This is a genomic window from Capnocytophaga catalasegens, from assembly GCF_026005215.1.
Classification (GTDB): Bacteria; Bacteroidota; Bacteroidia; order Flavobacteriales; family Flavobacteriaceae; genus Capnocytophaga; species Capnocytophaga catalasegens.
Genome location: NZ_BPMA01000006.1, coordinates 1 through 49670, shown reverse-complemented (window position 1 = coordinate 49670; position 49670 = coordinate 1). Strand labels below are relative to the sequence as shown.

Below are 49670 nucleotides of genomic sequence, written 5' to 3'. Positions count from 1 at the left end.
TTGAAATGGGTGCATATTGTTATCAGTAATGCCAAGCGGAATTTATTATGTAACTATCACAAAATCAAACGGAAGTATTTACAATTATACTTAGACGAATTTGTTTACAAGCTCAATCGTCGTTACTTTGCAGAGCATTTATTTAACAGATTGGTTTTAGCCAATATTACAGCTTATGAGTGATTACGGATATACAATTCGTTATTTATGTATTCCTAAGGTAACAATATCCTTTCCTAAAAATAAAGTCATGTTTCTTGGAAAAGAATTGTATCACTTGCGGTATTATTAAGAATTTTGTATACTTCATCTGTTTGTTCTGCTATTTCCCTAACAAAAAGCGTGATGATAATAACAATACAAATAAAATAAGAGCTGTTTTGTCAATTTTATCTATAACTTCTATTTTAAAAAGACTTGGTACAAATATACATTTTTTTTATAAAAAATCTATTTTATTGTTTTTATCTATAAAAAAATCATTTTTTGCTGGTTTATGTCGTACTTTTGTTGTACTTTCGCAGAAAATTTCTTTTTTAAATAAAATAATAAATATTGATTCACGATGAAAGATAAAAGTATTATTTGGAAACTCCTGCCTGTAATGTTGAGTTTCTTTGCAATGGGATTTGTTGATTTGGTAGGAATTGCTACCAATTATATGAAAAAAGATTTCAACCTTTCCGAAACTATGTCGGGGTTACTCCCTTCGATGGTGTTTTTCTGGTTTTTAGTATTTTCTATTCCAACGGGAATGCTAATGAACAAAATCGGACGACGCAAAACAGTACTTTTGAGTTTGCTTATTACGGCATTGGCGCTAGCAATTCCATACATAAGTTACACTTACTCGATGATGCTTGTTTTCTGCTGTTTGCTTGGTATTGGTAATACCTTGATGCAAGTGTCGCTCAATCCGCTTATTTCGAGCCTTGTAAGTGGAGAACGCTTGGCAAGTTCGCTTACTTTTGGACAATTTGTCAAAGCAATTGCTTCATTTTCTGCACCACTTCTAGCTGGTTGGGCAGCTCAAACACTTGGCGATTGGAGAATGTTATTCCCTATTTTTATGGGAATAGCTATTCTGGCAATGGTTCTTCTGGGGCTAACACAAATCAAAGAAAGCGAAGAGAAAATAAAAACTTCTTCCTTTTCAGAAAGTTTTTCGCTACTGAGCGATAGCCTTATTTTACTATGTTTTGTAGGTATTTTGTGCCACGTGGGGCTTGATGTCGGGGTCAATGTTTCTGCTCCCAAAATATTTATGGAACGCTTAGGCTGGGATTTAGAAAAAGCAGGACACACAACAAGTGTTTATTTCGCTTTTCGTACCATAGGTAGCTTCCTTGGAGCCTTTATTTTGGCAAAATTTTCTTCGCGAATGTTCTATATTGTTAGTGTTTTGTGCATTACACTAGCTTTGGTCGGATTTTTTATCGGTTTTGAAAAGAATATATTGTACGCAAGTGTGGCTTTGGTTGGGTTTGGTAACTCCAATATATTTTCTATTTTCTTCTCCAAAGCCTTGTTACATAAAGCTGACAAACAAAATGAAGTTTCCGGACTGATGATTATGGGAATTTCAGGAGGAGCCATCTTCCCACTCATTATGGGACTTGCTTCCGATGCAACGGCCTCACAATTAGGAGCCATTTTGGTATTGTGCATTACATGTCTTTTCTTTTTATTAATGATTCCTAAAATGAAAGAAATAAAATAATTTACTACAATGAAAAAAATAATAGTCCTGAGCGGTTTTTTTGCAATTGTTGCCTGTAAACAAACCTCAAAAGAGCAGAAAATGATAGAAATATCCTATCCTGAAACCCAAAAAGTAGAAATGAAAGATACATTTTTCGGACAAGAAGTGCCTAATCCGTATGGTTGGCTCGAAGATGACCGAAGCCAAGAAACAACTCAATGGGTAAAAGCGCAAAACGAAGTAACTTTCGGCTATTTAGACCAAATTCCATATCGAACCCAAATGAAAAAACGCTTAGAAGAAGTATGGAATTACGAAAAAATTGGAGCACCATTCAAAGAAGGAAATTATATTTATTATTATAAAAATGACGGATTGCAAAACCAAAGTGTCCTTTATCGCAAAGATGCTCAGGGGAAAGAAGAAGTGTTTCTCAATCCGAACGAATTTTCCAAAGACGGAACCACATCGCTCAGTAGCATAAGCTTTACCGAAGACGGAAAATTGGCTGCATACCTCATTTCAGAAGGAGGAAGCGACTGGCGCAAACTTATCGTTCTTGATGCAACTACCAAAGAGCAAATAGGCGACACTTTGGTCGATATCAAATTCAGTGGAATTGCTTGGAAAGGCAACGATGGGTTTTTCTATTCGAGCTATGACAAACCAAAAGGAAGTGAATTGTCTGCCAAAACCGATAATCACAAATTGTATTATCACAAGTTAGGTACTTCACAAAAACAAGATGAACTAATATTCGGAGGAACACTCGAACAGAAATATCGATATGTATCAGGATATGTATCTCGTGATGCCAAGTATCTTTTTATTTCTGTTGCCAATGCTACTTCAGGAAATCGTTTGTTTGTTAAGCATTTGGAAAAAAAATTACCTTTGATCACTATTACAAGTGATTTTGATTCGGATACTCACCTAGTTGATACTCAGGGAGAAATTTTATATCTTTCTACCAACAAAAATGCACCAAACGGTCGTTTAGTTCAGGTAAATGTTAATGCGCCTCAGCCTGAAAATTGGAAAGATGTTATTGCTCAAACCGACAATGTGCTTTCGGTAAGTAGCGCCGGTGGATATTTCTTTGCCAATTATATAAAAGATGCTACGTCGCTTATCAAACAATATGATTATCAAGGCAATTTCGTTCGTGAGGTTGTATTACCAAGCATTGGCTCTGCTGGCGGTTTTGGCGGAAAAAAAGAGGATAAAGAATTGTATTATTCTTTTACAAATTATTTTACTCCGACCCAGATATACAAAATGGATATTGTACAAGGTGATTCAGAGCTATATTGGTCGCCAAAAATCAATTTTGAACCTAATAAATATGAGTCAAAACAAGTATTTTACACGTCGAAAGATGGTACAAAAGTCCCAATGATAATCACACACAAAAAAGGTATAAAACTTGATGGGACAAACCCCACATTTTTGTATGGTTACGGCGGGTTTAACATCAGTCTAACGCCTGTGTTCAGCATTGCCAATACGCTTTGGTTAGAACAAGGAGGTGTTTATGCGGTGGCTAACTTGCGAGGCGGAGGCGAATATGGCAAAAAATGGCACGATGCAGGCACTAAAATGCAAAAGCAAAATGTTTTTGATGATTTTATTGCCGCAGGCGAATATCTTATCCAAAATAAATACACTTCATCACAGAAGCTGGCTATACGCGGGGGCTCCAATGGCGGATTATTAGTTGGTGCAGTTTTAACTCAACGTCCTGATTTGGTGCAAGTTGCCATTCCCGAAGTAGGTGTTCTTGATATGTTGCGCTATCACAAATTTACCGCAGGAGCTGGTTGGGCATATGATTATGGAACTGCCGATGATAGCAAAGAAATGTTTGATTATTTGAAAAAATATTCGCCCGTACATAACGTAAAAGAAGGTGTATGCTATCCTGCAACCCTTGTAACAACAGGCGACCACGATGACCGTGTAGTTCCTGCTCATAGTTTCAAGTTTGCAGCTGAATTGCAAGCCAAACAATCTTGCAAAAATCCTACACTTATACGTATTGAAGTCAATGCAGGACATGGGGCAGGAACACCTGTAAGCAAAACTATCGAAAAAACAATTGATATTTTTGCTTTTACACTTTGGAATATGGGATATTCTGAATTGCCAACTCAACTTTCAAAATAAAAACGGATATTTTTCTACGAAAAAGAAGCTATACAAAATTTTGTATGGCTTCTTTTTATATTTACAAATATCCTTCGAAAGAAAATTTATTCGTATTTTTGCCTCCAAAATTAAAAAAGAATGCGAACTCTTGTTATTGGAGATATTCACGGAGCATACAAGGCACTTGTTCAAGTGCTTAATCGAGCTAAAATAACCCCAGAAGATCATTTGATATTCTTAGGTGATTTTGCCGATGGTTGGAGCGAAACTCCTAAGGTACTTGATTTGCTAATATCTTTACAACACACACACAGAATAACTCTATTAAAAGGAAATCACGACCAATTATGTCAAGAATTTTTGGAAGAAAAACCGATGTCTTCCAAATGGCATTTGCATGGAGGAACAGCCACAGAAAAGGCTTACTTTTCAATTGATAAACAAACTAAACTACGCCATTTGGAGTTTCTTAGGTCTATGAAACATTATCTTTTGGACAAGCAAAACCGATTGTTTCTCCACGCAGGATTTACGAATCAACGAGGTGTTGATTACGAATATTTTGAACAATGGTTTTATTGGGATAGAACCTTGTGGGAATTAGCCTTAGCTACACCGCTTTCTATGCCTGCTACCGATATTTTCTTTCCTAAAAGATTAAATTTGTACAAAGAAATCTACATAGGCCACACACCAACTACGCGTTTTGGGCAGACAATTCCGATGCAACGACACCAAGTATGGAATATAGACACAGGAGCTGCTTTCAAAGGAGTTATTACTATTTTGGATATTGATACTAAAGAATTTTGGCAAAGCGACCCTGTGTATACCCTGTATCATAACGAAAAAGGGCGCATAGTTTAATTTTATCAAATAAAAAAACCTCCAAGCAAAAACTTAGAGGTTAAACAAAAAAAGTTCAAAAAGTGGTGCCTCCAGGAATCGAACCAGGGACACAAGGATTTTCAGTCCTTTGCTCTACCAACTGAGCTAAGGCACCATTGGTCATTTTGCGAGTGCAAAGTTACATTTTATTTTTTTCTCTGCAAATTTTTTTTGAATAAATTTTTAAAAAAATACATGTTTCTTGAAAATGAATTAGTTACGAAATTATTTTTGCTTTGAAAATAATTTTTAAAAAGCCTTTTTTTAATAAAAAAAACTTAAAATAAAAATTTAACACTACTTTTTGGTTTTTAGTTTGGTCAGAAACAGAAAAATGTAGAAATTTGCAAATCTGTTTCCTCCTTTCAAGAAATTTTCCTTGAAAGAAAAAATAGCAATTATAAATTATGATAAATAGAAAGATTATTACCCTTCTTTTTGTATTGATGGCAAGTGTCATATATGCACAGAAGAACACAAATTCGCCTTATTCGTACTATGGATTGGGAGAAATTCGCTTTGGCGGAAATACCGAAAATAGCCTGATGGGAGGTATTAATTCTTATGTTGATAGCTTACGTGTTGATGTTCGTAATCCTGCTTCGCTTGGTAAGCTACAACTTACTACGTTTTCGCTGAGTGCTTCTGCCGATTTTCGAAAGTTAGAAAGTAACGCCTCTTTAGAACAAGTAAGAACAACAACTATTGATTATTTGGCACTTTCGTTTCCTGTATATAAAAATGCTGGGGTGTCTTTCGGACTTTCTCCATATTCATCTGTAGGATATAAATTAGCTTCTTTATCAACAGAAAATGGTAATTCGATAACGCAAACTTTTGAAGGAAATGGAGGTCTTAATCGATTATATATGGCTGTAGGATACGAGTTTGTTAAGAATTTACGTATTGGAGTAGGTGCTTATTTTAACTTTGGTAAAACAGAAATACAGAATATGCGTTCTGAAACAAATGTATCATATATAGTGAATGAAAGTAGTAATTCAACATATCGTGGAGCAAGTTTTAATTTTGGAGTACAATACAATTACAAAGTTTGGGATAAATATGTATTAGGAACAACACTCTCTTACACTCCAAAATCGACGATTACCTCTACTAATTCACGAGTTCTTTCTACACTATTTCCCTCATACACAAGAGGTTTAATAATTAGAGATACTCAAACGTTAGATTTAGGAAGCAATGCTAAAACAAACCTTACACTTCCTTCCGAATTGAATGCAGGAATAGGTTTTGGTCAAGAGAAAAAATGGTACATAGGTGCTGATTATACGCTGGTCAATAACAACGAATTTGACAATCCGTTTATAACATCTACCTTTGTTGCCTATGATAAAGGTCACAAATTTGCTTTGGGAGGATTTTTTATTCCACAATATAATTCTTTCACAAAATACTGGAAACGTATCACTTACAGAGCAGGAATGTATTATGAAAATACAGGAATTGTGCTTCATAATGAAAAAATAAACGATTTTGGCATAACTTTTGGATTAAGTTTGCCAGTACAAGGTTTTTCTAATGTTACCCTTGGTACCCAAATAGGAAGTAAAGGAACCAAATCTCAGAATTTGATAAAAGAAAATTATTTTAATATAAAAATAGCTTTAACACTTAATGACAAATGGTTTCAAAAATCTAAGTATAACTAATAAAAAGAATTTGAAGATGAAAGGAAAAGCAGTATTATCAGTTATGTTGTTTGCCATAACAACAAGTACATTCGCTCAAAAAGAAGAATGCCAACAGAATTTGTCTATTTTTAGCGAATTTGCCAAAGTCAAAAATTATAAAGATGCTTATACACCTTGGAAAGCAGTATATGATAAATGTCCAGAGTTACACTATGCAACTTTCTTTTACGGAGAACGTATATTGAAAGACAAAATAGCCAATGTACCTGCTGAAAAAGCAAAATATATAAAAGACTTACAAGAGTTATATGCCAAATATAATCAGTACTTTCCTCAACGATTCAATGCTACTGACAAAGCTATCAAAGAAGCATTGCTTATGATTGATGAAAAAGTAGGCAACAAAGAAGATGTGCTCAATATATTAGATAAAGCATTCAAAGCTAACAAAAATGATTTCTCTGACGAAACAGCTATTTATCAATATTTTGCCATCACAGTTGATTTGTACAACGAAGGAAAAAAACAACTACAAGATGTTTTTGACAACTATGATGATGTTTCTGAGCGTATTCAAGACGAAAAAGAAAAATTATCCAAAGAAATCAATATGTTAATTCCAAAAGAAGAAGCAAAAACACTTTCTCAAAAAGAAACAAGAGAACTTAGCACTGCTCGTACACGTGTAAATAATTTAGAAAACATTACCGAAAGTATTGATGCAAAATTAGGACAATTAGCTAATTGTGATAAACTTGTACCTTTGTACGAGAAAAACTTTGATGCGAACAAAGATAATGCTGTGTGGTTACGTAGAGCTGCTGGGAAAATGTCTGATAAAAATTGTACCTCTGACCCAATGTTTGTCAAATTAGTTGAAAATTTGTACAAATTAGAGCCTTCTGCTTCGGCTGCTTATTACTTAGGAGTACTCAGTGAACAACAAAAGAAAACAGCAGAAGCAGTTAAATACTTTAATCAATCGGTTGATTTAGAAACTGATAATTTGAAAAAATCAAACATTCTGGTAAAAATAGCGACCAAATATTCAGGAAGTGCCGCTGTGAATTATGCTCAAAAAGCTCTAACTTACAACCCGTCTAACTCCAATGCGTATCAGATAATGGCTGCTGCATATGCTAGTGCTGCTAACGAATGTGGTTCAACAACATTTGAAAAAAGAGCTATCTACTGGTTAGCTGCTAATGTAGCTCGCAAAGGAGGTTTGGAGAGTTTGGCAAACCGATATGAGAAATTGGCACCTAGCAAAGCAGATATATTCAGTTCAGGAATGGCTGGGAAAACCATCACATTCAAGTGTTGGGTAGGACAATCTGTAAAAGTTCCTTCATTGTAAAATATGAAAAGCACTCATGTTAATATTACATATTTTTGCATTGCAGCACTTTGGAGTGTTGCAATGCTTTTTTCGTGTAGTAACTCAATGAAAAAAATACAGCAAGAAGCCAAAACGTACAAATTTCCTTTAGGTAATGCGGAAAATTTTGAAACGATTTACACCGATTCAACTCGTGTAAAAGCAATTTTGACAAGTCCCAACTATTTGGATTTTACCAATCAACATTTCCCTTATACGGAATTTCCAAAAGGTTTAAAGGTTGATTTTTTTGACGAAAAAAATCAAAAAAGTACCGTAGAGGCTCTTTACGGAATATATTATTTCAAAACACACATGGTAGAACTTCGCGATAGTGTCAAACTAACCACTTACGAAGGTAAAGTACTCAATACCAGTCAGTTGTTTTGGAATGAAAAAGAAGATTGGATTTTTACAGAAAAACCTTTTATATACTTAGATACTGTACAAAAAAGTATTACCAATGGTATCGGAATGGATTTTGATAAAAGTTTCACCAAACTCAAAGCACATAAAATAACCGGTATTGTCCCTCTGAAAGAATAACATCAAACAAAGTTAAATTATGAATTTTATCAAAAAATATGGCTTATTAGTAGTATATATACTATTTTTAATTTATACAATTGAGCGCATTATACATCTTGAAAATAATAATAAGCGTATTATTTTTTTTGTTGCTTTGTTATATTTGGTTTTCCGTTTGGCACAAATAGGATTCGGATTTTACAAGAATAGAGAAAAATAACACCACTATAATTAAAAAAAAATGATTTCAGTGATTATTATTGTTGTTACATTACTTTTTTCTGCATTTTTTTCTGGAATGGAAATTGCGTATGTATCATCTAATAAAGTACATATCGAAATACAGAAAAAGCAAAGTGGGATAATCGGAAATATTTTAGAGAAACTCACGCGGAAACCTTCTAAATTTATAGCAACAATGCTTGTTGGTAACAATATAGCTTTGGTTGTTTATGGTTTTGAGGCCGGAAGACTTATGACGAGTGTTTTACCCGAGTATTTTCGGAATATATTGTGGCACACGTTATTTTCAACTATCGTTATTGTAATTACGGCAGAATTTCTTCCCAAAGTTTTTTTTCAAATCTATGCTAATACACTTCTTAGTGCATTGTGCATACCTGCTTACTTTTTCTATGTTATTTTTTCTCCTATTTCGAGTTTTATAATGTGGATTTCTGATACGGTTTTACGCATTTTTTTTAAAACAAAAGGAGATGACCAGCATTTGACTTTTTCCAAAATAGAATTGGTTGACTATATTTCGGAACAGATAGAAAACTTACCCGATACGCAAACGGTTGATTCTGAGGTGCAAATTTTCCAAAATGCGCTTGGATTTTCCGAAGTGAAAGCCCGCGAAATAATGATACCACGAACTGAAATTTCAGCGGTAAGCATTGATGAAAATATTGATGTTTTGAAAGAACTTTTCATCTCAACTAAATATTCTAAAATACTGATTTACAAAGATTCTATTGATGAGATTGTTGGGTATGTTCATTCGTTTGAAATGTTCAAAAAACCCAAAACCATTCGTAGTATTCTGCGTCCTGTGGTCAATGTTCCAGGGTCGATTTTTATTTCTAAAGTTTTGGATATTTTGACCAAAAAACATCAAAGTATGGCGGTTGTTATCGACGAATATGGAGGTACTTCAGGAATTTTAACATTAGAAGATATTGTAGAAGAACTTTTCGGAGAGATTGAAGATGAACATGATAAAATCATACTCAAAGAATTACAAATTTCGGACAAAGAATATCTTTTTTCAGCTCGTTTAGAGGTTAGTTACATCAACGAAAAATACAAATTGCAACTTCCCGAAAGTGAAAATTATGAAACACTCGGTGGACTAATTATGGATTTTCACGAATCTATTCCAGAAAAAGAAGAAGAAGTACAGGTACAAAATTATTTATTTCTGATAGAAGAAGTAACTGATAACAAGATACTTACAGTTAGAATATTTGTGAAAGAAGAGGAGTAAAAAATATTTCTATAAAAAGATTTTCGTATTTGCAGAAAAAATATTACCTTCGCTCGCTGTAAAATTATTTAAAAAAAATTAAAAAGAAAAGAAAATGGCAATTCTTGAAAAAATCAGAAAACGTACGTTTTTTCTAATCTTAACTATCGGATTAGCACTTTTTGCTTTTGTAGTATCGGGACTTTTCGATAAAAACATGGGGCAAATGCCCACAAGTATTGGTAAAGTAAATGGAGAAGAAATACCTATGAATACTTTCCGAACACAAGTAGAAAACACACTCAATAATATGGGTAGAAACCAAAATATAGGAACGATGTACGTCGTTAATATGCTTTGGCAACAAGCCGTACAAGGAAAAATACTTGACCAACAATTTGAAAAACTGGGTATTACAATTGGTAAAGACCAAATTTTTGCTGCCTTAGCTCAATCACCTGCTATAGCTCAAGACCCTCAGTTTCAGAATGCTAATGGTATATTTGACCCAAACAAATTTGCTCAATTTGTTGCTAATTTAAAAACTTCTAATCCCGAAGGATTTCGTCAATGGCAAATGCAAGAAGATCAACTTGCCGAAAGCGCCAAAAGACAAATGTATTTGAGTCTTGTTCGTGCTGGATTAGGAGCAACTGCCTCAGAAGGCGAAGCATATTATCATCAAGAAGCTGATAAAGTTGATATTAAATATGTAACGATTCCTTATACATCAATCGCTGATAGTGTTATCAAAATATCAGACAAAGAGATACAAAACTACATTGATGAACACAAAAAAGAATACAAACAAGAAAACGGGCGTAATATTCAGTTTGTTTATATAAAAGAAGAAGCATCTGATACTGACAAACAAGAAATTAAAGATATGATAAATCGTGTCAATACTCCTCAAATTCGCTATAATAGTTCTACACAAGCTAATGATACAATAGTAGGTTTTGCTTTGGTTAGTAAAGAAGATATTGCCGATTTTGTCAATACAAACTCTGATATTGCTTTTGATAGTTTATACATATCGAAAGAAAAACTTTCAGGAGCTTTTGCAGACCCACTTTACAATTTGAATATCAATGAAATATATGGTCCTTATGAAGACAACGGATATTACAAATTATCTCGTATGCTTGGTAAAATATCTAATGCCGAAGTAAGAGCAAGTCATATTCTCATATCATTCAAAGAAGCTCCTAACGCTAGTGCATTGTCTAAGGAAGTTACTCGTACCAAAGAAGAAGCTCGTGCTAAGGCTGAAAATATTCTGGCTGAAGCTCGCAAATCAGGTGCTGATTTTGAACAATTAGCACGAGATAATTCAGATGATACTTCAACTGCCAATGGTGATTTAAATTTCTTCTCACGAGGGCAAATGGTAAAACCTTTTAACGATTATGTATTTTCTAATAAAGTTGGAGATATTGGTTTGGTTGAAACAGATTTTGGTTTTCATATTATCAAAATAACAGATAGCAAAGAAGGCGTACAATTAGCAACTATTGCTCGACAGATAGAACCATCAGAGAAAACACGTAATGATATTTTTGTCAAAGTAAGTAATTTTGAAAGTAAAGCATTCGAAAATCCAACAAAATTTGGAGAAATCGCTCAAAAAGAATCCTTGTTAGTACTTCCTGCTGATAATTTGGGAGAAATGAGTGAAGATATTATTGGTTTAGGAAATAATCGGTCTATTGTACAATGGGCTTTCAAGAAAGATACTAAAGTAGGTGATATAGAACGATTCAATGTGAAAGATGGATACGTAGTGGCTCAATTGACAAAAAAAATAGAAAAAGGAACAGCCTCTGTTGCCGATGCACGTGCTTTGGTAACACCTATCTTAATAAAACAAGAGAAAGCTAAAAGGTTAATGGCACAACTAAAAGGTAATACTATTGATCAAATAGCCTCTTCTGCAAAACAAGAGAATATCCGACTAGCAGAAGGACTTACCCAAAAAAGTCCAATGATACTCGGTGTTGGTTTAGAACCCAAAGTAGTAGGAACGGCTTTTGCCTTGTCTGCTAATAAACTTTCTAAACCCATTGAAGGAGAAAATGGAGTATATGTAATTGTAGTAACCAAAAAAGAAATAGCTCCTGCTCTACCCAATTACGGAAGTTATACAAATACTCTCCGTACAATGAAAATGAATCGTGCAACAACCGATTTATTCTCTGCTCTTGAAGAATCTGCCAAAATAGAAGATTATCGAAATTTAGCTTATTAACGATATAAAATATATAAAAAACTGCCTGTTGGTTCAGGCAGTTTTTTTATTTTTCTATTTTTTCAATATTAACAAGTTTATTCAAAAAAACAAAATATTCTATTTTTCGATAACAAAAATCAGGAAACTTACATTCTGTTATATTTTCTATATAGTAGTTACAATTATTTAATTTCACACCTATAATTTTTACTATCCGCCCTTATCTTACCTTTTCAGATTATAAAAAACTTCTCACAAATGAATTACTGAAAAAAGAATCTCTGTACTGAAGTTTTCAAAGAGATAAAAATTTCAAATACTTTAAATGTTTGTCAGCTACAAAATATCTTAAGAATAAAACTTTGGATAATTTATAATCATTTGTTACCTTTGCTCACTTTTTATTGAAAAAAATGATTCAAGACATACTTAGTGCTATTCCACTGGGAGCGCTTTTGGCTTTTACTATAGGACCTGTTTTTTTTGTATTATTAGAAACCAGTATTTTAAAAGGTTTTCGAGCAGCAATAATATTTGATTTGGGAGTGATTTTGGGAGATATTTCCTTTATCCTTCTTGCTTATTTTGCCACGAATAATCTCTTAGAAAAGATAAAAGATGACCCGCGTTTGTTTATTGCTGGTGGACTGATTTTGCTGGTTTACGGAATTTTTTCGTATATAAAACAAAAAAAAGAGTATAAAAGAAACATCAATACGGATTTAATTCACCTAAGTACAAGCAAATCGAACTATTTGAGTTTATTTGTGAAAGGATTTTTGCTCAATGCTATAAACATTGGTGTTTTAGGATTTTGGCTTGGAATTATCATCGTTTTCACTCCTCGATTAGATTTTGACCAAAATCGAATAGGTGTATTCTTTTTATCAATTATTATCTCGTATTTACTTGTTGATATTATCAAAATACTAATTGCCAAACAGTTACGTCACAAACTTACTCCAAAAAATATTTATCAAGTAAAACAAGTTATCAGTATTATTTTAATTGTTTTTGGAGTATTCTTAACCATACAAGGTTTTTTCCCAAAAGCTAAACAAAAACTATCTAACAAAGTAGAAAACTGGGTTTTGTTACATCATGATACTTCGAAAAAAACGAATTTCTTCTGATAAAACTTTCTTTTCTTTTACGTTTTTTTAGAATTCTTTTTCCTATAAAATCTATGAAGTAAATCAGTCCAAGCTATACTTCTGATAGAATTATACTTACAGCATTTCCGCCAAAACCAACCGCATTTATTAGTACATTACGAATTCTTTGGGGAATATAGGCATATTTCAAATAAGGTATATTTATAAACGATTGATTTTGTATCATTAGCAACGCCATCTCTAAACTCAGAGAGCCACTTGCCCCGAAGGTATGCCCTATTTTCCATTTGTTATTGGTCAAGGCAGGTATATTTTTTCCAAAAACAGCTTCAATTGCTTTCATCTCAGCAAGGTCTCCTTTTAGAGTACCGGTGGCATGCGGAATAATTACATCGATTTCTTCTTTTTTAATATGTTGCAAAGCCATTTGCATAGCTTGTTGAAGACAATCAGCATTTTCAGAAATAGAAATATTGTGAGTAAGTGTTTCAGTAGCATAACCTATTCCACTAATTATCGCAAGAGAACGATTTGTTTTCCCTTTTTCGATACATAATACACAAGCTCCTTCTCCAAGAACCATTGTATTTTGTTTTTTTTCAGAAGATAAGACTTGACACGGATATTCAGTTTGAGCATTCCCATAGATTTTTAAAGCTTTCATCTGTGAAAGGGTAAAATCCGTTAATGGAGCTTCACTACCTCCAACCAAGAATTTGTCTGCCATATCAGCCCTAAGCCAGGCAATCCCATTGACCAAAGCATGCAATGCCGTAGAACAAGTAATGGAATGTGAAATAGCAATACCTTTACTCTTGGCATCTTGTGCTACCCACGAGGCAATATTACCTAACGTAGTTGTAGGCGAACAAAGAGGCGATGATTGTTGCGAAAGAAAAAATTCGCTATAATATTTTTCAAAAAGTTCTGTAGCTCCTCGTGAAGAACCTATATTGATACCAAAATCGGTATCAGAAGTCCAACCAGTTTGTTGTAAAGCTAATCGAGAGGCATATATGGCATACAAAACAGATTTATCCAATGATTTATATTTTGGATTTTCGCCACGAATTTCATCAATTATGTACTGATTTTTATCAGAAATATTTCCTACGGGAAATTTTCCAAAAGAAAACATACGCTCCTTGAGATAATGTTCTGCATTTTGATATGATGCAACTATTTCCTCAGAGGTACTACCCAAAGGAGAAATACTTCCAATACCAGTAATTGAAATAACTTCGGGTAAATTCATTATAAATCAATGTCAAGAGGTCTGTCTGTCGAGAATATCTGAATTCCCATCGCTGCCCATTCTTTGTACAGATGGTTTCCGCGTGCTTCGGCGCGCTTGTCAAGGTTTCCGAGCGTACCCAAAATAGCTGGAATTCTTAGACTTGCCAATCGTTTGTAGAGTGATTCGTCAGAAAGACGGGTTCCTGTGAAAGCAACCATTTTTTCTCTGGGAATATTCGTTTGTAAGATTCTATTTAGCTCATCATCATTACGTGCCGGCACAGAAAGGAGCATTTCGGGGGCTACCTGATGCAATTTTTCAGCCTGTCCAACATTATAACTGATTAAAACCACTTGGTTTTCCATTTTTTCAGCCCGAACCAAAGCAACTACCTTTTCGTAAGAAATTCCCTTTTTGAAGTCAAGCATCAGATGAACATTATTCTTTTTACTCCAAGCCAATACATCTTTTAGAAAAGGTATTCGATAAGGTGTAACCTTGCCAAAATCATCAATAAGATATGACATTAGTAACTTTTCTTTCCGAAGTTTTGATACGGCACCTTCTCCGGTAGCTGTTCTTCCTAAGTTGTCATCATGCATAAGAAAGAGTTCACCATCACTACTTTCGAAGATATCTATTTCAAAACTACGGATTCCTTTTTTGAAGAGAAATTGTATTGTTTCGAGACAATTTTCAGGATATCCTTCTATGCCCTTACCTGCTCTATGAGCAGAAATAATTGTTTTATCCGCAAAATAAACTTCATTAGTTATTTCATTAGAAGTTTTTATTTGAGTATATTTTGGAGTGTTTTTACAGCTAATAACAAAGCTATAAATAATTAAAAATAAAAAAATCTTTTTCATAAAAAAACTTGTTGAGCCACAAAGATACCGATTTTTAGAAAAATAAATTGATTATAGATAAAAAAGTGTAGTACTTATAATAACATTACTATCATTCAAAAGTAAAAGTTTCATCTATTTCAACCCACTTTATATTGAAATATTAACACGTAATTTGTTTGAAATCATTGCACTAATAAGGATTTCCAATTCCGGAATTTTAACGCTTTCAAGTACCGTATTGGCAAAAGCATACGTGAGCAGAGTTTCACCTTCTTTCTTTGGAATACCACGTGTTTGCAAGTAAAAAAGAACCTCTTTGTTAAGTTCGCCAATGGTACATCCGTGAGAACATTTTACATCATCGGCAAAGATTTCGAGCTGGGGTTTGGTGTTGATAGTTGCCTTTTGCGAGAGTAAAATTGTATCGTTTTGTTGATAGGCATTTGTTTTTTGAGCAATTTTATCAACCATAATCTTTCCATTGAACACCCCTGCACTTTCTTCTGAGAGTATTGCTTTATAATCTTGATGACTTTCACAATTTGGCTGAGCGTGATTTACAAGTGTATAATTATCAACGTGTTGTCTTTTTGAAAGAATAGAAAGTCCTTTTAGTGTTGATTCTAAATATTCGCCTTTATGGAAAAAATTCAGATTGTTGCGAGTAAGTTCTCCTCCGAAAGAGAATGTATGTACCGAAACATTACTACGCTTGTCTTGACTGATATATGTATTATCAATTAGTGAGGCATACAAATTATCATTTTGGATTTTGTAATAATCTAAAATAGCATGCTCTCTTACAAATATTTCAGTTACCACATTGGTCAAAACTTTTTCTTTCGAAAGATTATAATGTGTTTCTATTATTCGAATTTGAGCATTTTCACCTACTTCAATGATATTACGAGGTTGGTAACACATCGCTTGCCCCAAATCGGTAGCTACAAAAAGTAATTCAACAGGTTTTTCAATAATTTTACCTTTGGGAACATATAGACAAACTCCGTCATTGGCAAAAGCAGTATTCAAAGCTGTAAAAACATCTTGCTGAGCTACTTCTTTATTAAAATAATTGGTTGTGAATTCTTTCCCATTTTCTGAATCTAAAATTGAACGAAGAGGAGAGATTAACAACGCATCGGTTGTGATGTGCGATAGCTCCGAACAGAAAACTCCATCGACAAAGACTATTTTATAACTTTCGGGCAATATCCAAAACGATTCAATATCTTTTGCTGAAACTTGTGTTTTTCTTGCTGGAAACAGCGAAAAGTCGTTCTTAGTTAAATTTGACAATGACGTAAATCGCCATGCTTCATCTTTTCGAGTGGGAAATCCTTTTTTTGCAAAGAAAGAGAGGGCTTCTTTGCGCGTATATTTTAATATATCGTTTTTATTTGCAAAATTCTCAAACGATGTAATCCATTTTTCTTGTAAATTCATTTTTTCTAATTTTTTTAATTTCCCTAAAACACTATAATACTTCAATTTATATTTATTTTCTTTCAAATATGATTTTCCATAAGCCTCGTAGCTCGCCTATTTGGTAGTCTGTTGCTTTATCGTTCGGATATTTTGATTCAATTACTTGTAGTACATTGGGTTCAATATCCGTTTGTTTCCGTGGCAGGCAAGGCACGTAGGCATAGCAAGCGGGATTGCTTTGTAATAATACACCTTGTTTTCTTCTTGCATAACAAGGTGTTTTTGCGGGGTAGTTTCGCTCATTAGTTTTAAAACTTCTTCCCATGCTTTTTGGTCTATTTCACCAGAAAGTGCATTGTTTTCATTTCGGTTCTTCAACGAAATTCGATGTATCTGAAACGTATTTTCTGATAAAGAATTCGTTAAAGAAAGTGCTTTTTCATTACAGAAATCAACTGCAAGAGTAGCCCCTTCTTCTTTTATTTTTGCTAAAACATTCGTGAGCAATATTTTTTGAGTTTCGGTAGCAATACGATCTCCCAATGCTTTATAATATTCTTTTTCAGTTACTGATAATTTTTTGGGAACATTGTTGCAACTTAGCCAGAACAAACTTCCTAAAAGTATAAATAATCCTCTGTTTCATAATGATAAATTTTCCATATAAATAATTCATACGAATTGATATACCACAAGATGTTCTGCTACAATCTATCTTGGTTGAACTATTTATTTTATCAAATATTATTTGCACCAATCGTATCCCTTTTCTTCCAATTCCAGAGCAAGTTCCTTGCCTCCTGATTTTATGATTTTCCCATCGAAAAGCACATGAACATAGTCAGGAACGATGTATTCTAACAAACGCTGGTAGTGTGTGATGACAACCACCGCATTATTTTTGCTTTTGAGCTTATTAACCCCGTTGGCAACAATGCGAAGTGCGTCAATATCCAAGCCAGAATCAGTCTCGTCAAGGATAGCTACTTTTGGCTCTAACATTGCCATTTGGAAAATTTCGTTACGTTTTTTCTCTCCTCCCGAAAAACCTTCGTTAAGCGAACGGGACAGAAAGTCTTTGTTGATTTCTAAAAGCTCAGCTTTCTCGCGGATTTTCTTTAGAAGTTCAGCCGCAGGCATTTCCTCTTCACCACGAGCTTTTCTCGCTTCGTTTACCGCAGTTTTTATGAAGTTTGTAACGGAAATTCCGGGGATTTCCACAGGATATTGAAAGGACATAAATATTCCCTTGTGGGCTCTTTCTTCGGGAGCGTCTTCCAAGATACTTTCTCCTTCTAAAATAATATCTCCCTGAGTAACCTCAAAGTTTTCGTTACCAGAAATCACTGCCGAAAGCGTGGATTTTCCAGCTCCGTTAGGACCCATAATTGCGTGTATCTCACCAGCTTTCACATTGAGATTGATTCCTTTAAGAATTTGCCTATCCTCTACTGAGGCGTATAAGTTTCTTATTTCTAACATCATTATATATTTTTTTTTAGATTTGTTATGTTTTTTAATTTAGTTGTATTTCGACAGCCGCTGGGTATAATCTTTCGGGATCAAAGAAAACAGAACAGCTATTGATAAGGTTCTGAACATCAAGCACTAAGATTCCGTTGAAAACCTCTTTGTTATTGACCTTAATCTGTACGTTTTGGGTCAAATCTACCAGATTTTGATTGAAATAAACGACAAATTTTCCTTTATGCACAGGGGTATGCGTTTTTTCGTATTTGGTAAAGAACCCCCAGTTGGGACTGGTTTCTACTCCCTGATAAGAAACAGCATCGAGATTGATACTCACTACGTTATCAACAATATCCATCGTATAACGCACGCGTTCGAAAGCGCGTTCCTTGACAACTATGTTATAAAATCCGTTTCGGTACAGGCCGTCCATCGGAAAGTCTTCCCAAACAACTTTTTTCGGATGCGGATTTCGTGTATATTGCCTTAACCAAGGTGTAGTAGGGCTATAATCAAATCCGTGTTCTGCTTGGGGAACTAACTCAATACGATGTACATATCCCTCAGTATCTTGGGCTCGATGTTTTTCAAAGGCTTCTTTTGTATATCGGGTTATTTTATTTCGATGAAATGTATAATCAAATTCTCCAGTGAGAAAAGAAAATGCTATGTTTCGGCAGTTTTCTATCGGAGCATTGATAAGCGGTTCACCACCTGCCATCGGACCTGCTCCCGCCAAATAATCAGCATAGAAAGAAGCTAAGCGTTGGCTCCCGTAACCTCCTTCAGATATTCCAAAGAAATAAATTTTATTCGCATCTATTTTTCCTGAAAGAAAAGCTAAGCGGAGTAGCTTCTCCCAAGCAAATTGTTTTGATTTTTGCCACCAACGATAAAATGCCCCTGTGTTGGGTATTTGAGGAATAAAATAAGCAGATGGCTCATCTTTAAAACTCAGCGCAAGCGCTCTACCAGTAGTCCATTCCTTATTTTTATCGCCTGACCCATGCATATAGACAAATAGCGGATACCCTTTTTCAGGTCGATTACCTTTTGAACCCCAATAGAAAGGCATTACGGCATTTGCCTCTAACGATTGTGGTAATTGCCAATGCTTACTTTGCGCATAATCTAAGGGTAATAATTCTCCCAACTGCTCTTGGGTATGCTTCGCATTGGCATCTATCCAAGATTGCCAAACCATATCACGATACATTGCTACTTGCGAAGATTGCAATACTTGTTTTTTGTCAAATGCAATGGTTTTGCCATCGAGATGTTGCGTAAAGAAACGTGTAATTTCTTCTTTTTTAACACCCTGCAAAGGAGTTTCTTCTTTGGGAACTTCTTGTTTAGGTGCATTCGGACTTGTTGGTTCTGTATGACTCCCTTTGGAACATGCCCCACAGATAATTACTGAAAGACCTAAAAACAAAATACATTTGTACATCTTAAAACAATTTTAGTTACTATTTAAGTAATGTTATAAAAAGTATGATGATCATTTTTGGTGTCAGGCTGAGCGAAGTCGAAGCCTTAATTTATGAGGTTTCAACTTCACTCAAACTGATAAAACTATTTATTTTTTTCTGTATCATACTTTTTGTATCACATCTCTATTTATATACGATATTTTTAACTTTAAATATAGCTAATTTCAAATAATCTATCACAATGACTTCCCTTTTGACCAGCAATAGGAAGATATAGTTTTGAAAAAAATAACATCTGTCCTCTCTCATACCCTGCTTTGGCAGACTTCTTCCTTTTTTCTGTTTGTGTAGGTTTTCGCTCAGACAATTTTACTCAAAAAACATCTCCTTTCTTACTTTTTTATCAAAAAAGAATGAAAGGAGATGTGTGTTAGCCTACTTTTTGTCTTCGATTCCGAACTCTCGCCACTGACTTTGCGGGAAATCCATCTTGGTTCTTTTACGAGCGATGGCTTGTTTCTCTGCAAGCAATTTGAGTTCTTTCTCAATGGCTTCGGTTTTCGATTTTAAGTCGGCTTTGAGCTTCTCTTGCTCGCTGTTGAGGGTTTCTACCTTGTTTTTCAAGGCTTCCAACTCATTGATAAAAGCTTCATCAACACCAGCGGGCAAGTTTTCCTTGTGATTTCTAAGCCCATCAATCATCAGTTTTACTGATTTCATGTTCTCTGCGTACGATTTCTTCGCCATAAGCATTTAATTTATAAAGTTCTTATTTTTTTTATAAAAAGAACAGCAAAAATCGAGCCAAAATACTCTTATTGCTACTTTTTTATAAACAAATTTATTCACAATGCTAATTTTTGCAAAATGAATTATCATTTATCCAAAATAAGATTTTAAAAAATACAGACAAGGCACGCTTTATTCTTTGGCAAACACCATAAACTGCCTTTAGAAAAAGACTCATCTGCCATTGATAACCACAACCCACACATCAAATAACTGAACGTATCTATTTATTTTTTTTAAACAGACAAAACAACCCTTATACCTTCACAAATATTCTCTATTCCATTTGGGAAATTGTTTGTCCCACTTGGGAAATTGTTTGTCCCACTTGGGAAATCGTTCGTCCTACTTAGAAAATTGTTCGTCCCACGTGAAAAACATCATTTCCCAGTTATAAATTATCTAAATCTATGTCATTTATCATTCATTTCTAATAAAATAATGCTTTTTTATGGTGTCATAAAACTATTTTCTGCTGCCAGAAGACAAATTCCACTACATATTACCACCATTCCTCAAAAGATTGATGCTCATCATCGAGGATAATCTTTTCACCTATCTTGGGGAAAATCACATTCAGTTGCTTTTCTTTGGCGACATTGTAAATTTTTTCCAAAGGCTCATTCCACGAATGATACGCCAAGGCAAATTTGCTATTATGCACTGGAAAAACACGCTTAGGATTCAGTTCTTGAATTACTTTCACCAAGTTATCAGGCAAAAAGTGAATGTTTGCCCAATTCGTATTGTATTGTCCGTTTTCCAACAAGGCAAAATCAATCTTCGGAAACTTGCGAGCAATCTCTTTGAAGTGATTTCCATATCCGCTATCTCCTCCGATATAAATTGTACGTGTTGGAGTTTCAAGCATAAATGACCCCCAGAGCGTTTTATTTCGCACCAAACCGCGCCCTGAAAAATGACGCGTTGGAAGACACGTAATGGTAAAACTCCCTGTCGTTGTAGATTCGTTCCAATCTAATTCTGTGATTTTTTCAGTAGCAAATCCCCAATGTTCAAAATGCGCACCCACTCCCAAAGGACAAATAACGTGCCCTACACGTGAGCGTAAGGCTTTTATAGTTTCATAATCCAAATGATCCCAATGGTCATGCGTGATTACCAAATAATCTATCTCGGGAATATCATTCGGCTTATAAATCTTTGACCCCTTGAACATTCCGCCATCTGAAAAAGGCAACGGGGTACCTGTAACAAGCACAGGGTCAAGCAAAAAACGTTTTCCGTGAGTTTGTATAAGATAAGATGAATGTCCGAACCACTCCGCGTATTCTTTCTCCGTAGAGATTTGAGTAAGATAGGTCTTCACGCTGAGTAGTTCTGTTTTCAGAGATTTATTCGCTACTTTTTTGAATGGAAAATCCCAAAATGCCCCAACTATTGTTTTATCTTCGGTTGTAAAGGTTTTGGTTTCTTCAATATTCTGAAATGCTCCGTCTTTATAATTAGGAGAGTTTTCTATTCGCTGCAAACGCTTCCCCGCAAGGTGTTTTCCAAATTTAGGTAGCTGCATATATGCGGCAATTACCAGGCAAACAAGTCCAACAATTGCCAAAAAAAAGTATAGCATTTTGTTCATTTTATATTATTTCTTAACGAAAGAACCATCTACCCAACACTTCCCTCCAAGCTGATTTCCAATAGTTTCTGAGCTTCTACGGCAAATTCCATCGGAAGTTTGTTTAATACCTCTTTACTGAAACCGTTTACAATCAGTGCGATGGCTTTTTCCGTGTCGATACCGCGTTGGTTGCAGTAGAAAATTTGGTCTTCCCCAATTTTGGAGGTTGTGGCTTCGTGTTCTATTTGAGCGGTTTTGTTTTTCGCTTCGATGTACGGAAAGGTATGAGCCCCGCACTCGTTACCCATCAAAAGAGAATCACATTGCGAGAAGTTTCGTGCATTCTCGGCGTTCGGACTAACTTTCACCAAGCCTCGATAAGAATTCTGCGATTGTCCGGCAGAAATCCCTTTTGAAATGATTGTTGAACGAGTGTTTTTCCCTAAGTGAATCATTTTGGTTCCTGTATCCGCCTGTTGGAAGTGATTGGTTACGGCGATGGAGTAAAATTCCCCAATCGAATTATCACCTTTGAGCACACACGATGGATATTTCCACGTTACTGCGGAACCTGTCTCGACCTGCGTCCAAGATATTTTAGCGTTCTTTTCACATAGTCCGCGTTTGGTTACAAAATTGAAAACCCCTCCTTTACCATCTTTATCCCCCGGGAACCAATTCTGAACGGTAGAGTATTTTATCTCGGCATTGTCTAAAGCTATGAGCTCCACTACGGCAGCGTGTAATTGGTTTTCGTCACGTTGCGGAGCGGTACATCCTTCAAGATAAGACACGTAGCTACCTTCATCGGCAATCACTAAAGTACGCTCGAACTGCCCTGTACCTGCCTGATTGATTCGGAAATAGGTAGAAAGTTCCATCGGACAACGAACGCCTTTGGGTACATAACAGAAAGACCCATCGGAAAATACCGCCGAGTTCAGGGCAGCATAGAAATTGTCGGTTTTAGGTACGACAGAGCCGATGTATTTTTTCACCAATTCGGGGTGTTCTTGAATGGCTTCGGAGATAGAACAGAAGATGATTCCTTTTTCTGCCAATGTCTTTTTGAAAGTTGTCGCCACCGAAACGGAATCCATCACGATGTCCATCGCAACAGGGGCAACGCCTGTTAAACGTTTCTGCTCTTCGATGGAAATACCCAATTTGTTAAAAGTTTCAAGAAGTTTTGGGTCTACTTCATCTAAACTTTCGTATTGAGGTTTCTGCTTGGGTGCGGAATAATACGAAATGTCTTGGAAATCAGGTTTTTCGTATTTTACATTTGCCCATTCGGGTTCTTCCATTTCTTTCCAAATGCGGAAAGCCTCGAGACGCCAATTGGTCATCCATTCAGGCTCGTTTTTCTTTTTGGAAATCGCAATCACAATTTCCTCATTGAGTCCCTTTGGGAATGTTTCGGCTTCTATATCCGTATAAAAACCATAGGCGTATTCCTTGGTTTGTAGTTCGTCACGTAAATCGTCTTCTGTGTATTTTGCCATTTTTCTTTGATTAAAAAAATTAAATGATTAAACAATTAAATGATTAAAGCGAGGTGTAAATTTATGAATTATTTAATTCGCTTATTGTCATTCACTTTTAAGTAATCAATAAATTTTGAAAGCTGAACAGATATTTCTTTGCAATGTTCTTTTAAACTTTCTGTGTTGATATTATAAATTTCGCCACAAATATTAAGCATATTTCTTACCTCTGCACAACTTCCCTTTGCATATTTTAAAAATCTTACAAATTGTGCATTGTTATTGTATTCTGAACCTTCTGCAATATTATTTGAAATAGATAAAACAGCACGTTTCATCTGATTAGAAAATTCAAATTCATTTTTCAAATATTGATGATTTAACAATTCAAAGACTTTTTTGGTTAGAGCTAAAGTTTCTTTAGACTCTAAAACTTTCAAACTCCTGTGCCATAAATTATTTTTTAATTATTTAATCTTTAAATCTTTGAATGAATAATAATTTTACATCGAAAAACTCTCTCCGCAGCCACAAGTTCGGTTAGCGTTGGGATTGTTGAATACAAAACCTTTGCCGTTAAGTCCGCCTGAATATTCGAGAATTGTGCCTACTAAATAGAGAAAACTTTTTTTGTTTACAGCAATGCGTATTCCGTTGTTTTCAAATATTTTATCATCGGCGTCAGTGGTTTTATCGAATTTGAGTTCGTAGGAAAGTCCGCTACAACCACCGCTTTTCACGCCCACACGTACAAAATCGGTTGTAGGGTCAAAATTATCTTCTTCCATTAAGGAAATTAATTTCTTTTTTGCTTGTTCAGATATTTGAATCATCAGTTTATGATAAAAATCAGTTTTTCGGCAAAATTACTATTTATTATCAAATTAGCAAGTATTTTTTCAATATATATATGTTATAAATATATAGATAAAATTTATTTTGACATTATAATACTTTGTTCTAGGAAAATTTCAGTACCAACCCAGTACAAACGCTTACTAAACGGAACAAAAACACAAAGGTACTATAATTATTTTCCAAAAATGACATTTTGCAATGAAATTTAAAGACAATACTATACTTTGTCAAAGTCAATTAAAAAATGAAAACACTCAAATAATATCTTTTATTTTTATAAATTGATAAATTTAAACAAAAATGACATTTACATTTTTGTCATACTGCAGAATGAATTTGGGTTATTTTACTATATTATTGTAGATAAATATAAATCTTAAACGAAAAGCGGCTTTGGTAATTAAACATAGTTTTTGTATCTTTGTCAAAAAAATAAGATATGGATTGTTCAAAATGTAAAAGCAAAAACAAAATAAAAAATGGAATTATCAAAGGTGTTCAGAGATATAAATGCAAAGATTGTGGAAGGAATTATACCGTTACCCATAAATCCACTGCCAAACTTCCCTCAGAACGAAGACTTGGTTTGATGATGTATTTGGAAGGATTGAGTTTTCATTCTATTGGAAGAATTCTGGGCGTAAGTCACGTAGCGGTAATGAATTGAATAAAAAAATACGGCAGTCAATTGGAAGAAATAAAGAATGAAAAACCTGTTTCGGTAGTGGAAATAGACGAATTGCACAGTTATGTACAGTCAAAAAAAACTCCTGTTGGGTCTGGATTGCAGTTGATAGAGAGGGAAAACGATACCTTGATTTTGTTGTTGGGAATCGAGCAACAGAAACGGGATTAAAGTTTTGGGAAAGAATAAAAGAAGTAGAAACAAAGGTGTATTGTACGGATTATTGGAAAAGTTACAAAGAATTTATTCCTGTTGAAAAGCATCTACAAAACAAATCGGAAACTTATACGGTTGAGAGTTACAACAGCAGAACTCGGCATTATTTATCCCGATTTAGAAGAAAAACCAAATGCTATACAAAGGGTTTAAAAATGATGATTTACAGTCTAAATTTATTAATGCTTAAGCTAAATAATGAATTAACTATACTTAATTACTAATTCCAAAATTCGGAAAAAGCCAAGTTTTTGCCACTTCTTCAAAATTCTTTTTGATTTTTTCATCAGGCAATAAAACTGATTTGTTTTTAGACAATCTACTGAATATCACATCGTTATTCAGCCAATTGCCCCAGCTGTAAATTTCGTCCGATTCTGTGTAAATACACTTTTTTTCAAATAGTTTTTTAATCAGTTCGCCCTCTTCTTTGGCATCGGAATCGTCTTTTTCATCGCATAAATAATAGTTGATTTTCACACGGTCTTGTGCCTGAAAACGCTTATAATCATAAGAATAATCTGTGGCAATAAATACATTTATGTTGATTTCGCCTTGCACAACCAATTCGCCGTGATTATAATCTCCTCAATAAAGTTCGGTTACATTCAAGTTTTTGCTAACAAAAATCTCTTGTCCGCCAACCACGTATATTTTGAGCTGTCAAATTTCCCAAAAACGATAAGTCCGCACAAAGCATCAGTTTCGCTATTATAAATTTGAGTTGCCGTTAAATCACCCGTAATAATAATAGCAGCAAAATCCTGAAAATCAGCATTGTCCAAATCAAAAGGTTTGTCTAAAATGCAGTCACCTTCGTATAACAAATAAGGCATATCTTGATATGTATAATAAAAGCTACTTTCTATGATTAAATGCTTAACCTCCTTAAAATCAATTTGTTTTAGGTTTTTCATTGTTTTTTTGATTAACTATTATAAATAAATTGCCTGTGCCGCTGGCATCTACCGACCCATATAAACCAACAAAATACTAATATCTGCGAGAAAAACGTTACTGATGTAAGAGACCTGTGAAAGAGTTTCAAGCAGATTTTCTTCAGCTTTTCACGATTTTCCAATAATTCAGAGCATATATTTTATAAAAAATTATTTCTGGATAGTATATTTTTTAAAAAAGATATTTGTTCATCTTTTTCTTTCAAACGAGCCTCAAAAGATTTTATAAGTTTTTCCGTAATATCTTTATTATCAATAGTCAAATTTTGAATATATCCATATGAATTATCGTGATTGTTTTGTGTTTGAATAGAAAGATTAGCCGTGTTAAAAAAATCAGTAACTTCAGTTTCAAGAATTTCAGCAATTTTTAAAAGTCTATCTACTGTTATCTTAGTGTCTTCATTTTCTAATCGTGCATATGACGCTTGACTAATATCTAATCTATCTGCTAAATATTCTTGTGAAAGTCCTTTTTGCTCTCGTATTCTACGAAGATTTAAGCCTATACTATTCATAATTTATGCTATTTTATACATTTTAGATTGCAAATATACAAATTTCATAAAACATTCCCTTTGAGAAAAGAATATTTTTGTATCCGAAATTTTAAATATATAAAAGTATACCAATGTATAGTTAAAAGCAGAAGGAAAGATGAATCTTATCTATTTCCATAACTTTTATATTGTAGCAAATTTTCTCATTTTATGGTAATAAAGAATAATTACCTCCCCATATACACTAGCAAAATACTGGTATCGATTGATGAATACAAAACTAAAAAGATTATCGGAATTAACCAATAATCTTTTTTATGATTTTAGTATAAGCGAACTATTTAACGCACTTGTATATATCTACTCTTCCATCTGCTCCGTTAGAATTATTTTCAATTTCTTCAAATGTATCATCGTCTATGAAATTGAATTGAAAATCATTATCTTCATACTTGCCTTTTTCATCGTTATATTCCTTGTAATAGATTCTTCCATTTTTTATTCTGTAAGGCTTTTCCTCTGTAACACATTTATTATCTTCTTCCCTTGGATAATAATTAGTTAATGTTTTATTGGTAAAAACGTATTTGCTACAATCATCATCTTTTACATCTCGTGGATTAACTCTTTTTCCGTCTTTTACATCTTCTGTTTTAACACGTTTCCAAGTACCTAGAATACGAGCATTTTCTGTTGGGGTATCATCATTTTTCCCACAAGAAACCACCAACATACTCACAGTTACCAAAGCCAATTTTAAAATATTTTTCATTGTTTTATAAAGTTTTAATTCACTCAGCCTCAAAGTGAAGTTACTAAAATAAAAAAAGCGTGAGGCCTAACTCTTATTTATTCACAAAAGAAGCCTCTGGTAAAGCTACGAAACATATAAATAAGGAGAAAAAGTCCACGCTATACGGCGTGAGCGTCTCGGCTTACTTATTCCACGTTTCGTTGATTGAATTTACCAGATTCTCTTTTATGGTAGAATAACAAGCTAACGCTTTTGATATTATAATATTGACCAATATTTCAAGGCAAAAGTAGAAAAATAAATTTGATAATCAAAATTTTACTTCAACTCAACGGAAAAGATATATCTTTTCCCTACAATTCATCGCCTATCGGTGCTACCTCCCCATATACACTAGCAAAATACTAATATCTGCTGGGGAAACGCCGCTGATACGCGAGGCTTGTGAGAGTGTTGTCGGACGAATTTTTTTCAACTTTTCGCGAGATTCAAACGAAATAGAGGTCAGCTTGTCGTAATTGAAATTTTCAGGTATGCGAATGTCTTCCAAGCGGTTAAGTTTGTCGGCATTGTTCTTTTCTTTTTCAATGTATCCTGCGTATTTTACCTCGATTTCCGTTTGTTCGATGACTTCTTTATCGATTTCATTGGTTTCCACGAATGATTTTACGCTCTCCAATTGTTGCAAATCGGCAATGGTAATGTTTGGACGCGAAAGCACTTTGAACATTTTGTCGCCTTGTTTCATTGGAGACGAATCGTATTTTTCCAAAATTGGGTTCGCTTCTTCGGGTTTGATGCTCGTTTCCTTGAAAAACTCCACAAAAGCATTCGTTTTTGCTTGTTTTTTTTCCAAAATGTCCATTCTTTTTTGTGATGCCAATCCCAATGAAAAACCAAGAGGCGTAAGTCGTGCATCGGCGTTGTCTTGTCGCAAAAGGGTACGATATTCCGCTCGGGAAGTGAACATTCGGTAAGGTTCTTCCGTTCCTTTGGTAATCAAATCGTCAATCAAAACACCAATGTAAGCCTCGTTTCGTTTCAGAATGAAAGGCTCTTGCTCACGAATTTTCTGCACAGCGTTAATTCCTGCCATAATTCCTTGTGCGGCAGCCTCTTCATAGCCCGTTGTTCCGTTGATTTGTCCTGCAAAATACAGATTTTCAACAAGTTTTGTCTCCAACGTATGTTTGAGCTGCGTTGGCGGAAAATAATCATACTCAATGGCATACCCTGGTCGGAAGAATTTCACATTCTCAAAGCCTTCCACCTTACGAAGTGCCTCAAACTGAACCTCTTCTGGAAGCGATGTTGAAAATCCATTTACATACACCTCCACCGTGTTCCAACCTTCGGGTTCTACAAAAATTTGATGGCGGTCTTTGTCGGCAAATCGGTTGATTTTATCCTCAATTGAAGGACAATAACGTGGCCCCACGCCCTGAATTGCCCCATTGAACATCGGTGAGCGGTCAAATCCTGTACGGAGCAGGTCGTGTACCTCCTCACTGGTGTAGGTCATATGGCAATCCTTCTGATTTTTAAGCGGTTGTGTTTCTTCCGAAAAGGAAAATTTCTCTGGATTTTCATCACCAGGTTGCGGAATCATTTTGGAATAATCAAGCGAACGGCTATCCACTCGCGGAGGTGTTCCTGTTTTCATTCTTCCTGCTTCAAATCCGTAAGAAACCAAGCATTCGGTAATGCCTTTGGAAGCCTTTTCACCCGCTCTTCCTCCTCCTAACTGCTTCATTCCAATATGAATAACTCCATTCAGAAATGTTCCGTTAGTAAGAATCACGGTTTTGGAATAAATAGGAGTTCCCAAAGAAGTTTTTACGCCTTTTACCTGATGATTTTCGATGATTAGGTCGGAAACCATATCCTGATAGAAGTCGAGATTAGGCAATCGTTCGAGTTGCAGACGCCATTCTTCGGCAAATCGCATTCGGTCAGACTGAGCTCGAGGACTCCACATCGCTGGCCCTTTGGACTGGTTGAGCATTTTGAACTGAATGGCCGTTTTGTCGGTGATGATGCCTGTATATCCGCCCAAAGCATCAATCTCACGCACGATTTGTCCCTTGGCGATACCTCCTACCGCTGGGTTGCACGACATCTGTGCGATATTTTGCAATTGCATTGTAATGAGCAAGGTTTTTGCTCCCATATTGACCGCCGCCGCCGCTGCTTCGGCTCCTGCGTGTCCACCACCCACTACAATAACATCGTATTTTTGTGTAAACATAATTTAGTTATTAGGGAATAGGAGTTAGGGATTAAGATTAAAAAAAACTAACAACCTAATCCCAAAACTTTAAAAGTTTTGACCTATACACTAAATTCTGAGTTATGGTAAAATAATGTTTGTTCCTGCTACTACCCCAGTTGCATCGCCAATTCCTTTTTGCTCGCCAGCTGTTATTTCTTTTCCATCTTTGAGGATAGTAACTCTCAGAACAGAGTTTTCTGTCAAAGTATTACTCCCCATTGTCCGAGCGTTAATCTGTACCGAGATAGATTTTTTAACATCATAACTGCCTTCCCATTCTGTTTTGCTAATCATACTCTTCATATGTTCGTCTGTAAAAACAGAATAATCACGTGATTTATCACTACCCAATTCGGTATCTATGTAGATAGTTCCTCCGTAAAGCACACCGCCGTTTGTTATCGTTGCCTTTACGGTATAAGTACCCGCTGAATTAGTCGAAGAAGAATCATCATTTTTCCCGCAAGAAGTTACTATTCCTGCCAAAATCATTGTAAAAATAAAAATTTGTTTCATATCAAAAAGGGTTTTTATTATCTGTGCAAATGTATATTTTTTTAGAAAGCAACAAAATCCGCTTTATACGAGCGGATTTCGTTAAAATAAAGGAATAACAAAAACTTTATTTCTTTTTCTTTGCAGTTCCTTTTTCGGCTTTTGCAGCTTCTTGCGCAGCTTTCATCGCAGCACGAGAAATTCTTACTTGACAAACAACCGTATTGTCGGGATGCATAATTTTATAATTCTTAGTTTCTATTCGAGTTACATAGAACTTATTACCCATTTCCATCCAAGAGATATCAATCGGAACAAAATCAGGCAAATTAGCAGGAAGTGCTCTTACTTTCAACTTACGATTCACCACACGAATTGTTCCTCCGGCCATAATTCCTGGTGAATTTCCTTCGATACGGATTGGTACTTCTAATGTAATTTCTTTATCAGCATGTAACTGATAAAAATCAATGTGAAGAATTTTGTCCGTAACGGGGTCAAACTGAATGTCTTGCAAGATAGCATTGTACGTTTTACCTGCAAGTTCAATCGTTGCAGTATATACATTGGGAGTATACACTAAGTTTTTGAATGCTTTTTCTTCTGCCGAAAAGTGTATTGCGTTATCTCCTCCGTATAAAACGCAAGGTACCTGTCCAGCATTACGTAAGGCTTTGCTTGCTGCTTTGCCCACGCTTTCTCTTTGAGAACCTACGATTGTAATTGATTGCATATATAAAAAATTAATAATTTACGTTTAAATTTCTTTTAAAGTGAGTTTAAAATACTGATTTTTATGTCCCATATTAACCCTTTGAAAATAAAATATTTCGTTATTTGCCCAGAAAGATGTTCCAATGTTACAAAGCCACTGCTTAGTTGCTTCTTCAAAAATAACATCTAAGGAAACTATCATTTCAAAACTCTCTGCTAATTTCTTCTGAATGAAAAGAGTAGAGCATTCTTGCCCTCCAAACCAACCATTGAAACGTAAAGTTTTATCTGGCGAATATACAAAATAATCAGGATTGCCCGTTTGCTCAGTTTCTCTTCCATCTTTCAGGTCAAAACTAACATCTGTTGCATGCCCTCCTTCACAAACCAAAATATCTTCTGAAGGGAAATAGGCAACAAAAAAAGCATCAGGATCTTTATTTTCAATTTTTTTTCTATTGCGAGCGTGTATTATTTTTGGAACTTCTGGATAAAAAACACTTTCTCCATCGCCAAAAGTTTCTGTTATACCAAACTCTACAATTCCTTTCAAATATTTTTTAGCATCAGCAAAATCTGTAATTTTTTCAATTTTTTCAGGTATCGGGATACCTTGTTTTATTTTGAAAAATGTAATTGAATCTGTTTTTTCAAGATGAATTTTGTATCGAACATTTTCTGTTTCTGAAACTTCAAACTCATTTTTGAAAATTTCAATCTCCTTTTGATTTTCTATTTCATCTTGATTTTCAATACTTTCTTCTAAATCTCCTTCTGAAAATACATTTTGCAACGTATCTTTAACAGCTTCTTGTTGCTCGGAGTTTTTCTTTTCTGAAAAATATCCACACGAAACGAAAAATGGTAAAAAAAGTAAAAAAAATCTTTTCTTGGTCATTTTTTTACATCAAAAATTTATTACTTATCGGTTGATTTTCGTGTACCCGATGCATTACATCAGCAAAAAGTTCAGCACAACTAAGTACCTTTATTTTAGAACTTTCTTGTTTTAGAGGAATGGAATCAGTAACGATAAGTTCCTCTAATTGCGAAGTTTCAATGCGTTCGTATGCTCCTCCACTTAGTAATGCGTGCGAAGCTATGGCACGAACACTTATAGCTCCTTTTTGCTTCATAAGTTCTGCTGCTTTAACCAAAGTTCCTGCCGTATCGACCATATCATCAACCAAAATGACATTTTTCCCTTCGACCTCTCCAATGAGTTCCATTTTTTCAATTACATTGGCTTTTTTGCGTTGTTTATAGCAAATTACTACATCCGAATTTAAGTATTTTGAAAAAGCATACGCTCGTTTAGAACCACCCATATCAGGCGAAGCGATACACAAATTTTCTAAATTCAAAGACTGAATATAAGGCAGAAAAATAGTTGATGCATACAAATGATCAACAGGTTTTTCAAAAAATCCTTGTATTTGGTCTGCATGCAAATCCATCGTAATAATACGGGTAGCTCCTGCTGTTTCGAGCAAGTTGGCAACCAATTTGGCGGCAATAGGTACACGAGGTTTGTCTTTTCGGTCTTGTCGCGCCCATCCAAAGTAAGGGAGTACAGCTGTAATATGCCGTGCCGAAGCGCGCTTAGCAGCATCAAGCATTAGTAACATTTCCATCAGATGTTCTGTTCCTGGGTGCGTTGAGCCAATAATAAACACTCGATTCCCTCGAATAGACTCTTCAAAAGAAGGTTGAAATTCTCCATCACTAAATCGTGAAAAAATAACGTTTCCTAAGGGCATACCATAGTATTTTGCTATTTTTTCTGCTAAATCTTTGCTTTGTGTGCAAGCAAAAAGTTTTGCCTCAGATACCATACAATCCATACAAGATGTTTTCTAAGTATTAAAAATCTGTTTCGCGGTGCAAAGGTATAAATTAAAAATCATTTAGATAAAATTTTTTGAAAATATTTTTTTTTGTGCCAAAAAAATTATATCTTTGCACCGCATTTTAAAAATAGATGCCTTGGTGGCGGAATTGGTAGACGCGCACGACTCAAACTCGTGTTCTACGGAGTGTGGGTTCGATTCCCACCCAAGGTACAAGATTAAACCTCAATAGTAATTGAGGTTTTTTTGTTTTTAATATCCTAAAAATAAATTTTCAACCACATTTTTCTCCTTGTATTTTCTCCATTGTTTATTGTTTGTAAGAATTAAAATTTGTCATTATTTATAGATTTAATTTTTGATGATTTCATATATTTTTTTAAAATAAAAAGTTAGAAATCAAGATTTTTTGCGGTATATTTGCACCTTAAAACATATTATTTTTATGAAACGTATCACTATATTGATTATCGGATTGGTATTATCTACACCAGTAATAGCGCAAGTACGTAAAGTCCGTGTACAAGAGCTTCCTCCTAAAATGGAAATAGAACCTGTACAGATTGATAAACAAGCACTTAAATACACCTTTCGGCGAATTCAGATACAGAATAAGCACTGGTATTCGTTCAATAGTTTAGGACTGAATATGAGCGAAGTGGCTTTCTCTAACTGGAATGCTGGAGGAGTTAATTCAATTTCTATCTTGACGGACGCTAAGTTTCGTCGCAGATATACACAAACTCGATTTTTTTGGGATAATGAATTATTGCTCAATTATGGAGTGAATATTCAACAAGGAGAACAATTACGGAAAACAGATGACCAGATAGTGCTTAATTCTACATTTGGTTATCGCACCAACTCTTTTTCAGATTGGTACTATTCGGCAAAGGTTAGTTTTCTTTCTCAATTTTCTAATGGATATAATTATCCTAATCGAGAAACGCCTATTTCACAATTTATGGCTCCTGGATATCTGATTATTGGTTTGGGGGCAGAATATGCGCCACAAAAATCAGATTTCAACCTATTTCTCTCTCCTCTTACACTCAAATCGACTTTTGTTCTAAATCAAGATTTGGCAGACAAGGGAGCTTTTGGTGTCAAAGGTGCAGAATACGATGATAGCGGAAATTTGATTCGTCATGGCAAAAAAGTTAATTCCGAAGTAGGTATATTAGTTTCAGGTAATTGGAATACTCAAGTATATGAAAATATTATGATGACCAATCGCTTTTCTTTCTATACACAATATAATAAAAATTTTGGCAATATAGATATTGATTGGGAAATGACTATCAATATGAAGGTAAATGACCACGTGCAGGCTCGTTTGGGTACGCACTTGAAATATGATGACGATGTGAAATTCAAAGAAGCTATTGCTCCCAACGGGCAAAAATATACCTACGGAGCAAGGGTTCAATTCAAGCAAATATTGGGAGTTGGCGTTAGTTATAAATTCTAAAATAAAATCGATTTTTTCAATATTGTAGATGTTTTGTAGACGCTTTTGGGTTGGAACAATTCCCTTTTCTATAACCTGAATTATATAAATGACCGTAAAGACAAAGATTTTCGTGATGTTTTCAAAGACGCTTCAATTCAAATTATAAAAGATGATAAAGTAGAAAACATATTTACTCTTCGCTATGAAGCCTCCATTGAAAATCCGTATTTTGTTGATCAGAAAAATAAGCGTTTTTTGATGTATTTTGATGGTTCGATTTTAAAAAATAATGTAAGAGAGTACAGACATCAAGATGTGAATTTTTGGCATAGTTTTGATAGCGAACGCTACGAAATTTACTTGGAAACTGACCAAAAGATTGATACTCATAAGAAATATACCATTCAAGAATGTGATATTGAAAATGAATTTTTCACACACAAAACTCAAAAAGAAATCACTAAGCATTCTGGCAAAGTGTTGGTCGAGTATAATCCGGTTACCAATATCGAAATTCCGCTTGACAAAATAGAAATGCTCAAAGAAGCCTATTATAAAGTAGCCGATAGGAATTTCGGAATAGGAATTGGTATTATCGAACCCGGATTTCTCAATACGCTCAAAGGGATGTTCAAAAAATAGTTTTTTCTTTCAATTTGTAGAGAAAATTTTTTTTTCAGAAAAAAACCAGACGAAAAAGAATTTTTTCAAATAAAAATTCGTAAATTTGGCACTTGGGAAAATACAATATAAAAATATTTCATAATGAAAACCATTGACAATTTTAATTTTAAGGATAAAAAAGCGTTAATCCGAGTAGATTTTAACGTTCCGGTGAATGAAAATTTTGAAGTAACCGATGCAACGCGTATCGAAGCTGCTAAACCAACGATTGATAAGATATTAAAAGATGGTGGAAGCGTTATTTTAATGTCGCATTTCGGGCGTCCAAAAGGAAAAGAAGACAAGTATTCGCTCAAACATATTGTTGATAAAGTTTCGCAAGTGTTGGGTGTACCAGTGAAATTCGCTTCGGATTGCATTGGTGAAGTTGCAGAAAAAGCATCGGCGGAACTCAAACCAGGTGAAGTTCTTTTGCTTGAAAATGTTCGTTTTTATGAAGAAGAAACCAAAGGAGATGACACATTTGCCAAAAACTTAGCAAAACTTGGCGATATTTACGTAAATGATGCCTTTGGTACAGCACACCGAGCTCACGCATCAACCACAATCGTAGCTAAGTTCTTCCCCAATGCCAAATGCTTCGGATACTTATTGGCAAAAGAAATAGAAAGTATTGAAAAAGTAATGAAAACAGGTGAAAAACCTGTAACCGCTATCTTGGGTGGCTCAAAAGTTTCTTCTAAAATTACAATTATTGAGAATATTCTTCCGAAAGTAAATAATATGATTATTGGCGGAGGAATGGCTTATACCTTTATCAAGGCATTGGGAGGAAAAATTGGAGATTCTATTTGTGAAAATGATAAATTAGATTTGGCTCTTGAAATTCTTGATAAAGCTAAAAAATTGGGAGTAAACATCTACCTCCCTATTGATGTAGTTGCAGGAAAAGAATTTGCCAATGATACGCCTACTCAAATAGTACAGGCTAATAATATACCCGATGGTTGGGAAGGTCTGGATTCAGGACCTACAACTTTGGAACGAAACAAAGAACTTTTACTTCAATCAAGAACTATTCTTTGGAATGGTCCTGTAGGAGTTTTTGAAATGCTTAATTTTGCCAAAGGTACAATAGCTATTGGTAATTTTGTTGCAGAAGCAACCAAAGCAGGCGCTTTTTCTCTTGTTGGCGGAGGTGATTCGGTTGCCGCTGTAAAACAATTCGGTTTTGAAGATAAAGTAAGTTATGTTTCTACCGGAGGTGGCGCAATGCTTGAGAGTCTTGAAGGAAAAATATTACCTGGTATTCAAGCGATTTATGAATAAAGATAGTTTCATAGTATAAATTTTAAAAGCAAAGAGGCTCCCGATACTTTTCGGACAGCCTCTTTGCTTTTTTAGTGATAATAGTTTAGTTAATTACGAATCAAAAATTACGCTTGGTCGTAATTGCTTCGCCAGTCACTTTGTCAAGAACTTGTTCCTTGAATTTAAGTTCTATTTTACAATAATTACAAAATAATTCTTTTTCCCTTTTTGTAGAAGGACAAATTCAATCCCAAAGAGTAAGTTGGCTAATATGTTTATATGCTAAAAAAGAGTTTGGTAGTATGGTATTTTCTAAACTTTTTTGTGAAAACAAATAGCGTCCATCACAAACAAATCCGAGTTCAAACCAATTTACTTTATTTAATTTTATTACCAATTCTTCAATATCAAGCTCTTGATTATGAGGAAATAAAGCTAAAATAGAACCATCGTAATTTTTACAATCGTTTATAAAGAAAGGTTCTTTATTGCGTGTTTTGGTATTGACATAAATCCGTTTTTTGTCTGAAATATGATGTTTTCGTCCCCATTCCCACCAATTATTTTCGCTAAAACTTCTTATTTTTCGATTGATTAAAGCGTTTTTATTCTTTTCTAAATACTCTGTTGGTTGCTCTACAAAAATCATTTTTTGCGTTTTGCCTGTTTTTCGAGTTATTGAAGTTACAAAATCTTGATTTCCATACTCTTCATTCTTGTAAATTTTGTCAAAACCACTAACAGCTCCTACTTTCACACTAAAAATATCTGATAAAGAGACGGAATATTGATTATCTGTAAAATATAATTGTCCGTTATTACAGATAAATTGCTTAGTTATATTTGTTTTTCGCGAAAAATCACCTTTTTCAAATCGAAAAATAATACAATTTAGGTTGTGCATTTTCAAATATTCTGCTGTCTCCCAAGTCAATCAAATCAGTAATTGTTCCTTGATTGTAAATAAAATGGTTTAATTTGATACTTGAAGTTGATTTAAAAAAATCACGAGGTGTGATGAATATCAATTCTCCTCTATTTTTCAATAAAAAATAAATACAAATTGCTTCGCTCATCAAAAAGTGTGTAATCTAATTTTTTTGCGTTTGAACATCTATGCTATTGTGTTTTACATAAGGAGGATTTCCGATAATAGTATCAAATTGATTTTCAATAGGATAATCAAAAAAATCCATATTTAGCATTCCTTTTTGGCAATATTTTTCATCAATTTCAATACCAATACAATTAGATATTTGACTCCAAAAACTACCATTCCCAGCGGAAGGTTCTAATACATTTCCGTTATTTTTTCTAAGAGAAAGCATTTCAGAAACGATGTGCACAGGGGTAAAAACTTGCCCTAAACTTTCTACATTATACATATTCTGAAAAGAGGCGTTTAAAATTAAAATAAATATCTGCACGCAACCTTATACTTTCACCAAATTTGGAAAGAATAAAATCTCTACTTTGTTCAAAAGTTCGTTTTTTAAACTCTTTATTATCATTCCATTTGCATTGAAAAGGAAGGTTGTTTCCGTTTGGTTAAAGAGTTTTAATTCCTTTTAAAGTATTTACAAAAACATCTTCGGGTGCTTCTTTGTTGATAATCAAAAAATAATAATCTTTATCTATTTTTGTACCTAAATTCTCTTTTAATTTTTCAAAATAATTAAGCCAATCTATTCCATTTGAAAAATCGGGAAGTAAGCCTGTAAGTGCATAATAAATTCCTAATTTACAGTTCAAATTATCTGCTGTGTTTGTAGTAGTTACCTTTATATTAACAGGAAAAAAATCTCCTTTTTCTTCAAAACTAAAATCGAACCATTGGCGACTATTAGGCTCATTTATTTTAAATTTTGTTTTGAGAATATTTATAATTTCATCTTCATTAAAAGACGAATTCAGTCGTCCATCTTTTAAAGGAGAGGACAGATGCAAATTGCTTTCAATGAGATAATTTTTTATATTTAATAGTGTTTCAGGAATCATATCTTTTTAAGGTTTAAATACAGAGAAGCAATGTGTTCTTTGCTTCTCTGTAATTATTACATAATTATTTTCACAATAAAATAATTCTTCTTCCCTTTTTGTATAAGAACAAATTTTCCATTGATTAGGTCATTTTCGGAAAGAATAAAATCTTCACCTATTTTTTCTTTATTAAGGGAAATAGAATTGGCTTTCAGTTCCCTAAGAGCTTCACTTTTCGATTTTAAAAAGCCTGATTTTTGCGATAAAATATCTACAATATTCGCTCCGATAATTTCCGTTTTTGCTACTTCTTTCTGCGGAACACCTTCAAAAATTTCTAAAAATGTATTGGTATCAAGTGTTTTCAAATCGTCAGAAGTAGAATTTCCAAACAAAATTTCAGAGGCTTTCACGGCGTTGTCATAATCTTCGCGTGAGTGAACCATCACCGTAATCTCCTCAGCCAGTTTCTTTTGCAAGGCTCTTTGGTGCGGTGCTTCCTGGTGCTGTGTTACCAACGATTTTATCTCCTCTTGCGTCAGCATTGTGAATATTTTGATGTATCTTTCAGCGTCGGCGTCTGATGTGTTGAGCCAGTATTGGTAGAATTTGTACGGCGATGTTTTTTCAGGGTCAAGCCAAATGTTGCCACCTTCCGATTTTCCGAATTTCGTTCCGTCAGCCTTGGTAATGAGCGGACAAGTCATTGCGTACGCCTTTCCTCCTGCAATTCTTCGGATAAGTTCCGTTCCCGTAGTGATGTTGCCCCACTGGTCAGAGCCTCCCATTTGGAGCGTCAAACCTCTTTCTCGATAGAGGTGCAAAAAGTCGTATCCCTGCAATAATTGGTACGAAAACTCGGTAAACGACATTCCCTCAGTGTTTTCGGTAGGGTCAAAACGCTTTTTCACAGAGTCTTTCGCCATCATATAATTTACGGTAATGTGCTTCCCAATATCACGAATGAAGTTTAAGAACGAATAATCTTTCATCCAGTCGTAGTTATTGACCATTTCGGCTGCATTTTCGGCTTTGCTTTCAAAATCCAAAAATTTGGACAACTGCTTCTTAATTCCAGCAATATATTTAGCCAAAATCTCATCGGTCAAAAGGTTTCTTTCGATAGATTTCCCCGAAGGGTCGCCCACCATTCCTGTGGCACCACCTACCAAAGCGTAAGGTTTGTGTCCGCAGTTTTGGAAGTGTTTAAGTATCATTATCCCTACCAAATGTCCGACGTGTAGCGAATCTGCTGTCGGGTCAAAGCCTATATATGCTGAGCGTACGCCTTCTAATAAATGTTGTTCCGTTTCAGGCATAATATCCTGAATCATTCCTCGCCATCGTAATTCTTGTATGAAGTTTTTCATTTTTTTATTCTTTATTAAAAAATTTGTTATTAAAAGATTGTCGAGAGCCTCGACACATTATTTATTTTGTCAAAGTTATCTTCTTTGCAGTTTATATAAACGAAATTACTCGGACAAAGCCGAGCTATTCGTATTCTTCTATGATATGTTTGAGTGCCATTGTCAAAAATTTCAGCAAAGATACGGATTTTAATAAAAATTCATTAGAGAAAAACGAAAAACTTATTCACCATTGTGCATAAAATCGTGTTTTGCCAATAATTCTTCTTCGGTTTCCTGATAATTATTATCTGGAACGCAACAATCGACAGGGCAAACAGCCGCACACTGAGGCTCTTCGTGAAAACCTTTGCATTCTGTACATTTGTCAGGTACAATAAAATAAAAATCATCACTCAGGGGCTTTTGTACTTGGTCAGCGTTAACATTGGCTCCACTGGGTAAAATAATATTCCCTTTCAGTTTAGTTCCGTCGCTGTAACGCCAATCATCAGCTCCTTCATAAATAGCATTGTTAGGGCATTCAGGTTCACAAGCTCCACAATTGATACAGTCATCGGTTATTATAATTGCCATTTTGATATATTTTAGTTAATAAAAAAGTCCGTAAATTATTTACAATAAAATTTGTTTTGTATTTTTGTGCAAAATTATTTTAAATAAAGGACAAAACAAAATCTATGTCAATAAGTAATCGAATACAAACATTTGTCAAATTAGGCAATTTTTTGAAAGAAATAACTGATAATCAATTAGATAATGAAATTGTTTTTTCAGAAAAAAAATCTTCTGAACAAGAAGAATTTAGAACTATTATACAAAAAGCATATCAGCAAAATGCTTGGTTTACTCCCGAAAATATTGATTTTGCTTTCAGACAATGGGCTAAAGTACTCACGTACGACCATTTAAATAGATGGTTATCAGAATATATTTTTGAAAATAAGAAATCAAGAAAAATAGCACTTATTTTAGCAGGAAATATTCCATTAGTAGGTTTTCATGATGTTGTATCAGTTCTTTTGGCGGGACACACAGCGCTTATCAAATGTTCATCTAACGATACATTGTTGATTCCTTTTCTGATGAAAAAATTGATTGAAATAAATCCATCTATGGCTGAAAATATTATTTTTACCGACCATAAGATAACGGATTATGATGCGGTTATTGCCACAGGAAGTAATAATACAGCTCGATATTTTGAATATTATTTTGGAAAAAAACCATATATTATTCGTAAAAATCGGAATTCGGTAGCTGTTTTGACAGGAAATGAAACTCAAAACGAATTATTTGAACTCGGAAAAGATATTTTTACTTATTTCGGGCTTGGATGCAGAAGTGTATCAAAAATTTTTGTCCCTAACGGATATGATTTTAATGCGTTTTTCAGTGCTATTTATCCTTACCATACCATTGTTGAACATACCAAATACGCCAATAATTATGATTATAATAAAGCGGTGTATTTGATGAGTTTATTCGTTATAAAAGAAAATGGTTTTCTGATGATTAAACAAGATACAGCGTATAGTTCGCCAATTGCAACACTTTTTTATGAATATTATTCTGATCTGAATTCTCTTTCTCAGAAGCTAAAAACAGCTCAAAAACAGATACAATGTATTGTTTCCAATGGATTTACATCAGATGAAATCCCTTTTGGACAAACGCAAACCCCAGCTCTTTGGCAATATGCCGATGGTATAGATACGATTGATTTTTTGAATAATTTGTAATTAAAAAAATATAAATTTATATTTTTAATTTTTTAGTATTTTTATTTGATTTTTTCTTTCTGATTGTCCCTGTAATCTTAAAAAAAGCTCGTTTTGCCGTTTTTTCTTCGGCTTTTTTCTTTGAAGTATCTCGTGCTTTTGCAAAAACTTTATCATTAACGATAAGTTTAGACACAAAGTATTTGATATTTGAGGAATATTCATAATCTTGATCTGTTTCAAAAACTATCGTTTTATGTTGTTTTTGACTCCATTCTACAAGCAAACTTTTGTAACTTATTATTTTACCTTCCAATTCCTTTATATTGATATGAGAATTGATAAGTACACGGTAGATAAATTGAGTTGCCTTCTGATAACCTTGATCTAAATATATAGCTCCCACAAGAGCTTCAAAAAGGTTTCCTGTGATGTTACCTCCCAAAAGATTAGGTTTATTCTCATTTTTTAGAAAATCTTTAAGTTTTAATTCTTCACCTATTTGGTTGAGATAGTTTCGCTGAACCATTTTGGCTCTCATTTTTGTCAAATAGCCTTCGTTTTCGTTGGGAGCTTCTGTAAATAAATAATGAGCAATAACAGCACCTAACACAGCATCTCCCAAAAATTCTAATCGTTCATAACTGATATGTGGTGTTCCTTGTGCTTTTTTTACAGCAGGGTGTGTAAAAGCTTCTTCGTAATAACGAAGATTTTTAGGAGCAAAACCCAATAATTTTTCTAATTTTATAAAAAATATCCCGTCTTTTTTACGAAAACGGGAAACTATTTTTTTATAAAAAAGCATACTTAATCTATTTTTTTGAATAAAACACAAGCATTATGTCCGCCAAAGCCAAAAGTATTACTCATAGCTATTTTTATTTCGCGTTTTTGTGCTCTATTGAATGTAAAATTCAGTTTTTGGTCAATATTTTCATCAGGATTTGCAAAATTGATAGTAGGAGGAACCATAGCATTTTTTATTGCCAGAATTGAGGCAATAGCTTCAATAGCCCCAGCAGCCCCCAATAAGTGTCCTGTCATTGATTTAGTAGAATTTAGGTTGATATTATAAGCATTTTCTCCAAAAACATCTATTACAGCCTTGGTTTCAGCAATATCACCAGGAGGAGTAGAAGTTCCGTGTAAGTTAATAGCATCAACCTCTTCAATAGAAACATTTGCATCACGCAAACAATTAAGCATTACATTTTTAGCTCCTAATCCATCTATGTGTGGGGCTGTCATATGATAAGCGTCTGCTGAAAGACCACCTCCTGCTAGCTCACAATATATTTTTGCCCCGCGTGCTTTGGCGTGTTCGTACTCTTCCAAAACAATAGCTCCTGCTCCTTCTCCCAATACAAATCCATCTCGAGTAACATCGAACGGTCGTGAAGCCGTTTGGGCTTGGTCATTACGAGTAGAAAGAGCGTGTAAAGCATTGAATCCACCTATTCCTGCTTCCGTTACAGCTGCTTCTGAACCCCCTGATACAATAATATCCGCATACCCTAAACGAATATAATTTAGCGCATCAATAAGTGCATTGGCTGATGAGGCACAGGCTGAAACAGTTGCAAAATTGGGACCTCGTAGTTCGTGTCGTATCGAAATCATCCCTGGTGCAATATCAGCAATCATTTTCGGAATAAAAAACGGATTAAACCTCGGAGTACCATCGCCTTTACCAAAATCTAACACTTCGTCTTGAAACGTTTCAAGCCCTCCAATACCTGCTCCCCAAATAACACCTATTCTATCTTTATCAAGTTTGTCAAAATTAAGCCCTGCATCTTTTATCGCTTCATCAGAAGCAACAATAGCGTACTGAGTAAATTTATCCATTTTACGAGCTTCTTTTCGGTCGATAAAAGCAGTTACGTCAAAATTTTTTACCTCACAAGCAAATTGAGTTTTAAACTTAGAGGCATCAAAATGCGTGATTTTGTCAGCCCCGCTTTTACCTCTAACTAATCCTTCCCAATATTCTTGTATATTGTTTCCAATAGGTGTTAAAGCACCTAAACCTGTTACAACAACTCTTTTGGTTTGCATAATTATAAGATTTTGATTTTGATACAATTATATACACTAAACGGGGATATAAATAGTCCCCGTAAAGTTTTTTGTTCAAGAGTGAGTTCTCTTTGTGCTATTATTTTGCGTCTTCAATATATTTAATAGCTTGACCTACTGTAGCAATATTTTCAGCTTGGTCATCAGGAATTTGGATATCAAATTCTTTTTCAAATTCCATAATTAACTCAACTGTGTCCAATGAGTCTGCTCCCAAATCGTTTGTAAAACTTGCGTCTGCAACTACTTCGCTTTCATCAACTCCAAGTTTGTCAACGATGATAGCTTTTACTCTTGATGCGATGTCTGACATAATTTTCTAAATTTATGATTTAACGTGTGGCAAAAGTAAGAATTTTTTTTTATATAATGACATTTTCTTTTAGTTAAAAATAATACTTAGTAGTTAAAATACTGGTAATCAATATTTTAAATTAAATATTTAATAATGAAAAAATAATTTTAAATAGGTGATTTTTATTTTTCCGAAGGGAAAATTTTTATTTTTCACCTAAAAAATAATTCCAAATATCAAGAAAATAGATTTTATTCTTACAAAAAGAAATTTTTATATTCAAAAAATCACTAATTTTGCAATCAAAAGATACAATAGTATACAAAAACCTTTTTAATTTATGATACTATTTAACTATGAAACCGATTTTATCCTTTTTGAAAAGGAAATTATTTTTGAAAATTGGGTAGAAAAAATTATTTCTTCTGAAGGGAAAAAAACAGGAGAAATAAATTATATTTTTTGTGATGATTTGTATTTGCATCAAATCAATATGCAATACCTTAACCACGATACACTTACCGATATTATTACATTTGACTATACTGAGGGAGAAATTCTATCGGGAGATATTTATATTTCGACAGAACGTGTAGCAGACAATGCTACAGATTTTCAAGTTAGTTTTTCGTTAGAAATGCTTCGCGTAATGGCACATGGAATCCTTCATCTATGTGGTTACAAAGACAAAACAATTACTGAGAGTCAAAAAATGAGACAAAAAGAAGACGAAAAAATTAAATTATTTCAAGAAAAATATTGATTTAACATTTCTTTAATAATCTAAATAGAAAAAAGGTTGTAATTTTACAGCGATAATATTAAATAAATATAATTATGCCAAACAGTACAGGAAACACACTCGTAGCGCTCGTAGTAGGAGCCATAGTAGGGGCTGGAGTAGGAATACTTTTTGCTCCCGATGAAGGAAAAAAAACACGTAGAAAAATCAAAAAATCATTTGATGATGCTTCTGAAAATCTGAAACATCGGTTTGAAGATTTAAATGCAGACATCAAACACAAAGCCGAAAAATTCAAAGGTACTCTTGAAGAAAATGTAGAATCTTTGCTTTCGCGCTCAAGTTATAAAGCAGAAGAAGTTATTGATGTCTTAGAAAAAAAATTGGAACAACTCAAAAAGGCAAACGCTAAATTTCAAAAATAAATACTCAATGGCACTAAGCGAGTTAAAAAACACATCTAAAAACTTACCCGCAGAAATAGAATCTGCTATAAATTCGCAAATAGAATATTACAAACTATATAGCTTTCGTGTGTTAGCAAAATCTGCGACAGGTTTAGTTAATATTTTTATTATGGGGCTTTTAGCTCTGGCTGTTTTGTTTTTTCTGGCGGTAGCGGGAGCTTTTGCTTTAGGAACTCTTTTACAGAGTACTCCTTTGGGTTTTTTAGCGATGGCATTATTGTTAAGCATACTCGCCATAGCGGTCTATTGGGGAAGAAAAAGGTTTGTTTATAAACCTATTTTACAACGTTTGTCAGAAATTTATTTTAACAAGGACTAATTCATGGAAAAAAAATATTCATCATTTGAAGAAATTGATAATGATTTGAAAATATTAAAATTAAAAAAAGACATAGATATATTGTGTTTAAAAAGCGATTATCAAAGTATTTTGCGCAATTTATCTTTCAAAAACATATTTTCAGATACCATAACTCAAGTACGTGAATCGTTATTCGCAACGAAAAAAAACCTTTTTGTACTTGGTACAGAGTTTTTGTTAAGAAGATTTTTAAGTAAATAGTTTTAAAAGTTTTTTCATTGTTTTAAATATTTAAAATTTATACAAAAAATCGCTACCTAGTAGCGATTTTTGTGTTTTCTGATAGAACTAATCTCGCTATTGAACATTTTTCTGAAACGTTTTAGCAAGTTCTATTGAAAAAACATAGACAAGATAAATCTTCCTTTTGAGAAAAGTTTGTATATTTGTCTGATAATTTTTAATACATTATAAATAATGAGTCATAACATTAAACCCGGAGTAGCAGTAGGCAAACAAGTGCAAGAGATTTTCCAATATGCAAAGCAAAAAGGATTTGCACTACCAGCTGCTAATGTAATCAGTTCTGATAGTATCAATGCTGTTTTGGAAACAGCCGCAACACTCAATGCACCTGTAATTATACAATTTTCTAACGGAGGTGCTTCTTTCCTTGCCGGAAAAGGACTTTCTAACGATGGACAAAAAGCAGCTATATTGGGAGCTATCGCAGGAGCAAAACACGTACATCAGTTAGCAGAAGCATATGGAGCTACTGTAATTCTTCATACAGACCATTGTGCAAAAAAATTATTGCCTTGGATTGACGGACTTTTAGATGCTTCTGAACAACACTTCAAAGAAACAGGCAAGCCTCTTTTTAGCTCACATATGATTGACCTTTCTGAAGAACCTCTCAAAGAAAATATTGAGCTTTGTAAAAAATATTTGGAAAGAATGAGCAAAATGGGAATGACCCTCGAAATAGAATTGGGTATCACAGGAGGTGAAGAAGATGGGGTTGATAATTCCGATGTTGATGAATCAAGACTATACACTCAACCTGAAGAAGTTGCTTATGCCTATGAAGAATTACTTAAAATAAGCCCTCAATTTACTATTGCGGCTTCATTTGGTAATGTACATGGAGTGTATAAACCAGGTAATGTAAAACTTACTCCCAAAATTTTGAAAAATTCGCAAGAATACATTTCTCAAAAATATGGAGTACCTCACAATACGGTTGATTTTGTATTCCACGGAGGCTCAGGTTCTTCTGTTGAAGAAATACGTGAGGCCATTTCGTACGGAGTAGTAAAAATGAATATTGATACTGATTTGCAATATGCTTTTACCGAAGGAATTCGTGATTATATGAAGAATAAAGCAGACTATTTGCAAGGACAAATAGGAAATCCGGAAGGTGCTGACGCCCCTAACAAAAAATACTATGACCCTCGTGTTTGGCTTCGTGAAGGAGAAAAAACTTTTGTCGTTCGTATGAAAAAAGCTTTTGAAGACTTAAATAATGTAAATACTTTATAATTTTATATACAACAATAATTACACAATTTTAAAAAGCACCTTGCTAATCAAGGTGCTTTTTTCAATAATTTTCATTCAAATTTAACCAATCGAATAAGAATATTCTTATTCTATATCAGAATCTTTTTCATTGATATATAAACGGCAAAACCAAATGTAAAGATTTTTAAGGGTATGACTTCCAATTTTTGGCTGGAAGATTGGGGTAAAAATGATAGTTTTTTAAACGGTGTTTAAACGCTGTAAAAAACAGAACAACCACACTAATATTAATGCGGTTGTTCGTGCGAAAATACAAATATAAATATATGAAAGAAAACACTAATTAAATTACTTTCCTGTAACGATTGCCCCGATACCTTTATTTCGGATTGGTAACGCAATGAAACGTTTATCAAAACCTATTATAGTAGCTCGTTGTTTTGGGTCTCTTTCTGTGATATACATCTTCGCTTCGCCATCTGCTTTCATCACTTCATCAGAACTAAACGCAAATGAACAATAAGTATCAGTGCTTTCCGTGATTGCTCCAAATGCTTTCTTCTGCATTGTTGTAGCATTAAAAACAGGGGTTTTTGTGAATTGTAAAATATTGAATCCTGCAAATTTAGAAGGGTTGCCGTCCTTCCATTCTGTTAAGTCTTTAAACGCTTTTAAGTCGTATAAAATCAAATCTTCAAGGTGTGCGGGATGTAACACCAAAACTCGGTTTTCTGTACTTATATCCAACTCATCAAAACGGCGTTTTTAACTTCAATATGTTTTCAGGAACAAGTCTTTTAAATCCTTCGTTTACGTCTCCTGTTGTTGTTACGATTGGAGTGTATAAACTGTCTTTTGTTGGAGTAAAAGCGTGAGCGGCTTTCATTCCTGCCTTTGTTTGTAAGGCTTGTCGGTGTCCGTAAATTACGCTTTCTAATTTGTTGTAGAACAATTCCACCGCTTCAGGTTCTCTGATTAAGGTATTAACCGTTTCGTACAAATCTAATTCAATAGATAACGGTTTATAGGTGCGTTCCAGTACGTCAAATAGGGTATGTGTTATTGTTTATCAATACCTCTGGGTCTACTCCTACCTCTGTCATATTCAGCTTGTCGTTATCTACAAACGCTGAAAAATCAACTGTGAAATTTAAAAATGAAGTTTCAGGGTAAAAGCTGTTCATTAGTTGGTCAAGCCAAATTTCTTTTTGTAATGCCATTTTTAATCAAGTTTTATTTGTTATACTTTTCTTTTATTAGTCGTTGGTATAGTTGCGGATTTTTCTCTAATTCTTTGGGTGCGTATTTTCTGTAATCTTCTAAATCCCAATCGCTTTTGTGTTTTGTTCTTGTTCCGCTCCTTTTTTGTTAATTAAGTCAATAATTGAAAACGGGTTGCGTTTTGGTAGTGTGTTTAAAAGTCGTTTTGTTCCTGCAAAATCTTTTTTAAACATACTCAAAATATGCTGTTCCTGTTCCTGTGCGATACTTCCTGCTCTGATTGCACTCGTGGTTAAGTATCTCGCTTCTCTTTCCTTTTCCTCTGAATTAGTCTGCTCTAATTCTAATAAGGATTTAATTTTTTCTAAAATTTCATCATCTGAAACTTCTTCTGTTAAGCCTAATAATTCAATTATTGACTCTCTTAATTCCATTGCTTGTTCCACTTCTTGAATAATTTTTTGTATCAGAAGTGTCTGCTCGTAAATTAAATTTACTGATTAATTTGTCTCTTAAATACATAACATTATTATTAAATTGTTTATTTTTAAACATTGCATTAAAACGATTAAACGCTTCATTTGTAGGTAGTTTTTGAGGGTTAAAATTCGCTTGAAAATCATATTCAGCTTCAATTATACCCTTTATCAATCCTTCCTGTAATGCTTGTTCTGCATCAAACCAATTATCGCCGTTTAACCATTTTTGTACATATTCAGCGTCTTTACCTGTTTTTTGCTGTAATTTCTTTATAAAATTTGCTTCTATGGAACGAAGTAACTTTGTACTTCTTTCCAGTTCTTGGGCTGTTCCAAAACTTCCACCAGAAGGGACGTGTATCATCAAATAACCATTTTCAACCATATACACCTCTTCTATTGATAAAGATAAGATAGCCCCCATACTTGCCGCCACTCCTACAATATGTATTGTTACCTTTGCACGGCTGTTAGCGATGGTGTTATACATTATGTTTCCATCAAATACAGCGCCTCCGTAGGTGTGTAAGCGTATAATGATTGATTTATGCTTTTGCTCTAATTCTGAAAAAAGAGTTTCAAAAGTTACTGCATCACCTTCGTAAATATTTCCAAAAGCCGTGATAATATTTTCTTTTACTTCAAATTCCAGATTATGCCGTTTAAATAGTGTTTAAACTCTTATTTTTTTAATGCTAAAACTCATTAAATACATTTAAATTGTTGCTAAAAAAAGTACTTATTTTGATTGAAGCTCTCGAAGTTCCTTTTTAGCATTTATCCCTAAGTAGGTATGAAAAGTTCGATAACAGATTTTATATTTTGGTTGTATATGTTCCCAAAAGATATTTTTTAAAAACAAATCACCGTCTTTTCGTTTGAGTTCCAGCACTATATTTTGAATTTCGATTATTTTTTCTAATAAATTTCTATGACTATAAGCCATAAATATTTTTTTTGTTATATATTTGCACTCATAATCATATTGCTTTAAGCGTGCTAAACATTAACAAAGTGTGTTAAACACTTTGTTTTTCGATAAATACAGCGCCCAAAAAGAAAATATCTTACTTCTGTATGCGTTGTGTAACCTTCACTATTCAAGTGGTGTACTATTTGTTTTTCTATTGTTTAAAGAGTTTAAAATTTCGTTTTGTTTATTGATAATTTCTTGACTCTCATCATAAATAACTTTTGTTATTTCAATGATTTTTAAAGCATTTTTAGGGCGCGCTTTGCCTGTTTTGAAAAAATTTACAATGGTCTGCTCTGAAAAACCCAACCGCTTGGCGATTTCTTTTTTTGCTCCATAGGGTAATTTTTTACCCAGTGTTATGATTTTTTCTGCTTCTTTCATTACGCAATTTATTTAATAGTTTCATAACTAATTTTTTAACATATCTAT

54 protein-coding genes, 2 tRNA genes and 2 pseudogenes are annotated in these 49670 nt (G+C 34.1%); 22 read left to right on the top strand and 36 right to left on the bottom strand.

Features of this window, described 5'->3' with window-relative positions; translation table 11 throughout:
* The 4 genes from OO775_RS01485 to OO775_RS01470 form a co-directional block, all read left to right on the top strand.
* Positions 1-183, top strand: a 183-nt coding sequence (locus tag OO775_RS01485; RefSeq protein ID WP_264845239.1) for a transposase, incomplete at its 5' end; no start/stop codon positions are given.
* A gap of 382 nt (positions 184-565) precedes the next feature.
* Positions 566-1720, top strand: coding sequence for an MFS transporter (locus OO775_RS01480; RefSeq protein WP_264845238.1), 1155 nt, complete (start codon positions 566-568; stop codon positions 1718-1720).
* Between the two features lie 9 nt (positions 1721-1729).
* Entirely contained in the window at positions 1730-3868 is a 2139-nt protein-coding gene (locus OO775_RS01475; protein WP_264845237.1) for a prolyl oligopeptidase family serine peptidase, read from the top strand.
* A 120-nt stretch (positions 3869-3988) separates the two neighbouring features.
* Complete coding sequence (locus OO775_RS01470) at positions 3989-4717, top strand: metallophosphoesterase (RefSeq protein ID WP_264845236.1); 729 nt, start codon at positions 3989-3991, stop codon at positions 4715-4717.
* Between the two features lie 63 nt (positions 4718-4780).
* Here OO775_RS01470 and OO775_RS01465 read toward each other — a convergent pair.
* Positions 4781-4853, bottom strand: a tRNA-Phe gene (locus OO775_RS01465).
* Between the two features lie 292 nt (positions 4854-5145).
* Between OO775_RS01465 and bamG the strand changes: the two genes are divergently transcribed.
* The 6 genes from bamG (at position 5146) to OO775_RS01435 (ending at position 13130) form a co-directional block, all read left to right on the top strand.
* Complete coding sequence (gene bamG, locus OO775_RS01460) at positions 5146-6411, top strand: BamG family beta-barrel-assembly machinery protein (RefSeq protein WP_264845235.1); 1266 nt, start codon at positions 5146-5148, stop codon at positions 6409-6411.
* Positions 6412-6427: 16 nt separating this feature from the next.
* Positions 6428-7750 (top strand): hypothetical protein, encoded by a 1323-nt coding sequence (locus tag OO775_RS01455; protein WP_264845234.1) that lies wholly within the window; start codon positions 6428-6430, stop codon positions 7748-7750.
* A 3-nt stretch (positions 7751-7753) separates the two neighbouring features.
* A complete protein-coding gene (gene lptC / locus OO775_RS01450; protein WP_264845233.1) occupies positions 7754-8317 on the top strand; it encodes an LPS export ABC transporter periplasmic protein LptC in 564 nt (187 codons plus the stop codon).
* A gap of 223 nt (positions 8318-8540) precedes the next feature.
* Positions 8541-9788 carry a hemolysin family protein gene (locus OO775_RS01445; protein ID WP_264845232.1) on the top strand — a complete coding sequence of 416 codons (1248 nt, stop codon included), beginning with the start codon at positions 8541-8543 and terminating at the stop codon, positions 9786-9788.
* Positions 9789-9882: 94 nt separating this feature from the next.
* Positions 9883-12015, top strand: coding sequence for a peptidylprolyl isomerase (locus OO775_RS01440; protein WP_264845231.1), 2133 nt, complete (start codon positions 9883-9885; stop codon positions 12013-12015).
* Between the two features lie 395 nt (positions 12016-12410).
* Positions 12411-13130, top strand: a complete 720-nt coding sequence (locus OO775_RS01435) for a LysE family translocator (protein ID WP_264845230.1) — start codon at positions 12411-12413, stop codon at positions 13128-13130.
* Between the two features lie 73 nt (positions 13131-13203).
* Here the strand turns inward: OO775_RS01435 and OO775_RS01430 are convergent, their stop codons facing one another.
* The 11 genes from OO775_RS01430 to OO775_RS01380 form a co-directional block, all read right to left on the bottom strand.
* On the bottom strand, positions 13204-14367 hold the full coding sequence (locus OO775_RS01430; protein ID WP_264845229.1) for a beta-ketoacyl synthase N-terminal-like domain-containing protein: 1164 nt from the start codon (positions 14365-14367) through the stop codon (positions 13204-13206).
* Positions 14367-15218 carry a glycerophosphodiester phosphodiesterase family protein gene (locus OO775_RS01425; protein ID WP_264845228.1) on the bottom strand — a complete coding sequence of 284 codons (852 nt, stop codon included), beginning with the start codon at positions 15216-15218 and terminating at the stop codon, positions 14367-14369. The genes OO775_RS01430 and OO775_RS01425 overlap by 1 nt, the downstream gene beginning before the upstream one ends.
* Before the next feature lie 129 nt (positions 15219-15347).
* Positions 15348-16646: a Fe-S cluster assembly protein SufD gene (sufD, locus tag OO775_RS01420; protein ID WP_264845227.1), complete on the bottom strand. Its 1299-nt coding sequence runs from the start codon at positions 16644-16646 to the stop codon at positions 15348-15350.
* Positions 16647-16787: 141 nt separating this feature from the next.
* Positions 16788-17240: a c-type heme family protein gene (locus tag OO775_RS01415; protein ID WP_264845226.1), complete on the bottom strand. Its 453-nt coding sequence runs from the start codon at positions 17238-17240 to the stop codon at positions 16788-16790.
* 132 nt (positions 17241-17372) lie between these two features.
* Positions 17373-18110, bottom strand: a complete 738-nt coding sequence (gene sufC, locus OO775_RS01410; protein ID WP_264845242.1) for a Fe-S cluster assembly ATPase SufC — start codon at positions 18108-18110, stop codon at positions 17373-17375.
* Between the two features lie 34 nt (positions 18111-18144).
* Entirely contained in the window at positions 18145-19548 is a 1404-nt protein-coding gene (locus OO775_RS01405; RefSeq protein ID WP_264845225.1) for a hypothetical protein, read from the bottom strand.
* 418 nt (positions 19549-19966) lie between these two features.
* Complete coding sequence (locus tag OO775_RS01400) at positions 19967-20278, bottom strand: membrane-binding protein (RefSeq protein WP_264845224.1); 312 nt, start codon at positions 20276-20278, stop codon at positions 19967-19969.
* Positions 20279-20822: 544 nt separating this feature from the next.
* The gene (locus OO775_RS01395; RefSeq protein WP_264845223.1) at positions 20823-21911 is read right to left on the bottom strand and encodes an MBL fold metallo-hydrolase; all 1089 of its coding nucleotides are present in this window, start codon (positions 21909-21911) and stop codon (positions 20823-20825) included.
* Positions 21912-21949: 38 nt separating this feature from the next.
* Entirely contained in the window at positions 21950-23407 is a 1458-nt protein-coding gene (gene sufB / locus OO775_RS01390; protein WP_041986640.1) for a Fe-S cluster assembly protein SufB, read from the bottom strand.
* A gap of 68 nt (positions 23408-23475) precedes the next feature.
* The gene (locus OO775_RS01385) at positions 23476-23829 is read right to left on the bottom strand and encodes a four helix bundle protein (RefSeq protein ID WP_264845220.1); all 354 of its coding nucleotides are present in this window, start codon (positions 23827-23829) and stop codon (positions 23476-23478) included.
* 63 nt (positions 23830-23892) lie between these two features.
* The gene (locus tag OO775_RS01380; RefSeq protein WP_264845219.1) at positions 23893-24222 is read right to left on the bottom strand and encodes a HesB/IscA family protein; all 330 of its coding nucleotides are present in this window, start codon (positions 24220-24222) and stop codon (positions 23893-23895) included.
* A 464-nt stretch (positions 24223-24686) separates the two neighbouring features.
* Here OO775_RS01380 and OO775_RS01375 point away from each other — a divergent pair.
* Positions 24687-25372 (top strand): annotated as a pseudogene (locus OO775_RS01375) (IS1 family transposase).
* Here the strand turns inward: OO775_RS01375 and OO775_RS01370 are convergent.
* The 9 genes from OO775_RS01370 to OO775_RS01330 all read right to left on the bottom strand — a co-directional run bounded on the left by OO775_RS01370 (position 25362) and on the right by OO775_RS01330 (position 32686).
* Positions 25362-25715: a hypothetical protein gene (locus OO775_RS01370; RefSeq protein WP_264845218.1), complete on the bottom strand. Its 354-nt coding sequence runs from the start codon at positions 25713-25715 to the stop codon at positions 25362-25364. The pseudogene OO775_RS01375 and the gene OO775_RS01370 overlap by 11 nt on opposite strands.
* A 41-nt stretch (positions 25716-25756) precedes the next feature.
* Complete coding sequence (locus tag OO775_RS01365; protein ID WP_264845217.1) at positions 25757-26065, bottom strand: hypothetical protein; 309 nt, start codon at positions 26063-26065, stop codon at positions 25757-25759.
* Positions 26066-26247: 182 nt separating this feature from the next.
* Positions 26248-26625 carry a helix-turn-helix domain-containing protein gene (locus OO775_RS01360; protein ID WP_264845216.1) on the bottom strand — a complete coding sequence of 126 codons (378 nt, stop codon included), beginning with the start codon at positions 26623-26625 and terminating at the stop codon, positions 26248-26250.
* A gap of 319 nt (positions 26626-26944) precedes the next feature.
* The gene (locus tag OO775_RS01355; protein ID WP_264845215.1) at positions 26945-27379 is read right to left on the bottom strand and encodes a hypothetical protein; all 435 of its coding nucleotides are present in this window, start codon (positions 27377-27379) and stop codon (positions 26945-26947) included.
* A gap of 358 nt (positions 27380-27737) precedes the next feature.
* Positions 27738-29609 (bottom strand): tRNA uridine-5-carboxymethylaminomethyl(34) synthesis enzyme MnmG, encoded by a 1872-nt coding sequence (gene mnmG, locus OO775_RS01350; RefSeq protein ID WP_264845213.1) that lies wholly within the window; start codon positions 29607-29609, stop codon positions 27738-27740.
* A gap of 102 nt (positions 29610-29711) precedes the next feature.
* Positions 29712-30149: a hypothetical protein gene (locus tag OO775_RS01345; protein WP_264845212.1), complete on the bottom strand. Its 438-nt coding sequence runs from the start codon at positions 30147-30149 to the stop codon at positions 29712-29714.
* Positions 30150-30255: 106 nt separating this feature from the next.
* On the bottom strand, positions 30256-30861 hold the full coding sequence (locus OO775_RS01340) for a 50S ribosomal protein L25/general stress protein Ctc (RefSeq protein WP_264845211.1): 606 nt from the start codon (positions 30859-30861) through the stop codon (positions 30256-30258).
* Between the two features lie 24 nt (positions 30862-30885).
* Positions 30886-31740: a hypothetical protein gene (locus OO775_RS01335; RefSeq protein WP_264845210.1), complete on the bottom strand. Its 855-nt coding sequence runs from the start codon at positions 31738-31740 to the stop codon at positions 30886-30888.
* A gap of 4 nt (positions 31741-31744) precedes the next feature.
* Positions 31745-32686: a ribose-phosphate pyrophosphokinase gene (locus OO775_RS01330; RefSeq protein ID WP_373874537.1), complete on the bottom strand. Its 942-nt coding sequence runs from the start codon at positions 32684-32686 to the stop codon at positions 31745-31747.
* A 139-nt stretch (positions 32687-32825) separates the two neighbouring features.
* Between OO775_RS01330 and OO775_RS01325 the strand changes: the two genes are divergently transcribed.
* The 4 genes from OO775_RS01325 (at position 32826) to OO775_RS01310 (ending at position 36098) form a co-directional block, all read left to right on the top strand.
* Positions 32826-32905: transfer RNA gene (locus OO775_RS01325), tRNA-Leu, on the top strand.
* 232 nt (positions 32906-33137) lie between these two features.
* Complete coding sequence (locus OO775_RS01320) at positions 33138-34163, top strand: DUF3078 domain-containing protein (RefSeq protein ID WP_264845209.1); 1026 nt, start codon at positions 33138-33140, stop codon at positions 34161-34163.
* Positions 34164-34208: 45 nt separating this feature from the next.
* A complete protein-coding gene (locus OO775_RS01315) occupies positions 34209-34787 on the top strand; it encodes a hypothetical protein (RefSeq protein ID WP_264845208.1) in 579 nt (192 codons plus the stop codon).
* Positions 34788-34910: 123 nt separating this feature from the next.
* On the top strand, positions 34911-36098 hold the full coding sequence (locus tag OO775_RS01310) for a phosphoglycerate kinase (RefSeq protein WP_264845207.1): 1188 nt from the start codon (positions 34911-34913) through the stop codon (positions 36096-36098).
* A 226-nt stretch (positions 36099-36324) separates the two neighbouring features.
* Here the strand turns inward: OO775_RS01310 and OO775_RS01305 are convergent, their stop codons facing one another.
* The 4 genes and pseudogenes from OO775_RS01305 to tyrS form a co-directional block, all read right to left on the bottom strand.
* Entirely contained in the window at positions 36325-36984 is a 660-nt protein-coding gene (locus OO775_RS01305; RefSeq protein ID WP_264845206.1) for a hypothetical protein, read from the bottom strand.
* Positions 36950-37408, bottom strand: a pseudogene (locus OO775_RS14100) (Eco57I restriction-modification methylase domain-containing protein). The gene OO775_RS01305 and the pseudogene OO775_RS14100 overlap by 35 nt, the downstream one beginning before the upstream one ends.
* Positions 37409-37628: 220 nt before the next feature.
* Positions 37629-38078, bottom strand: a complete 450-nt coding sequence (locus tag OO775_RS01290; RefSeq protein ID WP_264845201.1) for a hypothetical protein — start codon at positions 38076-38078, stop codon at positions 37629-37631.
* Positions 38079-38134: 56 nt separating this feature from the next.
* Positions 38135-39430 (bottom strand): tyrosine--tRNA ligase, encoded by a 1296-nt coding sequence (gene tyrS, locus OO775_RS01285; RefSeq protein ID WP_264845199.1) that lies wholly within the window; start codon positions 39428-39430, stop codon positions 38135-38137.
* A 23-nt stretch (positions 39431-39453) separates the two neighbouring features.
* On the opposite strand from tyrS, the gene OO775_RS01280 reads away from it, so the two are divergent.
* Positions 39454-39672, top strand: a complete 219-nt coding sequence (locus OO775_RS01280) for a hypothetical protein (RefSeq protein WP_264845198.1) — start codon at positions 39454-39456, stop codon at positions 39670-39672.
* Here the strand turns inward: OO775_RS01280 and OO775_RS01275 are convergent.
* On the bottom strand, positions 39653-40006 hold the full coding sequence (locus OO775_RS01275; RefSeq protein WP_264845196.1) for a 4Fe-4S binding protein: 354 nt from the start codon (positions 40004-40006) through the stop codon (positions 39653-39655). The genes OO775_RS01280 and OO775_RS01275 overlap by 20 nt on opposite strands.
* A 104-nt stretch (positions 40007-40110) precedes the next feature.
* On the opposite strand from OO775_RS01275, the gene OO775_RS01270 reads away from it, so the two are divergent.
* Positions 40111-41172, top strand: a complete 1062-nt coding sequence (locus tag OO775_RS01270) for an acyl-CoA reductase (protein WP_264845195.1) — start codon at positions 40111-40113, stop codon at positions 41170-41172.
* Positions 41173-41188: 16 nt separating this feature from the next.
* Here the strand turns inward: OO775_RS01270 and rnc are convergent, their stop codons facing one another.
* The 3 genes from rnc to OO775_RS01255 all read right to left on the bottom strand — a co-directional run bounded on the left by rnc (position 41189) and on the right by OO775_RS01255 (position 43546).
* Entirely contained in the window at positions 41189-41959 is a 771-nt protein-coding gene (gene rnc, locus OO775_RS01265) for a ribonuclease III (RefSeq protein ID WP_264845193.1), read from the bottom strand.
* A gap of 2 nt (positions 41960-41961) precedes the next feature.
* Positions 41962-43212, bottom strand: coding sequence for a beta-ketoacyl-ACP synthase II (fabF, locus tag OO775_RS01260; protein WP_264845192.1), 1251 nt, complete (start codon positions 43210-43212; stop codon positions 41962-41964).
* A gap of 100 nt (positions 43213-43312) precedes the next feature.
* Positions 43313-43546, bottom strand: coding sequence for an acyl carrier protein (locus OO775_RS01255; RefSeq protein ID WP_264845190.1), 234 nt, complete (start codon positions 43544-43546; stop codon positions 43313-43315).
* A 322-nt stretch (positions 43547-43868) separates the two neighbouring features.
* Between OO775_RS01255 and ybeY the strand changes: the two genes are divergently transcribed.
* From ybeY to fbaA, 5 genes are all read left to right on the top strand, one after another.
* Positions 43869-44291 carry an rRNA maturation RNase YbeY gene (gene ybeY / locus OO775_RS01250; protein WP_264845189.1) on the top strand — a complete coding sequence of 141 codons (423 nt, stop codon included), beginning with the start codon at positions 43869-43871 and terminating at the stop codon, positions 44289-44291.
* A gap of 74 nt (positions 44292-44365) precedes the next feature.
* Positions 44366-44695: a YtxH domain-containing protein gene (locus OO775_RS01245; RefSeq protein WP_264845187.1), complete on the top strand. Its 330-nt coding sequence runs from the start codon at positions 44366-44368 to the stop codon at positions 44693-44695.
* 7 nt (positions 44696-44702) lie between these two features.
* Entirely contained in the window at positions 44703-45056 is a 354-nt protein-coding gene (locus OO775_RS01240; protein WP_264845186.1) for a phage holin family protein, read from the top strand.
* A 3-nt stretch (positions 45057-45059) separates the two neighbouring features.
* Positions 45060-45299, top strand: a complete 240-nt coding sequence (locus OO775_RS01235) for a DUF6327 family protein (protein ID WP_264845185.1) — start codon at positions 45060-45062, stop codon at positions 45297-45299.
* A 216-nt stretch (positions 45300-45515) separates the two neighbouring features.
* Positions 45516-46583, top strand: a complete 1068-nt coding sequence (gene fbaA / locus OO775_RS01230) for a class II fructose-bisphosphate aldolase (RefSeq protein ID WP_264845184.1) — start codon at positions 45516-45518, stop codon at positions 46581-46583.
* A gap of 330 nt (positions 46584-46913) precedes the next feature.
* Here the strand turns inward: fbaA and OO775_RS01225 are convergent, their stop codons facing one another.
* The 7 genes from OO775_RS01225 to OO775_RS01195 form a co-directional block, all read right to left on the bottom strand.
* Positions 46914-47282, bottom strand: a complete 369-nt coding sequence (locus tag OO775_RS01225; protein ID WP_264845183.1) for a hypothetical protein — start codon at positions 47280-47282, stop codon at positions 46914-46916.
* A 34-nt stretch (positions 47283-47316) separates the two neighbouring features.
* Entirely contained in the window at positions 47317-47565 is a 249-nt protein-coding gene (locus OO775_RS01220) for a hypothetical protein (RefSeq protein ID WP_264845182.1), read from the bottom strand.
* Positions 47566-47608: 43 nt separating this feature from the next.
* The gene (locus OO775_RS01215; RefSeq protein ID WP_264845180.1) at positions 47609-47785 is read right to left on the bottom strand and encodes a hypothetical protein; all 177 of its coding nucleotides are present in this window, start codon (positions 47783-47785) and stop codon (positions 47609-47611) included.
* Between the two features lie 99 nt (positions 47786-47884).
* Positions 47885-48232 carry a hypothetical protein gene (locus OO775_RS01210; RefSeq protein ID WP_264845178.1) on the bottom strand — a complete coding sequence of 116 codons (348 nt, stop codon included), beginning with the start codon at positions 48230-48232 and terminating at the stop codon, positions 47885-47887.
* On the bottom strand, positions 48195-48890 hold the full coding sequence (locus OO775_RS01205) for a head maturation protease, ClpP-related (RefSeq protein ID WP_264845240.1): 696 nt from the start codon (positions 48888-48890) through the stop codon (positions 48195-48197). The genes OO775_RS01210 and OO775_RS01205 overlap by 38 nt, the downstream gene beginning before the upstream one ends.
* Before the next feature lie 114 nt (positions 48891-49004).
* Positions 49005-49211 (bottom strand): hypothetical protein, encoded by a 207-nt coding sequence (locus OO775_RS01200; protein WP_264845177.1) that lies wholly within the window; start codon positions 49209-49211, stop codon positions 49005-49007.
* 150 nt (positions 49212-49361) lie between these two features.
* The gene (locus tag OO775_RS01195; protein ID WP_264845176.1) at positions 49362-49622 is read right to left on the bottom strand and encodes a hypothetical protein; all 261 of its coding nucleotides are present in this window, start codon (positions 49620-49622) and stop codon (positions 49362-49364) included.
* Between the last annotated feature and the right edge of the window lie 48 nt (positions 49623-49670).

Bases quoted from the DNA above. Each gene is read 5' to 3' on its own strand.
- OO775_RS01480 (WP_264845238.1), top strand. From the start codon at position 566: ATGAAAGATAAAAGTATTATTTGGAAACTCCTGCCTGTAATGTTGAGT.
- OO775_RS01475 (WP_264845237.1), top strand. From the start codon at position 1,730: ATGAAAAAAATAATAGTCCTGAGCGGTTTTTTTGCAATTGTTGCCTGT.
- OO775_RS01470 (WP_264845236.1), top strand. From the start codon at position 3,989: ATGCGAACTCTTGTTATTGGAGATATTCACGGAGCATACAAGGCACTT.
- bamG (WP_264845235.1), top strand. From the start codon at position 5,146: ATGATAAATAGAAAGATTATTACCCTTCTTTTTGTATTGATGGCAAGT.
- OO775_RS01455 (WP_264845234.1), top strand. From the start codon at position 6,428: ATGAAAGGAAAAGCAGTATTATCAGTTATGTTGTTTGCCATAACAACA.
- lptC (WP_264845233.1), top strand. From the start codon at position 7,754: ATGAAAAGCACTCATGTTAATATTACATATTTTTGCATTGCAGCACTT.
- OO775_RS01445 (WP_264845232.1), top strand. From the start codon at position 8,541: ATGATTTCAGTGATTATTATTGTTGTTACATTACTTTTTTCTGCATTT.
- OO775_RS01440 (WP_264845231.1), top strand. From the start codon at position 9,883: ATGGCAATTCTTGAAAAAATCAGAAAACGTACGTTTTTTCTAATCTTA.
- OO775_RS01435 (WP_264845230.1), top strand. From the start codon at position 12,411: ATGATTCAAGACATACTTAGTGCTATTCCACTGGGAGCGCTTTTGGCT.
- OO775_RS01430 (WP_264845229.1), bottom strand. From the start codon at position 14,367: ATGAATTTACCCGAAGTTATTTCAATTACTGGTATTGGAAGTATTTCT.
- OO775_RS01425 (WP_264845228.1), bottom strand. From the start codon at position 15,218: ATGAAAAAGATTTTTTTATTTTTAATTATTTATAGCTTTGTTATTAGC.
- sufD (WP_264845227.1), bottom strand. From the start codon at position 16,646: ATGAATTTACAAGAAAAATGGATTACATCGTTTGAGAATTTTGCAAAT.
- sufC (WP_264845242.1), bottom strand. From the start codon at position 18,110: ATGTTAGAAATAAGAAACTTATACGCCTCAGTAGAGGATAGGCAAATT.
- OO775_RS01405 (WP_264845225.1), bottom strand. From the start codon at position 19,548: ATGTACAAATGTATTTTGTTTTTAGGTCTTTCAGTAATTATCTGTGGG.
- OO775_RS01400 (WP_264845224.1), bottom strand. From the start codon at position 20,278: ATGGCGAAGAAATCGTACGCAGAGAACATGAAATCAGTAAAACTGATG.
- OO775_RS01395 (WP_264845223.1), bottom strand. From the start codon at position 21,911: ATGCTATACTTTTTTTTGGCAATTGTTGGACTTGTTTGCCTGGTAATT.
- sufB (WP_041986640.1), bottom strand. From the start codon at position 23,407: ATGGCAAAATACACAGAAGACGATTTACGTGACGAACTACAAACCAAG.
- OO775_RS01380 (WP_264845219.1), bottom strand. From the start codon at position 24,222: ATGATTCAAATATCTGAACAAGCAAAAAAGAAATTAATTTCCTTAATG.
- OO775_RS01365 (WP_264845217.1), bottom strand. From the start codon at position 26,065: ATGAAAAACCTAAAACAAATTGATTTTAAGGAGGTTAAGCATTTAATC.
- OO775_RS01360 (WP_264845216.1), bottom strand. From the start codon at position 26,625: ATGAATAGTATAGGCTTAAATCTTCGTAGAATACGAGAGCAAAAAGGA.
- OO775_RS01355 (WP_264845215.1), bottom strand. From the start codon at position 27,379: ATGAAAAATATTTTAAAATTGGCTTTGGTAACTGTGAGTATGTTGGTG.
- mnmG (WP_264845213.1), bottom strand. From the start codon at position 29,609: ATGTTTACACAAAAATACGATGTTATTGTAGTGGGTGGTGGACACGCA.
- OO775_RS01345 (WP_264845212.1), bottom strand. From the start codon at position 30,149: ATGAAACAAATTTTTATTTTTACAATGATTTTGGCAGGAATAGTAACT.
- OO775_RS01340 (WP_264845211.1), bottom strand. From the start codon at position 30,861: ATGCAATCAATTACAATCGTAGGTTCTCAAAGAGAAAGCGTGGGCAAA.
- OO775_RS01335 (WP_264845210.1), bottom strand. From the start codon at position 31,740: ATGACCAAGAAAAGATTTTTTTTACTTTTTTTACCATTTTTCGTTTCG.
- OO775_RS01330 (WP_373874537.1), bottom strand. From the start codon at position 32,686: ATGGATTGTATGGTATCTGAGGCAAAACTTTTTGCTTGCACACAAAGC.
- OO775_RS01320 (WP_264845209.1), top strand. From the start codon at position 33,138: ATGAAACGTATCACTATATTGATTATCGGATTGGTATTATCTACACCA.
- OO775_RS01310 (WP_264845207.1), top strand. From the start codon at position 34,911: ATGAAAACCATTGACAATTTTAATTTTAAGGATAAAAAAGCGTTAATC.
- OO775_RS01305 (WP_264845206.1), bottom strand. From the start codon at position 36,984: ATGCACAACCTAAATTGTATTATTTTTCGATTTGAAAAAGGTGATTTT.
- OO775_RS01290 (WP_264845201.1), bottom strand. From the start codon at position 38,078: ATGATTCCTGAAACACTATTAAATATAAAAAATTATCTCATTGAAAGC.
- tyrS (WP_264845199.1), bottom strand. From the start codon at position 39,430: ATGAAAAACTTCATACAAGAATTACGATGGCGAGGAATGATTCAGGAT.
- OO775_RS01275 (WP_264845196.1), bottom strand. From the start codon at position 40,006: ATGGCAATTATAATAACCGATGACTGTATCAATTGTGGAGCTTGTGAA.
- OO775_RS01270 (WP_264845195.1), top strand. From the start codon at position 40,111: ATGTCAATAAGTAATCGAATACAAACATTTGTCAAATTAGGCAATTTT.
- rnc (WP_264845193.1), bottom strand. From the start codon at position 41,959: ATGCTTTTTTATAAAAAAATAGTTTCCCGTTTTCGTAAAAAAGACGGG.
- fabF (WP_264845192.1), bottom strand. From the start codon at position 43,212: ATGCAAACCAAAAGAGTTGTTGTAACAGGTTTAGGTGCTTTAACACCT.
- OO775_RS01255 (WP_264845190.1), bottom strand. From the start codon at position 43,546: ATGTCAGACATCGCATCAAGAGTAAAAGCTATCATCGTTGACAAACTT.
- ybeY (WP_264845189.1), top strand. From the start codon at position 43,869: ATGATACTATTTAACTATGAAACCGATTTTATCCTTTTTGAAAAGGAA.
- OO775_RS01245 (WP_264845187.1), top strand. From the start codon at position 44,366: ATGCCAAACAGTACAGGAAACACACTCGTAGCGCTCGTAGTAGGAGCC.
- OO775_RS01240 (WP_264845186.1), top strand. From the start codon at position 44,703: ATGGCACTAAGCGAGTTAAAAAACACATCTAAAAACTTACCCGCAGAA.
- OO775_RS01235 (WP_264845185.1), top strand. From the start codon at position 45,060: ATGGAAAAAAAATATTCATCATTTGAAGAAATTGATAATGATTTGAAA.
- fbaA (WP_264845184.1), top strand. From the start codon at position 45,516: ATGAGTCATAACATTAAACCCGGAGTAGCAGTAGGCAAACAAGTGCAA.
- OO775_RS01215 (WP_264845180.1), bottom strand. From the start codon at position 47,785: ATGGCATTACAAAAAGAAATTTGGCTTGACCAACTAATGAACAGCTTT.
- OO775_RS01200 (WP_264845177.1), bottom strand. From the start codon at position 49,211: ATGGCTTATAGTCATAGAAATTTATTAGAAAAAATAATCGAAATTCAA.
- OO775_RS01195 (WP_264845176.1), bottom strand. From the start codon at position 49,622: ATGAAAGAAGCAGAAAAAATCATAACACTGGGTAAAAAATTACCCTAT.